At 70.2% G+C, this 55,684-nt stretch carries 51 protein-coding genes (1 of these 51 cut by a window edge); 15 read left to right on the forward strand and 36 right to left on the reverse strand.

The annotated features are described in order from the left end of the window. Window positions 1-849 (forward strand): MFS transporter (locus ACIBLC_RS28655; protein ID WP_399214153.1); only part of this gene is annotated, 849 nt, incomplete at its 5' end. A gap of 1,274 nt (window positions 850-2,123) precedes the next feature. On the opposite strand, the gene ACIBLC_RS28660 is transcribed toward ACIBLC_RS28655, so the two are convergent. Further along, window positions 2,124-2,624, reverse strand: a complete 501-nt coding sequence (locus tag ACIBLC_RS28660) for a MarR family winged helix-turn-helix transcriptional regulator (RefSeq protein WP_399214154.1) — start codon at window positions 2,622-2,624, stop codon at window positions 2,124-2,126. A gap of 157 nt (window positions 2,625-2,781) precedes the next feature. On the opposite strand from ACIBLC_RS28660, the gene ACIBLC_RS28665 reads away from it, so the two are divergent. The 3 genes from ACIBLC_RS28665 (at window position 2,782) to ACIBLC_RS28675 (ending at window position 5,811) form a co-directional block, all read left to right on the forward strand. After that, window positions 2,782-2,910 carry a hypothetical protein gene (locus ACIBLC_RS28665; RefSeq protein WP_399214155.1) on the forward strand — a complete coding sequence of 43 codons (129 nt, stop codon included), beginning with the start codon at window positions 2,782-2,784 and terminating at the stop codon, window positions 2,908-2,910. A 454-nt stretch (window positions 2,911-3,364) separates the two neighbouring features. Next, window positions 3,365-4,402, forward strand: a complete 1,038-nt coding sequence (locus ACIBLC_RS28670; protein WP_399214156.1) for a zinc-binding dehydrogenase — start codon at window positions 3,365-3,367, stop codon at window positions 4,400-4,402. Window positions 4,403-4,644: 242 nt separating this feature from the next. Further along, complete coding sequence (locus ACIBLC_RS28675) at window positions 4,645-5,811, forward strand: sensor histidine kinase (protein ID WP_399214157.1); 1,167 nt, start codon at window positions 4,645-4,647, stop codon at window positions 5,809-5,811. A 160-nt stretch (window positions 5,812-5,971) separates the two neighbouring features. On the opposite strand, the gene ACIBLC_RS28680 is transcribed toward ACIBLC_RS28675, so the two are convergent. The 6 genes from ACIBLC_RS28680 to ACIBLC_RS28705 form a co-directional block, all read right to left on the reverse strand. Then, window positions 5,972-6,916 carry an SDR family NAD(P)-dependent oxidoreductase gene (locus ACIBLC_RS28680; protein ID WP_399214158.1) on the reverse strand — a complete coding sequence of 315 codons (945 nt, stop codon included), beginning with the start codon at window positions 6,914-6,916 and terminating at the stop codon, window positions 5,972-5,974. A gap of 144 nt (window positions 6,917-7,060) precedes the next feature. Then, window positions 7,061-8,305, reverse strand: coding sequence for a cytochrome P450 (locus ACIBLC_RS28685; RefSeq protein WP_399214159.1), 1,245 nt, complete (start codon window positions 8,303-8,305; stop codon window positions 7,061-7,063). Between the two features lie 48 nt (window positions 8,306-8,353). After that, window positions 8,354-8,548, reverse strand: a complete 195-nt coding sequence (locus ACIBLC_RS28690; protein WP_387188149.1) for a ferredoxin — start codon at window positions 8,546-8,548, stop codon at window positions 8,354-8,356. A 17-nt stretch (window positions 8,549-8,565) separates the two neighbouring features. Beyond that, complete coding sequence (locus ACIBLC_RS28695; RefSeq protein WP_399214160.1) at window positions 8,566-9,783, reverse strand: NAD(P)/FAD-dependent oxidoreductase; 1,218 nt, start codon at window positions 9,781-9,783, stop codon at window positions 8,566-8,568. A gap of 105 nt (window positions 9,784-9,888) precedes the next feature. Further along, window positions 9,889-10,629, reverse strand: coding sequence for an SDR family NAD(P)-dependent oxidoreductase (locus ACIBLC_RS28700; protein ID WP_399214162.1), 741 nt, complete (start codon window positions 10,627-10,629; stop codon window positions 9,889-9,891). 38 nt (window positions 10,630-10,667) lie between these two features. Then, entirely contained in the window at window positions 10,668-11,069 is a 402-nt protein-coding gene (locus ACIBLC_RS28705; protein ID WP_399214163.1) for a carboxymuconolactone decarboxylase family protein, read from the reverse strand. A gap of 227 nt (window positions 11,070-11,296) precedes the next feature. On the opposite strand from ACIBLC_RS28705, the gene ACIBLC_RS28710 reads away from it, so the two are divergent. Next, window positions 11,297-12,970 carry a flavin-containing monooxygenase gene (locus ACIBLC_RS28710; protein ID WP_399214164.1) on the forward strand — a complete coding sequence of 558 codons (1,674 nt, stop codon included), beginning with the start codon at window positions 11,297-11,299 and terminating at the stop codon, window positions 12,968-12,970. Window positions 12,971-13,045: 75 nt separating this feature from the next. Here the strand turns inward: ACIBLC_RS28710 and ACIBLC_RS28715 are convergent, their stop codons facing one another. Together ACIBLC_RS28715 and ACIBLC_RS28720 are read right to left on the reverse strand one after the other, a co-directional pair. Continuing rightward, entirely contained in the window at window positions 13,046-13,444 is a 399-nt protein-coding gene (locus ACIBLC_RS28715; RefSeq protein ID WP_399214165.1) for a nuclear transport factor 2 family protein, read from the reverse strand. A gap of 26 nt (window positions 13,445-13,470) precedes the next feature. Continuing rightward, window positions 13,471-13,866, reverse strand: coding sequence for a YybH family protein (locus tag ACIBLC_RS28720; protein WP_399214166.1), 396 nt, complete (start codon window positions 13,864-13,866; stop codon window positions 13,471-13,473). A gap of 197 nt (window positions 13,867-14,063) precedes the next feature. Between ACIBLC_RS28720 and ACIBLC_RS28725 the strand changes: the two genes are divergently transcribed. Then, on the forward strand, window positions 14,064-15,110 hold the full coding sequence (locus ACIBLC_RS28725; protein WP_399214167.1) for a cyclase family protein: 1,047 nt from the start codon (window positions 14,064-14,066) through the stop codon (window positions 15,108-15,110). Window positions 15,111-15,305: 195 nt separating this feature from the next. Here the strand turns inward: ACIBLC_RS28725 and ACIBLC_RS28730 are convergent, their stop codons facing one another. Continuing rightward, a complete protein-coding gene (locus ACIBLC_RS28730) occupies window positions 15,306-17,315 on the reverse strand; it encodes a pyruvate dehydrogenase complex E1 component subunit beta (protein WP_399214168.1) in 2,010 nt (669 codons plus the stop codon). Between the two features lie 197 nt (window positions 17,316-17,512). On the opposite strand from ACIBLC_RS28730, the gene ACIBLC_RS28735 reads away from it, so the two are divergent. After that, the gene (locus ACIBLC_RS28735) at window positions 17,513-18,220 is read left to right on the forward strand and encodes a TetR/AcrR family transcriptional regulator (protein ID WP_399214169.1); all 708 of its coding nucleotides are present in this window, start codon (window positions 17,513-17,515) and stop codon (window positions 18,218-18,220) included. A gap of 58 nt (window positions 18,221-18,278) precedes the next feature. On the opposite strand, the gene ACIBLC_RS28740 is transcribed toward ACIBLC_RS28735, so the two are convergent. The 3 genes from ACIBLC_RS28740 to ACIBLC_RS28750 all read right to left on the reverse strand — a co-directional run bounded on the left by ACIBLC_RS28740 (window position 18,279) and on the right by ACIBLC_RS28750 (window position 21,384). Further along, window positions 18,279-19,433, reverse strand: a complete 1,155-nt coding sequence (locus tag ACIBLC_RS28740) for an acyl-CoA dehydrogenase family protein (protein WP_399214170.1) — start codon at window positions 19,431-19,433, stop codon at window positions 18,279-18,281. 1 nt (window position 19,434) lies between these two features. After that, complete coding sequence (locus tag ACIBLC_RS28745) at window positions 19,435-20,493, reverse strand: zinc-binding dehydrogenase (protein ID WP_399214171.1); 1,059 nt, start codon at window positions 20,491-20,493, stop codon at window positions 19,435-19,437. Between the two features lie 102 nt (window positions 20,494-20,595). Continuing rightward, window positions 20,596-21,384, reverse strand: a complete 789-nt coding sequence (locus tag ACIBLC_RS28750) for an enoyl-CoA hydratase/isomerase family protein (RefSeq protein WP_399214172.1) — start codon at window positions 21,382-21,384, stop codon at window positions 20,596-20,598. A 186-nt stretch (window positions 21,385-21,570) separates the two neighbouring features. Between ACIBLC_RS28750 and ACIBLC_RS28755 the strand changes: the two genes are divergently transcribed. Then, window positions 21,571-23,106, forward strand: a complete 1,536-nt coding sequence (locus tag ACIBLC_RS28755; protein ID WP_399214173.1) for a long-chain fatty acid--CoA ligase — start codon at window positions 21,571-21,573, stop codon at window positions 23,104-23,106. Next, complete coding sequence (locus tag ACIBLC_RS28760) at window positions 23,103-23,873, forward strand: SDR family NAD(P)-dependent oxidoreductase (protein WP_399214174.1); 771 nt, start codon at window positions 23,103-23,105, stop codon at window positions 23,871-23,873. The genes ACIBLC_RS28755 and ACIBLC_RS28760 overlap by 4 nt, the downstream gene beginning before the upstream one ends. A 149-nt stretch (window positions 23,874-24,022) precedes the next feature. On the opposite strand, the gene ACIBLC_RS28765 is transcribed toward ACIBLC_RS28760, so the two are convergent. Beyond that, window positions 24,023-24,829 carry an IclR family transcriptional regulator gene (locus tag ACIBLC_RS28765; protein ID WP_399214328.1) on the reverse strand — a complete coding sequence of 269 codons (807 nt, stop codon included), beginning with the start codon at window positions 24,827-24,829 and terminating at the stop codon, window positions 24,023-24,025. Window positions 24,830-25,005: 176 nt separating this feature from the next. Beyond that, entirely contained in the window at window positions 25,006-26,607 is a 1,602-nt protein-coding gene (locus ACIBLC_RS28770; protein WP_399214175.1) for an FAD-binding protein, read from the reverse strand. 217 nt (window positions 26,608-26,824) lie between these two features. On the opposite strand from ACIBLC_RS28770, the gene ACIBLC_RS28775 reads away from it, so the two are divergent. The 3 genes from ACIBLC_RS28775 to dmpG are packed head-to-tail and all read left to right on the forward strand — an operon-like array spanning window position 26,825 to window position 29,651. Next, on the forward strand, window positions 26,825-27,664 hold the full coding sequence (locus ACIBLC_RS28775) for a 2-keto-4-pentenoate hydratase (protein ID WP_399214176.1): 840 nt from the start codon (window positions 26,825-26,827) through the stop codon (window positions 27,662-27,664). Further along, the gene (locus ACIBLC_RS28780; protein ID WP_399214177.1) at window positions 27,661-28,620 is read left to right on the forward strand and encodes an acetaldehyde dehydrogenase (acetylating); all 960 of its coding nucleotides are present in this window, start codon (window positions 27,661-27,663) and stop codon (window positions 28,618-28,620) included. Before ACIBLC_RS28775 ends, ACIBLC_RS28780 begins: the two co-directional genes overlap by 4 nt. After that, complete coding sequence (gene dmpG / locus ACIBLC_RS28785) at window positions 28,617-29,651, forward strand: 4-hydroxy-2-oxovalerate aldolase (protein WP_399214178.1); 1,035 nt, start codon at window positions 28,617-28,619, stop codon at window positions 29,649-29,651. Before ACIBLC_RS28780 ends, dmpG begins: the two co-directional genes overlap by 4 nt. Window positions 29,652-29,729: 78 nt before the next feature. Here dmpG and ACIBLC_RS28790 read toward each other — a convergent pair whose 3' ends face one another. Together ACIBLC_RS28790 and ACIBLC_RS28795 are read right to left on the reverse strand one after the other, a co-directional pair. After that, window positions 29,730-30,356, reverse strand: coding sequence for a TetR family transcriptional regulator (locus ACIBLC_RS28790; RefSeq protein ID WP_399214179.1), 627 nt, complete (start codon window positions 30,354-30,356; stop codon window positions 29,730-29,732). A 36-nt stretch (window positions 30,357-30,392) separates the two neighbouring features. Further along, on the reverse strand, window positions 30,393-31,253 hold the full coding sequence (locus tag ACIBLC_RS28795; protein ID WP_399214180.1) for an alpha/beta fold hydrolase: 861 nt from the start codon (window positions 31,251-31,253) through the stop codon (window positions 30,393-30,395). 186 nt (window positions 31,254-31,439) lie between these two features. Between ACIBLC_RS28795 and ACIBLC_RS28800 the strand changes: the two genes are divergently transcribed. Further along, a complete protein-coding gene (locus tag ACIBLC_RS28800; RefSeq protein WP_399214181.1) occupies window positions 31,440-32,315 on the forward strand; it encodes a VOC family protein in 876 nt (291 codons plus the stop codon). 57 nt (window positions 32,316-32,372) lie between these two features. On the opposite strand, the gene ACIBLC_RS28805 is transcribed toward ACIBLC_RS28800, so the two are convergent. The 4 genes from ACIBLC_RS28805 to ACIBLC_RS28820 are packed head-to-tail and all read right to left on the reverse strand — an operon-like array spanning window position 32,373 to window position 35,596. Further along, window positions 32,373-32,561, reverse strand: a complete 189-nt coding sequence (locus ACIBLC_RS28805) for a ferredoxin (protein WP_399214182.1) — start codon at window positions 32,559-32,561, stop codon at window positions 32,373-32,375. Continuing rightward, window positions 32,545-33,435: an NAD(P)-dependent oxidoreductase gene (locus ACIBLC_RS28810; RefSeq protein ID WP_399214329.1), complete on the reverse strand. Its 891-nt coding sequence runs from the start codon at window positions 33,433-33,435 to the stop codon at window positions 32,545-32,547. The genes ACIBLC_RS28805 and ACIBLC_RS28810 overlap by 17 nt, the downstream gene beginning before the upstream one ends. Then, window positions 33,417-34,454, reverse strand: coding sequence for a mycofactocin-coupled SDR family oxidoreductase (locus ACIBLC_RS28815; RefSeq protein WP_399214183.1), 1,038 nt, complete (start codon window positions 34,452-34,454; stop codon window positions 33,417-33,419). The genes ACIBLC_RS28810 and ACIBLC_RS28815 overlap by 19 nt, the downstream gene beginning before the upstream one ends. Continuing rightward, window positions 34,451-35,596: an amidohydrolase family protein gene (locus tag ACIBLC_RS28820; protein WP_399214184.1), complete on the reverse strand. Its 1,146-nt coding sequence runs from the start codon at window positions 35,594-35,596 to the stop codon at window positions 34,451-34,453. Before ACIBLC_RS28820 ends, ACIBLC_RS28815 begins: the two co-directional genes overlap by 4 nt. Window positions 35,597-35,770: 174 nt before the next feature. Between ACIBLC_RS28820 and ACIBLC_RS28825 the strand changes: the two genes are divergently transcribed. After that, window positions 35,771-36,634, forward strand: coding sequence for a mycofactocin-coupled SDR family oxidoreductase (locus ACIBLC_RS28825; RefSeq protein WP_399214185.1), 864 nt, complete (start codon window positions 35,771-35,773; stop codon window positions 36,632-36,634). Window positions 36,635-36,648: 14 nt separating this feature from the next. On the opposite strand, the gene ACIBLC_RS28830 is transcribed toward ACIBLC_RS28825, so the two are convergent. The 5 genes from ACIBLC_RS28830 to ACIBLC_RS28850 form a co-directional block, all read right to left on the reverse strand. Then, entirely contained in the window at window positions 36,649-37,629 is a 981-nt protein-coding gene (locus tag ACIBLC_RS28830; protein WP_399214186.1) for an NADPH:quinone oxidoreductase family protein, read from the reverse strand. Further along, window positions 37,626-38,873 carry an acyl-CoA dehydrogenase family protein gene (locus ACIBLC_RS28835; protein WP_399214187.1) on the reverse strand — a complete coding sequence of 416 codons (1,248 nt, stop codon included), beginning with the start codon at window positions 38,871-38,873 and terminating at the stop codon, window positions 37,626-37,628. The genes ACIBLC_RS28830 and ACIBLC_RS28835 overlap by 4 nt, the downstream gene beginning before the upstream one ends. Beyond that, window positions 38,870-39,637, reverse strand: a complete 768-nt coding sequence (locus ACIBLC_RS28840) for an SDR family NAD(P)-dependent oxidoreductase (protein ID WP_399214189.1) — start codon at window positions 39,635-39,637, stop codon at window positions 38,870-38,872. Before ACIBLC_RS28840 ends, ACIBLC_RS28835 begins: the two co-directional genes overlap by 4 nt. 9 nt (window positions 39,638-39,646) lie before the next feature. Continuing rightward, the gene (locus ACIBLC_RS28845) at window positions 39,647-40,795 is read right to left on the reverse strand and encodes an acyl-CoA dehydrogenase family protein (protein ID WP_399214190.1); all 1,149 of its coding nucleotides are present in this window, start codon (window positions 40,793-40,795) and stop codon (window positions 39,647-39,649) included. A gap of 114 nt (window positions 40,796-40,909) precedes the next feature. Beyond that, entirely contained in the window at window positions 40,910-42,397 is a 1,488-nt protein-coding gene (locus tag ACIBLC_RS28850) for a FadR/GntR family transcriptional regulator (protein ID WP_399214191.1), read from the reverse strand. Between the two features lie 194 nt (window positions 42,398-42,591). Between ACIBLC_RS28850 and ACIBLC_RS28855 the strand changes: the two genes are divergently transcribed. Beyond that, on the forward strand, window positions 42,592-43,794 hold the full coding sequence (locus tag ACIBLC_RS28855; protein WP_399214192.1) for an acyl-CoA dehydrogenase family protein: 1,203 nt from the start codon (window positions 42,592-42,594) through the stop codon (window positions 43,792-43,794). 119 nt (window positions 43,795-43,913) lie between these two features. Here ACIBLC_RS28855 and ACIBLC_RS28860 read toward each other — a convergent pair whose 3' ends face one another. The 10 genes from ACIBLC_RS28860 to ACIBLC_RS28905 all read right to left on the reverse strand — a co-directional run. After that, window positions 43,914-45,566 carry a thiolase C-terminal domain-containing protein gene (locus tag ACIBLC_RS28860; protein WP_399214194.1) on the reverse strand — a complete coding sequence of 551 codons (1,653 nt, stop codon included), beginning with the start codon at window positions 45,564-45,566 and terminating at the stop codon, window positions 43,914-43,916. After that, window positions 45,563-46,708, reverse strand: coding sequence for a thiolase family protein (locus tag ACIBLC_RS28865; protein ID WP_399214195.1), 1,146 nt, complete (start codon window positions 46,706-46,708; stop codon window positions 45,563-45,565). The genes ACIBLC_RS28860 and ACIBLC_RS28865 overlap by 4 nt, the downstream gene beginning before the upstream one ends. Beyond that, complete coding sequence (locus ACIBLC_RS28870; protein WP_399214196.1) at window positions 46,705-47,907, reverse strand: CaiB/BaiF CoA transferase family protein; 1,203 nt, start codon at window positions 47,905-47,907, stop codon at window positions 46,705-46,707. The genes ACIBLC_RS28865 and ACIBLC_RS28870 overlap by 4 nt, the downstream gene beginning before the upstream one ends. Window positions 47,908-47,909: 2 nt before the next feature. Further along, on the reverse strand, window positions 47,910-48,674 hold the full coding sequence (locus tag ACIBLC_RS28875) for a crotonase/enoyl-CoA hydratase family protein (protein ID WP_399214197.1): 765 nt from the start codon (window positions 48,672-48,674) through the stop codon (window positions 47,910-47,912). A 9-nt stretch (window positions 48,675-48,683) separates the two neighbouring features. After that, window positions 48,684-49,952, reverse strand: a complete 1,269-nt coding sequence (locus ACIBLC_RS28880; RefSeq protein ID WP_399214199.1) for a MaoC family dehydratase N-terminal domain-containing protein — start codon at window positions 49,950-49,952, stop codon at window positions 48,684-48,686. 20 nt (window positions 49,953-49,972) lie between these two features. Then, entirely contained in the window at window positions 49,973-51,469 is a 1,497-nt protein-coding gene (locus ACIBLC_RS28885; RefSeq protein WP_399214200.1) for a class I adenylate-forming enzyme family protein, read from the reverse strand. A 144-nt stretch (window positions 51,470-51,613) separates the two neighbouring features. Beyond that, a complete protein-coding gene (locus ACIBLC_RS28890) occupies window positions 51,614-52,729 on the reverse strand; it encodes an acyl-CoA dehydrogenase family protein (RefSeq protein ID WP_399214201.1) in 1,116 nt (371 codons plus the stop codon). A gap of 22 nt (window positions 52,730-52,751) precedes the next feature. After that, a complete protein-coding gene (locus ACIBLC_RS28895) occupies window positions 52,752-53,234 on the reverse strand; it encodes a VOC family protein (protein ID WP_399214202.1) in 483 nt (160 codons plus the stop codon). After that, complete coding sequence (locus ACIBLC_RS28900) at window positions 53,231-54,430, reverse strand: cytochrome P450 (protein WP_399214203.1); 1,200 nt, start codon at window positions 54,428-54,430, stop codon at window positions 53,231-53,233. Before ACIBLC_RS28900 ends, ACIBLC_RS28895 begins: the two co-directional genes overlap by 4 nt. An 87-nt stretch (window positions 54,431-54,517) precedes the next feature. Beyond that, window positions 54,518-55,684, reverse strand: the 3' portion of a protein-coding gene (locus ACIBLC_RS28905) for a CaiB/BaiF CoA transferase family protein (protein WP_399214204.1). The gene runs 66 nt beyond the window's last position; the window shows 1,167 of its 1,233 coding nt (coding positions 67-1,233); the start codon falls outside the window, past its right edge; its stop codon occupies window positions 54,518-54,520.

Raw genomic sequence — 55,684 nt, forward strand, 5'->3', positions numbered from 1 at the left:
CTGGTCTCCCTGCTGCTGGGCATCTCCAAGGGCTCCGACTGGGGCTGGACCAGCGGCACCGTCCTCGGTCTGTTCTCCACCGCGGTCGTCGTACTCCTGGCATGGGGGGCGTTCGAGCTGCGCACGGCCCAGCCGCTGGTGGACCTCCGCACCCTCGCCCGCCGTCAGGTGCTCTTCACCAACCTCGCCTCCGTGGCGTTCGGCTTCTCGATGTTCGCGATGTCCCTGGTCCTCCCCCAGCTGCTCCAGCTGCCCGAACAGACGGGCTACGGCCTCGGCAAGTCCATGCTGACCGTCGGGCTGGTACTGGCTCCGCAGGGCCTGGTGATGATGGCGATGGCTCCGCTGTCCGCCGCGATCTCCAAGGCCAAGGGCCCGAAGATCACCCTGATGATGGGCGCGGTCATCGTCGCCGCCGGCTACGGCCTGAACATCCTCCTGATGTCCGAGGTCTGGCACCTCGTCCTGGTCTCCTGCATCATCGGCGCCGGTGTCGGTTTCGCCTACGGCGCGATGCCCGCTCTCATCATGGGCGCGGTACCCGCCACCGAGACGGCCGCCGCCAACAGCCTCAACACCCTGATGCGGTCCATCGGCACCTCCTTCGCCAGCGCCCTCGCCGGCGTCATCCTGGCGCAGATGACCACCGACTTCGGCAGCAGCGCCCTGCCCTCCGAGAACGGCTTCAAGACCGTCATGGCCGTCGGCGCCGGTGCCGCCCTCCTCGCCCTCCTCCTCGCCTCCTTCCTCCCGCGGCAGCGCGCAGCCGCAGCGCATGCGACCGCGTCCCCCATCGCGGGACCAGGCGAGCAGGCCGGAACCCCCGAGGTGTCCGACGCGAAGGCGTAGCATCCCGTGCGCCGGACGTCTGCCCCTCTCCGACCGCCTGGCGGTCGCCACCCCGCTCCCGCGGGAGGCGACCGCCATCGCCTGTGTACCCGTCCGATCCACGCTTTCACCAAGCAGCCACTGGTGAGCGTCTTCGATCCGGACAGCCTCGATACGCGAGTAAGCGGGCGGTTCCGCCCAGCTCATGGCGCGTACGCCGCCGGTGCGGTGCGCAGCCGCGGGGACGACGGCCTGGCCGTCATTCGCGGCATATCGTTCGCCGAACCACTGGTGAGGACGCGCGGTTCCAGGCACCGCACCCGCCACGCACCTGGGACGGAACACGGGACGCGTTCGCCCGGCCCCGGGCAACGAGACCGAGCGCATCGCCGCCGACGGCGACGTGGTCGTCGTTACGCTCAACTACTGAGTCATCGTCGACGGGGCGCCCGCCAACCGTGGCCTGGTCGACCCGGTCGCGGCCCTGGAATGGGTGCGGGAGGTACCGTCACGGCGTTCGGCTACGCCTCTGGCCAGGCAACCGTCTTCGGTGAGTCCACCGGAGCAGGATCGGCCGCCTCCCTGCCGGCCATGTCGAACGCGGCAGGACTGTTCCGCCGGGCCATCGCGCAGAGCGTGCCCGGGCAAGTTCTTCTCGGACGAACTGGCCCGGGGACATCGCGGCCGCCATCGCCGCGGAGACGGGACTACGACCGACGGTCACCAACCTGTCCACGGTTGACCCTCGGCAACTCCCGTCTGCCGGGGCGGCGTTGGGCACCAAGGTTCACGAGTGCAGGAAAGGTGTGGAGGCAGGTCGTCCCTACCGGGACCCTCTCCTCCCCCGCCATGCTTCCGACGGCTCCCTGGCAGGCGCCAAAGGCTGGCGCTGACGGCCCCGGCGGGCAGCGCGGAAAGATCACCGATGAGGTGGCGTGAGGTCGTTCGCGGGGCCTAGCGGACAACTCCGCAGATCAGGACGCCTGCACCAGGTGGCATGAGTGGCGTCGCGCCGTTCCGTGGGACGGGCCGGGCGGCAGGGTAGGACGTTGTCCCCCACTGAAGCCAGGGCTACGCCCCCGACATCGCCGGGGCGTACGGTGGCGCGCCTCGATGTGTGGCCCACTTCGACTCGACCACCCGCCAACTCCGGTTCGGTGACACCGGGATCAACCGGGGCACCCGGATGTACCGACTGTCACCACAGCGGTGCCGACGGAGCCACCCCGGTTGCCGACGGACCCACCCCAGTTGCCGACCGGACCCTCCCCGGTTGAGCCATGAAGTCAGCTCCGTCAGGTAAGGGGCCCGGCTTCCACCGGCGCCTCGGCGTGCGTGACGAAGTCGTCTACGAGCCGATGGAAGAGCGTGGCGAACTGCCTCAGGTCCTCGGGTGACCAGTCGGCCAGAGCCACCTCCATACCCCGGCGGCTCACCTCTCGTATGCGCTCGACCGCTACCAGTCCGGCGTCCGTGAGCTGAATGAGATGAGCACGGCTGTCGTCCGGATCCTGGACGCGGACCACGTAACCGTCCTTCTCCAACTGCCGTAGTTGCCGACTGACATGGGAGGCTTCCACGGACAGACGGACCGCGAGCACTCCAGGCCGTACCGGCTCACTCTCGGCGATACTCCGCAGGATCGAGGCCGCAGCCCGGTCCAGGTTCAGTCCGGCCACGGCCATCAGACGCTCGTGCTGCCGGGCCCGGCCGGCCAGGTATGCCACGCGGGTGAGGGCTTGCTCAATTGCGGCCACGTCCGTGGAGACGGGCTCTGCGGGTGATGGTGGGGACATGAGTCCACCGTAACAGCTACTTGCCTTAGTCAAGCAAAATATGGACACAGTTGCTTGACTTAAGTAACGCCCCTATGATTGCCTAAGTTAAGCAATATGACGGCACCCGTTGCGGACGGACACGCCGGACTCCCCTACCGTCGCAGGAGCATCTCTCATGTCGCACCCCACCTTCGTGGCCGTCAGGACCCTCGACGTGCCCAGCGTGGACTCCTGCTCCTTCATCACCGTTGTCACGGCGGCCCGCGCTCCGCTTGGCGCCGACCGACACCGCCGCGCCACCTGACGCGACGCGGCCCACGGCACCCTGACCGTGGCCACACAGACCGGGGCCTCCTCGAGCGGAGACGGCCCCGCCGCGTCGGCCCCGTGGGGACGGGGGCGGCGCAGCCTCGGGCCCGGCGGCCGGAGCACTCTCCCCGTCCGCCGCCGGGCCCGAGGACACCGATGGTGCCGAGTCCCCCATCGACGGACGGCCCCACACCCCTGAATCCCAGCGTCGGCCGACAGCTCCAGGCCACCGCTCCCGTCCACGTACGCCGCGACTGAGCGTCCACGCCGAACTGCCGGCCCTGCCCCTTCCGTCGGCGCGGACGACCCGAACGGAATCGTCCGGCCCGTCGGCAAGTGCTGGGCCGCCGCCCGAGGAAGCTCTCACGGGCGGGAACCCAATCCGCGGAACCCCCGGAGCTCACACGAGCGCTGCCACACTCCAACAGTTCCAGAAAGAGAGTCTCCCGATGGCCACGATGAAGTCAGTGCGAACCGGTGCGGTCGGCAAGATCGACGTCGTCGACGTCGAACGCCCCGCACCCGGCCCCAAAGACGCCCTCATGCGGGTCCGAGCCTGCGGTATCTGCGGCACCGACACCCACTTCCTCCACCTGGGCGGCATCCCCTTCGGTCCCGGGGGCTCGATGATCTCCTTGCCGCTGGGCCACGAACCGGCGGGCGAGATCGTCGAGGTCGGAGCCGAGGTCACCGGGCTGAAGGCGGGCGACCGGGTGGTGGTCAATCCGCAGGGCGCTCCGTCCGGGATCATCGGCTGCGGCGGCAGGCTCGGCGGCATGGGCGAGTACCTCCTCATCGAGGACGCCGTTCTGGGCAGGAGCGTCACCGTCTTCCCCGACACCGTGCCGTTCGCCGTCGCCGCGCTCAACGAGCCCATGGCCGTCGCCCGCCACTGCGTCAACCGCTCCGAAGCGGGGCCCGCGGACAGGGTCGTCGTCTTCGGCGCCGGACCCATCGGACTCGGCGCCGCCATCTGGCTCAAGCTGCGCGGTGTCGAGCACGTCGTGGTCGCCGACATCATCCCCGAGCGCCTGGAGACCGCGCTCGCCATCGGCGCGGACGCCGTCATCAACTCCGCCAAGGAGAATGTGACGGAGCGCCTGACCGAACTGCACGGCCAGGCCGCCAACGCACTCGGCCAGCCCCGCCCCGCGACCGACATCTACATCGACGCCGCGGGCGTCCCGGCGATCATCAACACCACGGTCGCGTCCGCCAAGTGGGGCGCCAAGCTCGTCATGGTCGCCGTCCAGAAGCAGTCCGCCGCCATCGACCTCGGCGGCATGCTCCGCAGCGAACTGACCCTCATCGCCTCTCAGGGCTACCCCACCGAGATCTTCGAGGTCACCCCCGAAATCGTCGAACACCAGGAACGATTCGCGAAACTGATCAGCCACCATGTCCCGTTCTCCGATGTGGAGCAGGCCTTCCTCCTCGCCCGCACGCCGGGAGCCGCCGAGAAGGTCGTCGTCACCTTCGACGAGTAGTCGCGAACGGCAGCAGGTGCCCGGCGTTCCTGTCACGGACAGGAGCCGGCGACAGGAGCCGCACCGGCCGCTTCCTCGCGGGAAGAAGCGGCCCCTGCTCACCGCGGTGCACGGCACTCGACCGGCCGTTCCATCCGCCCCGGCAGCGCCCACTCCGCACGAACACCCTTCGATGATCCGTTGATTCGTCGCGCCACCGCGGTTGCAGCATCGGACAGGAACCCCACTCCATGATCAATAGCTTGCGACGTCAGCGAAGCCACCCTCGTATCATCGACGCGGCCCTCACCGCGGTCCTCTTCGCCTGTTCCTTCCCCGGAAGCATGATCACGTTCCCGGGTGATCACCTGGACGTGCCGTGGTGGCCCGGTGTACTGCTGGCGGGCGCCTCCTGCGTCGCTCTGCTGTGGCGCCGCGACTTCCCCCGCACGACCCTGGTGCTGACGGCGGTCTGCGCTACGGCCATGGCCGGGCTCGGCTATATCCTCACCGTCGTGCTGCTGGGGCCCCTCATGGTCGCGCTCAACTCACTGGCCGCGCGCACCGATCGGCGAACCGCGAACACCTTCACCTTCACTGGCATCGCGATGCTGGTGGGCACGGCGCTGACCGTCGGCCCCGGGAACGAACCGCTGGTCCTCAAGTTGATCGGTCCGGCAGCCTGGCTGCTGCTACCCACCGCTCTCGGTACCGCGACCCGGCTTCGCACCGAGCAGGCGGAACGAGCCCGGGAGGAGGAGGCACGACACCGCGTCACCGAGGAGCGCATGCGCATCGCCCGCGACCTGCACGATGTCGTCGCCCACCACCTGGTCCTGGCCAACATCCAGGCCGGTGCCGTCGCCCGCTTCATCCGTGAACGACCTGACGAGGCCGAGAAGATCGCCACCGCCCTCGCCGAGACGGCACACTCGGCCGTGCGCGAACTCAAGTCCACCGTCGGCCTGTTGCGCCTCGCGGACGATGCGGACGAGTCTCAGGAGTCCACGCCGGGGATCGCCGGGCTCCCTGAGCTGACCGCCTCGTTCCGGAACGCCGGACTCACGGTCAGCGTCACCACCCAGGGAGTGCGGCAGCCCCTCTCCCCCGGCGCGGACGTCGCGGCGTACCGCATCGTGCAGGAGGCCCTCACCAACGTGGCCAAACACGCCGTGACCCGCTCGGCCGAGGTACAACTCTCCTATACCGGGGACCGGTTGGACATCACGATCACCAACGGAGGAAGCCCGGCAGCGTCCCCCTCCCCGGCCCCGGACAGCGGCTACGGACTCATCGGCATGCGCGAGCGCGCCCGCTCCGCCGGTGGTCGCCTTCGTGCGGGCCATCGCGCCCAAGGCGGCTTCGAAGTCGTCACAGAACTGCCTCTGCACCCCCGCCCCGGCCCCCACGAAGAAGTCGCACCGGCCTGAACGTCCAGGCTTCGGTCCGCCTGGGCCGGCCGAGCGCGAACCCGCGCATGAGACGAACGGCCGCTGGGAGTCCTCGCCAAGGCACGCGCCGGTACGCCGAAACCCCCCGCCGACCCTCGTGGAGGGTGTCCGGCAGGCGGTCTCGGCGTACCGGCGCCGCTTACGAGGTCGCGGAGCCCGGGCTGTCTCCGAACTGATGCTTGAGGAACGAGCCGGACCAGGCCATGAGGTCGGTGGGCACGTGGTAGCCCTTCTCGTCGTTGACCGTGTCCCAGTTCTCGGCGATGTCCTCGATGGAGGCCGGGCCGTCCTCGTGCACATAGCCCTCGGTCGAGGCGATGAAGAGCCGTCCGAAGCGACCGGCTCCGGCCGTGTAGATCTCCCCGTTGACCGGGCAGCTCTCGTGAGCGAGGAAGGCGACCATCGGCGCCACCGCGTCCGAAGGCATGAACGGCTGGCCGGGGACGGGCTGCGCGTCGTCGGCCAGGGGTTCGCCGCCCGCCATCCGGGTCTGCGCCGCCGGGGCGATCAGGTTGACCTTGATGCCATGCGGCTCCCCCGCCATCCTGGCGCTGCGGGCCATCCCGATCACGCCGCCCTTCGCCGCCGCGTACGACAGGTTGTTGTCGAAGCCGAACAGGCCGCTCGACGTCGTCAGCACCACCCGGCCGTAACCCTGCTCGACGAAGTGCGGCCAGGCGGCCCGCATCGTGTTGAACGAACCGATGAGGTGAACGTCGAGGTGGGCTTCGAGATTCTCCAGATCAACCTCCGGCAGGCCGGCCCACCTGATGATCCCGGCGTTGTTGACCAGGATGTCGATCCGGCCGAAGTGGTCGAGCGCGGTGTCGATGATCGCCTGACCGCCCGCGCGCGTGGATACGTCGTTGGTGTCGGCCACGGCCTCACCGCCGGCCGCGACGATCTCCGCGACGACCGACTGCGCGGGCCCGGTGTCGGCCCCCTCGCCCTCGATCGACCCACCAAGGTCGTTGACGACGACCTTTGCCCCGCGCTCGGCCAGAAGGCGGGCGTAGGCCCGGCCGATACCGCGGCCCGCCCCGGTGACAACCGCGACGCGTCCTTCGAAGCTCAACTCACTCATGCGTGACTCCTGTCGTACTGCGTTGTCGCTGCAGACCTCGGCCTGCGCACCGCCGACCCACCGGCCGGTCCGGCCACTGGTCCGACGGTCTCCCCGGGGCCGGACGCCGATCGGACCGTTCGGCAGCTGGGCAGGGGTGCTCGGCTACCAGGTGACGGGCAGCTCGTGGATGCCGAAGGCGAGCGAGTCGGCCCCGCGGAACGCGAGCTCGTCGACGCCCACCGCGAGGCGCAGGGTCGGAATACGCCGGTAGAGCGTGCCGTAGACGACCTGGAGCTCGATGCGGGCGAGCTGCTGGCCGAGGCACTGGTGGATTCCCCAGCCGAAGGCGTGGTGGTGGCGCGCCTCGCGGGTGAGGTCGAGATTCTCCGGGTCGGGGAAGGCCTGCGGGTCCCAGTTCCCCGCGGGCAGAGGAACGACGATGCCCTCACCGGCCTTGATGTCCACGCCCTCGAACTCGAAGTCCTCCCGGGCGATCCGGCGCTGCCCGAACTGCGCGACCGTCAGGTAGCGCAGGAGCTCCTCGACCGCGTTCGTGACGACCTTCGGGTCGTCGGTATCGCGCAACAACGCCAGCTGCTCGGGGTTCTGCAGCAGCAGAGCGGTCCCCAGTGTGATCATGGTGGCGCTGGTCTCGTGGCCGGCGATCAGCAGGATCATGGCCAGCATGGTGGCCTCGGGAAGGGTGAGTTCCTCCGCCTTGACCCGCGCCGCGAAGTCCGAGATCACGTCCTCGGTCGGCTCCTCCATCCTGACCTTGATCAGCCCGGCCAGGTAGCCGCCCAGTGCCTCGCTCGCCCGGCGGTCGTCCTCGGGAGTCTTGTCCCTGTCACTCCTGGTGGCGAAGGAGGCGTGCTCCTGGAAGAAGTCGTGGTCCTCGTACGGCACGCCGAGCAGTGCGCAGATCATCAGCGAGGGCAGCGGCAGCGACAGGGCGGTCACCAGGTTCGCCGGCTTCGGGCCCGCCAGCATCTTGTCGATGAGGTCGTCGGTGAACCTCTGGATGTCCGGGCGCAACGCCTCCATCCGGGGGCGCGTGAAGGGGCGCGTCATCATCCGGCGGATCCGGGTGTGGTCGGCGCCGTCGGCGTTGAAGATCGTGAGCGGGTGGTGAGGAGAGCCCTCCGCCATGGCCCGGGTCGGGTGCGGGAAGCCGGGCTGCTTGTCGTCCGAGCTCACCCGCGGGTCGGCAAGGATCGCTCGCTGGGCGGCATGGCCCGTGACGAGCCACGGGATACTGCCGTTCCAGATCCGGCCCGGGGAGACGGGAGCCTTGTCATTGAGGGCGCGCAGCCCGGGCGGCGGGGCGAAGGGGCATTTCGCGTCCCTTTCGTCCTGGTAGTCGTAAACCTGCTCATCGGGGGCGGGTCGGGTCTCTGCCTCGGCCATGGTTTTTCCTCCAGATGCGTGGGGGGAAACGGGAGAAGTCCGGGGGGGCTATTCCTCGATACGGATGGCCAGTGCGGGGCAGACCGCGGCCGCGTCGCGGACGTCGTCGGCCAGCTCCGGCGGCGGGTTCTCGTTGAGCAGGACGACGATGCCGTCCTCGTCGCGCTGGTCGAACACGTCCATGGCGGCGGACACGCACTGTCCTGCGGCGACGCACTTCTCCTCGTCGACGACAACCTTCATGGGTCTCTCCTGACCGTTCAGTGGGTGGGGGTCGGCGCGTTCAGCGCGTCGACGATCTCTTGGCGGCGCAGGCGCGTCTGCTTCGGCATGTTCCAGCCGAGCACCCCGGTGACCTGTCCGTTGCTCCGGTACCGGGCCACGAATCGGCGGCTCGTCAGGTCGCCCTCGACGATGTCCACTTCGGCGTCGGCGCTCAGAAAGCCGTGGACCTGGAGCTTCGCGTCGTACTGGTCGGTCCAGAAGTACGGCACCGGCCGGTACGGCAGGTCCTCGCCAAGGATGTTGGCGGCGACGGCCATGGCCTGTTCCGTCGCGTTCGTACGGTTCTCCAGGCGCACCAGTCGGCCGAGGTGCTCGTGATGCCAGCGGGCCACGTCACCTACGGCGTAGATCCCCTCCAGCGCCATGCACCGCGAGTCGCACACGACGCCGTTGTCCAGATCGAGTCCGCTACCCGCCAGCCAGTCCGTCGCCGGGGAGGCGCCGATGGCGACGACCACCACGTCGGCCGGCAGCACCTCGCCCGTGCCGAGTTCGACGCCGGTCACCCGGCCCTCCTCACCGGTCAGCCCCGCGACGCCGGCGCCCAGGCGGAGCCGCACCCCCCGTTCGGTGTGCAGCTCCGCCAGCATGCCCGACACCAGAGGGCCCACCTGCAGGGCCATCGGGGCGGAAAGGGGTCCCGCGAGGGTGACGTCTAGGCCGAGGGTGCGCGCGGTGGCGGCGATCTCGGAGCCGAGAACTCCCTCGCCGACGACGACCAGCCGCGAGGCGGCCAACAGGTCCTTCCGCATGGCCAGTGCGTCGTCGAGGGTGCGCAGCACGTGCACTCCGGACAGGTTCTCCTGCCCGGGAAGTGTCCGCACGCGCACCCCCGTGGCGATCACGACCGCGTCCGCCCGCAGTTCCCGCCCTGATGCGGTCCGTACGGTCCGCGTTCGCGCGTCCATCGCGACAGCCGGGTCGCCGAGGTGGAAATCGGCGTCCAGTGCTGACAGCGCCTCCCCGGTCCTCAGCTCGGCCCGGACCGGCTCCCATGCGCCGGAGAGGACCTGCTTGGACAGCGGTGGCCGGTCGTACGGTGGGTGGGTCTCAGCGCCGAGGACAGTGACCGCGCCTGTGTATCCCTTGCGCCGCAGCGCCTCCACCGTGGTCAGTCCTGACGCGGACGCGCCCACCACCAGTACCTGTGTCGGGGCCGCCGTGCGAACCCTGTCGTCGTTGTCGATCCTCATGCGCGGCTCCATTGCGGCGGGCGGGAGGAAATCCCTGCGTGAAAGATAGACCTAACGGTCGGTACAATCAACCGGTCGGCATCTGCGGCGCGACCCCGTCAGGGCTCACACCAGATAGCGCCCGCCGTTCGTGCTCAGCGTCTGCCCGGTGACGTAGCCCGCCTCCTCGGAAGCGAGATATGCCACCGCGTGCGCGACGTCCTCGGGAGTGCCGGCCCGCTTCATCGGCATCGTGGCCGCGGCGGCTTCGACGTCTATGGGCCCCTCGCGCACCAGCGGCGTGTCGATGAAACCGGGCGGGACGTGGTTGACCGTGATCCCCTTCTGAACGTACTCGACGGCCAGCGCCCGGGTCAGGCCGATGACACCGCCCTTGGAGGCCACGTAGTGGGCCATGGCGGGCGCGCCGGTCTGCGCGGACGAGGAGGAGATGTTGATGATCCGGCCCCATCCGGCCGCGAGCATGTCGGGCACCAGTTCCTTCGTGACCAGGAACGGCCCCTTGAGATTGATGCCGATCATGCGGTCCCACGCGTCTTCGGTGATGTCCGTGAACGGCTGGTAGGCCGTCGTCCCCGCGTTGTTGACGAGGATGGTGACGGGGCCGAGCTCCTCGCGGGTCCGGGCGGCGGCCGAGGCCACCGCGGCGGCGTCGGAGGCGTCCCCGCCCACGGCGATCGCCTTTCCGCCCGCCGCGTGGATCGCGGCGGCGGTCTTCTCGGCACCTTCGACGTTCAGGTCCCAGACGGCCACCGCGGCACCCTTGGCCGCCAGTACGGTCGCGATTCCCTGGCCGATACCGCGGGCGCCGCCCGTGACGACCGCGACCTTTCCTTGCAGTGACATGAAAGCTCCTCGTGTACGTGGTGTCGGCTGCGGCTCCGCTACCGGGCCAGCGCCTCACGGGCGGCACTGCGGGCCGCCGTCGCGCGGGGGAAGCCGGCGTATCCGGCGGAGTGGTAGATGACCTCGGCGATCTCGTCCTCGGTCAGCCCGTTGGTCAGCGCGATCCGGACGTGGGTCCTGAGCTCGGTCTCCGCGCCGAGCGCGATCAGGACGCCCAGGGTGACCAGGCTGCGGTCGCGGCTGCCGAGGCCTTCTCGAGCCCACAGGGCGCCCCACACGCTGGTCAGTCCGATCTCGACCAGATCCTCACCCAGGAGGCCGTCCCGGAGATCGATGTCTCCTTCGGGGAACACGCCGGGCAGCGCTTCACGCATGGCCTTGAGGCCGGCGGCCCGCAGGTCCGACCCCGCCGGGGGCTCCTCGATGTCCTTGGCAGTCATACGCGGCTCCTGCTCGCACGAGAAGGCGTCCATCGCCTTGAGCGAAAGTTAGATCAAACGGTCGGTACAATCAATGGGAGCGGCAGGACGGCCTGCTCAAAAGCTTCCCCGCCAGGCCCATTGATCGGGCCCATACCCTCATCTACTCTCGATCTGAATATTCGATCGACCGGTCGAACTATGATTCATCCCGGGAGCAGCACAGCCCCTGTCACATTGGAGGGCAGATGAGCGAATCGACGAAGGTGTCGAGCGCGACGGACCACCACGCGGCGCGTACGCCGGACACCGAACCGGGAGGCCGGGTCGACGTCCTGGTCATCGGAGCCGGCGTCACCGGCATCTACCAGCTGCACCGGGCCCGTGAATCCGGCTTCTCGGTGAAGCTGATCGAGGCAGGCAGCAGCGTGGGCGGCACCTGGTACTGGAACCGCTACCCCGAGGCGCGCTTCGACTCCGAGAGCTACACCTACGGCTACCTCTTCTCCAAGGAGCTGTGGGAGGACTGGGAGTGGTCCGAACGGTTCGCGGGCCAGCCGGAGATCGAGCGCTACTTCAACCACGTCGTCGACCGCTTCGACCTGCGCCGCCACATGGTCTTCGGCTCCAGGGTGACCTCGGCGGTCTTCGACGAGCCGTCCGGCACCTGGACCGTGACGACGGACGACGGCACGGAGCACCGGGCGCGGTTCGTGATCGCCGCGACCGGCATTCTCTCCGTGCCGTTCATCCCGGACATCCCCGGACGCGCCGACTTCCGCGGCGACCAGCACCACACCGGCCGGTGGCCGAAGACGCCCATCGACTTCACCGGCAAGCGGGTGGCCCAGATCGGTACCGGCTCCAGCGGGGTGCAGATCGTCCCGGCCATCGCCGACCAGGTGGCCGGCCTGACGGTCTACCAGAAGGTGGCCGACTGGGCGACTCCACTGAACAACGGCCCGATCACGGACGAGGAACAAGCGGACCTGAAGGCGAACTTCGAGTCGATCCGCGAGACGCTGAACACCTCGCCGAGCGGGTTCCTGCACGAGATCACCATGCGTTCGGGGCTCGACGACTCCCCCGAGCAGCGGCAGGAGTTCTTCGAGGAGCGCTGGAACGGTCCGGGGTTCACCAAGCTGTCCGAGCACTACTACGACATGACGACCAACCCGACGGTGAACAAGGAGTGGTGCGAGTTCATCGCCGGGAAGATCCGCGACATCGTCGAGGATCCCGCCACGGCCGAGAAGCTGATCCCCAAGGACCACGGCTACGGCGGTCGGCGTCCGCCATTCGTGACCGGCTACTTCGAGGCGTTCAACAAGCCGGGCGTCACACTCGTCGACGTGAACGAGACGCCGATCACCCGCCTCACCGAGACCGGGATCGAGACGAGCGAGGGCGCGCGGGAGTTCGACATCATCATCTGGGCGACCGGCTACGACTTCGGCACCGGCGCCCTCAACCGGCTCGGCGTGCGCGGCCGTCAGGGCCTGGCTCTGAAGGACTACTGGGCGGAGGGCCCTTCCACCTACCTGGGGGTCGCGGTGGCCGGCTTCCCGAACTTCTTCTTCCCCGGCGGGCCGCACGGCGCGCTGGGCAACAACCCGCGCTACTCCGGCGACCAGGTGGACTTCGTCACCGACGTACTCGTCCGCACCCGCGACTCGGGCCATGACGTCGTCGAGGTGACCGACGCCGCGGAGCAGGTGTGGACGGACCTGGTCAATGACAGCGCGTCCCAGTCCTCCTTCCTGACCAGCAGTTACTTCTACGGGGCCAACATCCCCGGCAAGCCGGTCCGGCAGCTGCTCAACCCGACCGGGCGGTGGAAGCTCCAGGAGCTGATCAGGGAGGTCGGGACGAACGACTACAACACGTTCCGCTTCTCCGACGCCAAGGAGAAGGACGCCTGAACACCGCCGCGGGGCCTCGCCGGGACAATGGTCCGTCCCGGCGAGGCCCCGCGTTTTCCCGCGCCCGGTACCGCCCTACGACAGGAAGGTCGTCACCCTCCGCCGGAACCGCCACGCGCCGTCGCGCCGGCTCAGGGTGTCGTCGTAGCGCCCGACGAGCTGCACCGCCCAGCCGGACTCGCCGCGCTGGAGGAACGCCAGATTGCTCACCGCGGTCGCCTCGTCCTCGGTCCACGAGGTGACGACGGTGTTGGCCGTCAGGTGGAGTTGGGGCTGGGTCGGCGCGAAAGCGGCGTACCCCTTGCGTATGGCCTCCTGCCCTTCGTAGGTGCCGATGCCGGCGATCTCGGCGACGCCGTCGGGCCAGAACAGTTCGGCCAGGTCGTCGACCCGTCCCGCGTCCAGCGCCTGTGCGTAGGCGGCGATGGCGGCTTGCACGTTCGCCGCCACCGACGCCTCGATCGATGTGCTCATCTCGCTCCAGATGGTGAGTGGGTCGGCTACTGGAAGGTGGTGCTCCTGCGGTGCAACCGCCACACGCCCTCGTGACGGCGCAGCGTGTCGTCGTAGTGCCCGACCAGCTGCACCGCCCAGCCGGACTCACCCCGCTGAAGGAAGGCCACGTCGCTTGTCGCGGTCACCTCGTCCTCCGTCGTGGAGGTGACGACGGTGTTGGTCACCAGGTGCAGCTGCGGCTGCGTCGGCGCCCACGACTTGAAGGCGTCCCGGAGCGCGTCGTGACCCTCGATGGGGTCCATTCCCGGAAGTTCGAGGACCGCGTCGGGGGCGTACAGCGCGACGACCTCGTCGGTACGGCCGGCGTCCTGGGCCTGGGTGTGCGCGCCTATGACGCCACGCACACCCGCCGCGACCCACGCCAGTGTGGATTCGCTCAATTTTCCTCCAAGGTTGAATGGTGACCCACCCCGGACACGAGGCCTCGTTGCAGGTTTCGACCAGTCAGTCTATTGCTCTTGCGATGAGGAAGGGAGAGGGTACTCACCACATCCTGAAGATTTGTTGACCGACCGGTACAATCTCAATAGCATACTGACGGCTGTCAACGGTGACCGTCGCACGAGGAGGCAACATCGTGACCAAGCGTTGGAAGCAGCGTCCGCCCGGTTCGACATGGGGCGACTTCGGTGAGGACGACGAGCTGGGGCGCGTCAACCTGCTGACCCCGGAGAAGGTCCTCCAGGGGGTGCGCGAGGTCGAACACGGGATCACCTTCGGCCTGAGCCTGCCTCTCGACTATCCGGGAGGAACCTCCCTGAACCAGCGGCGCTACCCGCCGATCCTCCGGCCCACCGAGGATCTGCAGCACAAGCAGGACGTCTTCTACAACATCAGGGCGAGCGAGCACTTCTCGCCCGACCTCATCGACGTGTGGTCGGACGACGTGGTCACCCTCTGGCTGCAGTACTCGACACAGTGGGACTCCCTCGCCCACCAGGGCGCCGAGTTCGACGCCGACGGCGACGGAGTGGCCGAGCCGGTCTACTACAACGGCTACCGGCCGGACACCGACATCGTCGGCCCGCAGGACGACGCCAAGGGAGACGGCAGCGGGAGCGTCGGCTTCGCGCGCCACCTCGGCCTCGAGCACATGGCTCAGCACGGGGTCCAGGGTCGCGGCGTCCTGATCGACATCGCCCACCATCTGGGCACCGGCTACCAGGCGGTCAACTTCCAGCAGCTTCAGAAGATCATGGCGGCCGACAACGTCGTGGTCGAACCCGGTGACATCCTCCTGCTGCACACGGGCTTCGCCACCCAGGTCCTCGCCTGGGAGAAGAACCCGGACCCCGTGGCCATCCACCAGACGGCGTCGTACCTCGACGCGGACGACCCGGCACTGCTGAACTGGATCGCCGAGTCGCAGATCTCGGCGATCGCGTCGGACAACTACGCGATCGAGGGCGTGGGGGTCACGCAGGCCCAGGGGCCGCACACCCTGCTGCCTCTGCACCATCTGTGCCTGTTCAAGCTGGGCGTCCCGATGGGCGAGCTCTGGTACCTCCACGACCTCGCCGCCTGGCTGCGTGAGCACAACCGCAGCCGTTTCCTGCTGACGGCTCCCCCGCTGAACCTGCCGGGGACACAGGGCAGCCCGCTGACGCCGGTCGCGACGGTCTGACGGCACTGCCGAGACAGGGCTCTTCCCGAGCGGCCGAGGCCATCGGGAAGAGCCTTTCCGGTGTGCGGGTCCGCCTCGGCTCACTCGATCACTCCCCTGCCGCTCCGGTCGCGCGCCTGCCGGACGGCGGCCGGCCGCCGTCCGTGCCCAGCCGCCGGCACTCGACAGCGCCGGCGGTTTTCACGTGTGCGCGGTTCAGACGGCGGCGATCCGCCTCACAGTGTCGGCGATGGTGTCCCGCGAGGGCAGCCACAACCGCTCGAGCGACGGCGTGTACGGAGCCGGCATCGACGGCGGCGCCACCCGGGTGACGGGCGCGTCGAGGTGCCAGAACCCCTCGTCGACCGCCAGGGCGGACAGTTCGGCCCCGACCCCGAAGTCCCGTACCGCCTCGTGCGCGATGACCAGCCGGTTGGTCTTGGCGAGGGAGGCGAGGACGGTTTCGCGGTCCAGCGGGGCGATCGTGCGCAGGTCGACGACCTCGACACTCACGCCCTCGGACGCGAGCAGCTCGGCGGCGGCCAGGCAGTCATGAACCATCCGGGACCAGGAGACGAGGGTGATGTCGGTGCCCTCGCGGACGACCTTCGCCTTGCCCAGCGGCACCAGGTGGTCCTCGGCCGGGCGCGGTCCCTTGAGTCCGTACTGGAGCCGGTTCTCCACGAAGACCACCGGGTTGGGGTCCTGGATCGCGGCGCGCAGCAATCCGTAGGTGTCGGCGGGATTGGAGGGCATCACCACGGTCAGGCCGGGGATGTGGGCGAGGATCGCCTCCAGACTCTGCGAGTGCTGACTGCCGGAGGAGCGTCCGGCACCGAACTGGGTGCGCACGACGAGGGGCAGCGAGGCCCGGCCGCCGGTCATGAAGCGGAGTTTGGCGGCCTGGTTGAGGAGCATGTCGAGGCAGACGCCGATGAAGTCCATGTACATGATCTCGACGACCGGCTTCATGCCGGCCATGGCCGCGCCGACCGCCGTGCCCACGATCGCGCTCTCGCTGATCGGGGTGTCGCGGACCCGGCCGGGGAAGGCCTGGGCGAGGCCGCGGGTGAGGCCGAAGACGTTGCCGCCCGCGCCGACGTCGATACCGGCGACGAAGACGGACGGGTCCGCCGTCAACTCGTGCTCCAGAGCCAGGCGTACGGCGTCCATGGACCGGAAGATCTCCGCGTCGGCCGGGGGTACCGGAGGTTCGGGCGTCTCCGAGCGGGGAGCCGAGACGAAGTCGTACAGGGTCTCGGGGGCGGGCTCCGGCCGGCTCCTCGCCCACTCGACCGCCGCCTCGATCTCCTTGTCGATCTCCTCGTCCACGGCGTCGGCGAGTACGGCCGGCACGCCGGCACCGGTCAGGTGGCGGCGGGCGACGAGCAGGGGGTCGCGTTCCTTGGCGGCCGCGACCTCCTCGGGGCTGCGGTAGCGCTCGGGGTCGCCCTCGTAGTGCCCGTGCCAGCGGTAGGTCTCGGCCTCCACCAGCACGGGGCCACCACCCTTGCGCAGCCGGTCCACCACGTCGGTCATCATCCCGGACACCGCGAGGACGTCGTTGCCGTCGACGTGCGCGTAGCCGATGCCGTATCCGGCGGCCCGGGCGGACAGCGGGGCGCGGTGCTGGTCCGCGGCGGGCGAGAACTCGGAGTAGTGGTTGTTCTCGCAGAAGAAGACAACGGGCAGGTCCCATACGGCGGCCAGGTTGACGGCCTCGTGGAACATGCCCTGGGCGACCGCGCCGTCGCCGAAGAAGGCCACCACCACGTCACCGGCGGCGCGCAGTTTGGCGGCGGTGGCGACGCCGGCGGCGATGGGCAGACCCGCGCCGACGATGCCGTTGGCGCCGTAGATTCCGAGGCCGGGGTCGGCGATGTGCATGGAGCCGCCGCGGCCGTGGCAGGTGCCGGACTCCTTGCCCATGAGTTCAGCCATCATCGACGCGGAGTCGAGGCCCTTGGCCAGGACGTGTCCGTGGCCGCGGTGGGTGGAGGTGATGCCGTCGCGCTCGCCGAGGGGCCAGCACGCGCCGACAGCCGTGGCCTCCTGGCCGATCGACAGATGCAGGAAGCCGGGGATCTCCGTCGCCTTGTACAGCTCGGACGCCCGCTGCTCGAACCGTCGGATGCGGCGCATTCGCCGGTACATTTCCAGGAGTTGTTCCGCGTGCGCCGATCGGGTCGTGACGCCTGCGTCGGTGAACTGCGGTGCCTGAGTCATGCGCGTCCTCGCAATACTGGCGCAGAGGGCGCCACCCGGCGCCGTCTGACTCCGTCTTTTAATGTACCGTTTGGTCTAGCAAACTAAGACTGACGACGTCCCGGGGCCCGCTGTCCCCCCGGGCGGCCCTGAGGCCGCTCGGAGCGAGCCCGGGGTTGGGTCGGATCGACACGTCGTCCCATCAGGGGAGAGATGCGATGCCACGACCGCCTGGTCATGGACCGGACTTCGAGGTCCGCCGCCAGAAGATCATCGACACGGCCGCCGAACTGTTCGCCCTTCAGGGCTACGCGGCGACCTCCGTCAATGACCTGGGCCGCGCCGTGGGGCTCGCGAAGGGAGCGCTGTACTACTACATCGGCTCCAAGGAAAACCTGCTGATCGAGATCCAGTCCCGGGTGATGGCGCCGCTGCTGGCCCGGGCCCGGCAGATCGCCGCGGTCGACACCGACCCGCTGCTGCGGCTGCGGCTGCTCTCCGAGTCGCTGCTGACGATCATCTTCCACCGGCTCGACCACATCTGGGTCTACGAGCACGACTACCGCAGCCTCAGTGGCAAGGAGCTGGAGATCCTGCTGGGCCAGCGGGCGGACTTCGAGCACCTCATCACCGGACTGCTGACAGAAGCCGCCGACCAGGGCAGCTTCCGCCTGGCCGAACCGCGGCTGGCCACCCTGCAGTTCCTCAACCTGCACAACCACACCTACCAGTGGGTGAAGCCGGGCGGGCGCTGGGACCCGGCGTACCTGTCGCGCGAGTACTGCGCGACCCTGTTCCGCGGATTCGGCGCCTCCGACAGCGACCTGAGGGACGTCGAGGACCGGGCCGCGACGTTCGGTCGCGACCGGCCGGAGCTTCCGCTCGACCCCGAGGCGGCGTGGGAACCGGCCCCAGTGGCCGGCTGATCCGGTCCCGCGGTGTGCTCCGGCGCGCCGCGGGAACCGGCCGTTCCTCATGGCCGGCTCACGCCCGCTTCACCAGTGCCCTGGCGATGACGTTGCGCTGGATCTCGTTGGTGCCCTCGCCGATCTCCAGGATCTTCGCGTCGGCGTAGAAGCGGGAGATCTCCGACTCGCGCACGTAGCCGTAGCCACCGTGGATCTGCACCGCCTGGGAGGCCGCGCGATTGGCGACCTCCGAGGCGTACACCTTGGCCATGGCGGCTTCCATGCCGTACGGGCGGCCCTGATCGGCGAGCCAGGCGGCGCGGTAGACCATCCAGCGGGCGGCCTCCACCTCGGTACCGATGTCGGCGATCTTGTGGGCGACTGCCTGGAAGTCCGACAGCGGGCGTCCGAACTGGTGCCGTTCCGTGGCGTGTTTGACCGCCAGCGCCAGTGCCGCCTTGGCGAGCGAGAGACTGAGGGCGGCGACGCTGATCCGGCCCTTGTCGAGTACCGACAGGAACTGGCGCAGGCCGTTGCCCTCCTCGCCGATCAGGTGGTCCTCGGGGATCCAGCAGTCGTCGAAGACCAGTTCCCGGGTGTCCATCGCGTGCCAGCCGAGCTTCTTCAGCTTGGGTCCGCAGGTGTAGCCAGGGGTGCCGGTCGGGACGTAGAAGGTGGCGTACCGCTTGCTGCCGTCCTCACCCCGGCCGGTCACGGCGAGCAGGGTGACGCCCTGGCTGATGTCGGTCCCCGCGTTGGTGATGAACATCTTGGTGCCGTTGATGAGCCAGCCGCCGTCGGCCCGGTGCGCGGTGGTGGCGATGCCGGCGGCGTCGGAGCCGGCGTCCGGCTCGGTGAGGCCGAAGGCACCTATCGCCTCGCCCCTGGCCAGTGGCGCCAGCCAGCGCTGCTTCTGCGCCTCCGTGGCATAGGCGAGCAGCGGCAGGGTGGCGATGGTGGAGTGGGCGTTCCAGGAGGAGGCCACCGACTGGTCGGCGGCGCCGAGTTCCTCCATGACCGCGACGTAGGAGACGGTGTCGGAGCCCGCTCCCCCGTACTCCTCGGGCACGAGCATGCCCATCAGGCCGAGCTCGCCGAGCTTGGTGAAGATGTGCGTGGGGAAGTGCTCGTTCTCCGACCACCCGGCCGCGTGCGGGCTGATCTCCTTGGCGGCGAACTCGCGGACCATGTCCTGCAGGTCCCGGGTCTCCTCCGGCAGATCGAAATCCATGTCACAGTCCCTTCGGAGTCAGCAGAACCTTGAGGTGGCGGGCCCGGTCGGTTGCCAGGTCCGCGAAGACCGCGGCTCCTTCCGAGAGCGGGAGACGTCCGGTGATCAGTGGCGAGGCGTCCAGCCGCCCGGTGCTCATGAGGTCGATCACCCGGGGGATGTCGTGGTGGTAGCCGAGCGTGCCGAGGACAGTCCGTTCGTAGAAGACGAGCTGGCCCATGTCGAACTCGACCTTGCCGTGACCGACGCCCGCGAGGACGACCCGTCCGCCGCGGCGGACGGTGGCGACGGCCTCGGCGGCCAGCGCGGGCACACCGGTCGCGTCGACCACGACGTCCGGTCCGATCCGGCCGGTCCGTACGAACACCTCGCGGCGCACGTCGGTCTCGCGCGGGTCGAAGGCCTCGGTGACGCCGAGTTCGAGGAGCCTCTCCCGGCGTTCCTTGAGCGGCTCGCTGACATAGAGCCCCGCCGCTCCCGCCAGACGGGCGGCGAGGACCACGGCGAAGCCGATGGGGCCGCCGCCGACGACCAGGACGTTGTCCCCGGGCCGCACTCCCCCGCGGGTGATCGCGTGCAGGCCGACGGCGAGAGGCTCGGCAACGGCCGCCATCTCGTCGCTGACGTTGTCCGGCAGCCGGGTCAGTCCGGCGAGAGGGACGGTGACCCGGTCGGCGAAGGCGCCGGGCGAGGCGAGGCCCACCGAGCCGCTCCTGGGGCAGATGTGGTACTCACCGCGCACGCACCAGAAGCAGACACCGCAGCTCCACACGGGGTCGGCGGTCACCCGGTCACCGACCGCGACGCCGGGCACCTCCGCACCCAACGCGCTCACGGTTCCGCTGAGTTCATGGCCGAGGGCGAGCGGCGGGGCGGCGCCGGTGAGCGGGTGTGCACCGGTGCGGATCATGTGCGGGCCTTCGAGGAACTCGTGCAGGTCGGTCCCGCACACCCCGCACCAGGACACGTCGACGACCGCCTCGCAGGGTCCTGGCTCGGGAGGATCGGGGACCTCCTCGAGGCGTAGGTCCCGAGCGCCGTGCCAACGCAGTGCCTTCATGCTCTCCACCCCTTTTCCGTTCGCCTTCCCTGCTCGGCGTGTTCGGCCGCCGCGACGCCGTGTCTGGTCGCACAGTCCCCCGCGGACCCCGACGAGCCATTCCTAGTTGTCCGGTGTCGGGTCGTCGAAGCGGGCCCGGCCGGGGCCGTGCTCCAGGAAGGAGTCGATTCCCGTAGTGGCGTGCGCCGTGCCGAAGACGCCCGTGAACAGGGACCGCTCCAGAGCGAGTCCGGCGGACATGCCGATGTCGGCTCCGTGGTCCACCGCCTCCTTGATCGCCTCCAGCGCGGCGGGCGGTCCCTCGGCGAGCCGGCGTGCGTAGCCGAGCGCGGTGTCGAGGACCGACTCCGGGCGGACGACCTCGTCGACGAGCCCCAGCCGCAGCGCCTCCTCGGCGCTCACCCGGCGGCCGGTCATCAGCAGGTTCTTCGCTCGCGACGGCCCGATCAGCCGTGCGAGCCGCTGGGTGCCGCCCGAGCCCGGCATGATGCCGAGCTGCACCTCCGGCTGGCCGAACACCGCGTCGTCCGCCGCGACCCGGTAGTCGGCGGCGAGGGCCAGTTCCATGCCCCCGCCGAGCGCGTATCCGGTGATCGCCGCGACGACGGGCATGGGGAACCGGGCGATCTCGTCGAAGGTCCGCTGCAACGCGCGGTTCCAGCCGCGCACCTCCTCGGGCCCCATCGCGGCCAGCGCCTTGATGTCCGCGCCGGCGGCGAAGAGCCGCTCCCCTCCGTAGAGCACCACGGCCCGTACACCACGGGTGTCCGCCAGCTCCCGCGCGCACGCGGCGAGTTCGGCGCGCTGCGTGTCGTCGAAGGCGTTCATCGGCGGGTTGTCGAGGCGGACCGTGGCGACGGGTCCGTCGGTGTCGAGGCGGATGCGTGGCACGGAGGCCCTCCTCGTCTGCGGGAAGTGTGCGGAGGAGTGACATCGCCGTTTCACGGACGGGTTGTCGCTCGGCACTCGTCGTCGTAAGGTGCGGACAGGTTTTATAGACCAAGAGGTACACTAAATCTTGGGAGCGAGCAACCGACCGGTCGGGACACTCCTGACCGCCGAGCCGAGAGAGTTGCCGTGCACAATTTCGCGAGCATCCTCGATTACCACCTGGCGCAGCGACCCGATTCCGTGGTCGTCATCCAGGAAAAGCAGCGCCTGACCGTACGGGAGCTGCACGAACGAGTGAACCGGCTGGCCGCCGGCCTGGCCGGGCTGGGCATCGGGCGAGGTGACGTCGTTGCACTGCTGCTCTACAACCAGCCGGAATTCCTGGAGCTGATGTACGCGGCGAGCCGCCTCGGCGCGGTTTTCCTGCCGCTGAACTACCGCCTCTCCGAGGCGGAGTGGCAGTACATCCTGGGCCACGCCCAGGCGAAGGCGATCATCACCGACCCGGAGTTCGTCCCCGCGCTGGAGCGGAGCGCCGGCTGTCTGACCGACCTGGAGCACCGGATCCTGGTCGGTGACGCCCCCACAGGCCGGTGGACCGGTTACGAGGATCTGCTAGCCCGGCACACCGGCGCGGCCGTTGACCCCGTGGACGTCGGACCGGACGACCTCCAGCGGCTGATGTACACCTCCGGCACCACCTCACGCCCCAAAGGCGTGCGCATCACCCACGGGAACGTGCAGGCCAAGAATCTGGCCCACATCGTCCACTTCGGTCTGACGGCAGCGGACACCACGCTGGTCTGCGGCCCGCTCTACCACGTCGGCGGGCTCGACATGCCCGCCCTCGGGGTCCTCTACGCCGGCGGAAGCGTGGTCCTGCAACGCAAGTTCGACGCAGTCGGCGCCCTGCACGCGATCCAGGACCACGGCGTCACCAACGTGTGGCTGGCGCCTGCGATGGTCAACGCGGTGCTGGAGGTACCGGACCGCGAGGCGTACGACACCACGTCGGTGCGCTTCATCCTGGGCGGTGGGGAGAAGACCCCCGAGCCGGTGCTGCGGCGGATCACGAACGCCTTCCCCAACGCCTGGTTCGCCGACGCCTACGGGCTGACCGAGACGGTCTCGGGCGACACGTTCCTAGACCGCGAGCACGCGCTCAGCAAGCTGGGTTCCGTCGGACGGCCCGTGCCGCACACCCGGGTCAGGATCGTGGACGACACCGGCAAGGAGGTGACGGCCGGCGAACTCGGGGAGATCACCCTGCGCGGCCCGAAGGTCTTCACCGGCTACTGGCGGGACGAGAAGGCCACCGCCGCGGCTCTGAAGGACGGCTGGTTCCACACCGGGGACATCGGGCACGTCGACGAGGACGGCTTCCTCTACATCGACGACCGCAAGAAGGACATGATCGTCTCGGGCGGCGAGAACATCGCGACCCCGGAGGTCGAGCGGGTCCTGTACGAGCACCCCGCGGTGCTGGAGGCCGCGGTGGTGGGTCTGACACACCCTCGATGGGGCGAAGTGCCGCGCGCGTTCGTGGTGTTGCGGCCGGAGGCGGATACCGGGGCGGAGGAGTTGCGCGAGTTCTGCCGTGCGCACCTGGCCAGGTTCAAGGTGCCGGCCCGCTTCGACTTCGTGGACGAACTGCCCCGTACACCCTCGGGCAAGGTCCTCAAGCGGACCCTGCGCGACATTCCCGTGGAGGGCCGGCCATGAGCAGTGTGACCAGCGACCTGCGCCTCGACCGCAGGACCGCGTGGGTGACGGGCGCCGGCAAGGGGCTCGGCCGGGCGATCGCCGTCGCCCTGTCCCAGGCCGGGGCGACCGTGGCGGTGACGGCCCGCACCGAGTCGGACCTCGAACAGCTGGAGTCCGAACTCGCCGGACACGGCGGCAAGGTGCTGGTCATGCCCGGATCCGTCGCCGACTCCGCCGCCGTGCGGGACATGGCCCAACGGATCACCGAGTGGACGGGCCGCCTGGACGCGCTGATCAACTGCGCCGGGATCAGCCCGCACTTCACCCGCAGCGAGAAGGTCACCGACCAGGGCTGGCAGCAGGTGCTCGACGTCAATCTGCAAGGCACCTTCTACTGTTGCCGCGAAGCGGGCAAGGTGATGCTGGAGCAGGGCTCGGGATCTATCGTCAATGTCTCGTCCGTGCACGCCACCACCGGCTTCGAGCGGATCGCCGCCTACGCCGCCAGCAAGGGCGGCGTCGAGGCCCTCACCCGGGCGCTGGCCGTGGAGTGGGCCGACCGCGGGGTGCGCGTCAACTCCCTCGCGCCCGGCTACTTCCACACCGACCTCAGCTCCGGGCTCCTGGACAGCCGCTGGGGTGAACGGATCGTACGTGGGACTCCCCTGGGCCGGGTGGGCAGTGCCGAGGAACTCGGCGGCGCGGCGGTGTTCCTCGCCTCGGACGCCTCCCGGTTCGTCACCGGGACCACACTGACCGTGGACGGAGGCTGGACCGCCAGGTGAGGGAACGCGTCCCGGCCTTCCCTTCGCGGAGGCTGTGACCGGGGCGCCGGGCGGCGTGGAGGGCGACCTCCCGCCGCCCTTGTCGTCGGCCAGGGACGCCGGCGCTCGACTTCACCTGGGCCCCAGGCCAACGGGGGCAGCGCACGCTGTCACGCCTGCTGTGCTCCACCCGCCGGGACCGTTCCGCCGTGACGCGGCACATGCCGGACCTCGTCAGGTGCCTCGCGGAGGTACGGCTGTGTGCTGTCGAAGAGTTCCTCGGTCACGGCCCGCACGGCGTTGACGACCAGCGGCGCGATTCGTTCCACCGGGGAACTCCCGTCGCCCACGGCCGAGATCGCCGCGACCGGCCCGTCCGGACCGCGGATCGCGAGGCCGACGCACGCGATGTCCGGAAAGCACTCCCCGCGGTCGATGGCGAGCCCGTCGCGCCGGCGTACGGAGCCGAGTTCGCGGTGCAGGGCGTCGAGGTGACCGATGCTGTGCGGGGTACGCCGCCCGATCACCTGGGCGTACCGTGCGTCGATCTCCTCGGGGCTCAGCCAGGCGAGCATCGCCTTGCCGAGCCCCGTGCAGTGGGCGACCGCCCGGCCGCCGACCCGCGACGGTATGTCCACCGCCGCCCGGCCGCCCGCCTTGTCGAGGTAGTAGATCTCGGGCCCGTCGAGCACCGCGAGATGCACGACCATCTTGGTGCGAACGGCCAGTTCGAGGAGGTGGGGTGCCGCGGCGGCGCGCAGTGTGCTGTGCCCGATCTCCCGTCCGCCGAGGCCGAGCGCGCGTGGCCCGAGCAGGTACCCGGACGCGCTGTGCCGGAGCCAGTCCAGCCGGACCAACTGGTCGAGTATCCGATGGGTGGTCGAACGGGGCAGCCCGGTCCGGCGGGAGACCGTCTCGAGTGTCAGGCGGGTCTGTGGACGCTCGAAGAGGTCCATGATCAGCGTCACGCGCTCCATCATCGACGGGGGCAGCACGTGAGCATCGGTCTCGGATCGCGAGTCAAGGCGAAGGGCAGACGTCATCGTCGGTGCCTCTCTGCTAAAACTGAAATACATTTCAGTTTGACGCCGGCGCCAAAGTACCAACGCCACTGCTCGCGGACCAAGAGGTGTGCACGATCGGATTCGTACGGTCAGTCGGTCGCGTTCACGATGTCGAGCACCGCGAGGTATCCGAACGCGAGGCTCGACCCGATCGGGGTTCCCGCGCCGGGGTACACACGCCCCGACATCGGGGCGGCGGTGTTGCCGGTCGCGTACAGACCCTCGATCGGCCGCCCGTCCGGCCGCAGCACCCTCGCGTGCTCGTCGATCCTCAGTCCTCCCTTGGTGCCGATGTCCGACGGAACGATGGTCGCGGCGTAGAACGGCGGGGTGTCGATGGGCAGCAGCAACGGGTTCGGGTAGCCGGGCACGGACCGCGCCGCGAAGTTCTGCCGCGGGTCGGCCGGGAAGGGGACGATGTGGTGGAACATCCGGTCCCACGGGGATTCTCCGCGATGGAACCTCTCGTCGGTCCCGGTGGGCGCGTATCCGTTGAACTCCTTGACGGTCCGGTCCAGGGCATCGAACGGTACGTCGATCAGCCGTGCCAACTCCTCGAGCGTGTCGGCCTTCTTCAGCGCGCCCGACTTCAGCCACTCCTCGGGCAACGGCTGGTCGGGCGGGCCGCCGATGCTGTCCCGGTCGAGCTGGCGCTGGTCGAACACCCAGTGGCAGGGAATGTGGCGGACCCCCGTGGTCGCGTGCAGCCGGACGATCTCGTGCCCGGCCTGGTCGTAGGGGCGGGTCTCGTTGACGAAGCGTTCGCCCGCGCCGTTGACCCAGATCCCGCCGCGCGTACCTGTGTGGAAGACCGGCAGGCCGTCCGGCTGGACGAGCCCCGGGACGAACCAGGCCTCGTCCAGCAGATCCGTGTCCGCGCCGACCGCGATCCCCGCCCGTAGTGCGTCGCCGGTGTTCGCGGGTGCGCCGTTGGACCACTCCCCGGTGAGGGGGACCTGCTGGTACCGCTCGCGAAGTTCGCGGTCACGCTCGAATCCGCCGGCCGCGAGGAGCACTCCACGGCCGGCGCGGAACCGGACGCGTTCACCCCCGCTGACGGCCTCCACACCCACGACCCTGCCGTCCTCGACGACCAGGTTCTCCAGCGCGGTGTTGAGCCGGAGGGTGCCGTTGCCGGTCTCCAGGAACGCCGCAAGCGCCCGGCCGATCAGCGCCCGGCCCCCGCTGACCACAGGGCCCTCGTCGAAGCCCCACCGCTCGGTGGGGAGGGAGCGGCGGACGAGGTCGAAGAGTTCCCCCAGCTCTGCGACGGGAAGCGCCGGCGGGAAGACGGTCCGGCCGGCCGGTGTCCCGCCGGGACGCCACGAGTAGTAGTCCGGGACGGGTCCGTGCACGAAGGATTGGAACCAGGGGTTCTGTTCGAGTTCGTCGATCAGCTCGGCACCGGCCCGCAGGTACGCGTCCTGGAGCCGCTCCCGGGAACCGTCGGCGACGACGTCCCGCAGATAGGTCCTCGCGTTCTCGGCGTCGTCCTCGACGCCCGCCCTGCGCAGCGGTGCGGAGCCCGGAAACCACAGGCCCGCTCCCGAGTAGGCGACGGTGCCTCCCACCACGTCGGTCTTCTCGACGACGAGCGTGCGCAGACCGCGCGATGCCGCCACGTAGGCACCGACCAGGCCTCCGCCCGACCCGATGACGATGACGTCGTAGGTGTCCTCGCTGTTGGTCATCATTGACCTCCTCGTGTGTTCCGGCGTCCGGGGCTTCACCGGCGCGACGGCGCCGACGACGGTAACGACCGGTACTCCGGCGCCCGCCGCGCCATCTCGCTCAGCGAGACCCGGCGCCGCGGTGCCCTCGCTCGCGAGTCCCGGTGAGCGGAACGCCGTATGGCTGTGATCCCGCACGGGCGCCCACGCTTGGGGCGACCACGAGGTGAGGATCCGGATGACAGACGTGGGGAAACAGATGGCCGTCGCGAACCGCGAGGCAGTCGTGGCCGACGCGGCGGAACAACTCGCCCGGGCGGCGCGTGACCGGCGGCCCTGCGCACCTGTCCGCGCCCTGCTCGGCCCGACCGACATAGGCCTTGCCTACGCCGTCCAGCAACGGCTGACCGACGGCCGACTCGCGCGCGGAGCACGGGTCGTGGGTCGCAAGATCGGTCTGACATCGGCGTCCGTCCAACGCCAGGTCGGGGTCGACCAACCCGATTTCGGCGTGCTCTTCGACGACATGGACGTCACCGGACTGCCGGCCGTGCCCAGCGAGCGGCTCCTTCAGCCCCGGGCCGAGGCGGAGATCGCGTTCGTCCTCGCCTCGGATCTGGACGCCGACGATCTCGACATCGAGCGGATCAGGACGGCGGTCGGCTACGCGGTGGCCGCGCTGGAGATCGTGGACAGCAGGGTGGCCGACTGGGACATCGCGATCACGGACACCGTCGCCGACAACGCCTCCAGCGGCATGTTCGTACTCGGCCGGGAACGGGTCACGTTGGGGGAGTTCACTCCCCGGGACGTGACGATGCGTCTGTACGCCGACGGCGTGCTGGCGTCCGAGGGCGACGGCGCGGCCTGCCTGGGCGACCCGCTCGCGGCGCTGCTGTGGCTGGCGCGGACCGCGCGCGAGTTCGGCGACCCGTTGCGCGCCGGCCAGGTCGTGCTCTCCGGCGCCCTGGGTCCGCTGGTCCCGACGCCGCCCGGAGTCACCGTACGGGCGGACATCTCGAGCCTCGGTTCGGTCACCGCGACGTTCTCACCCCAGACACCTGAGGACCAAGGATGACGAAGACCAAAGTGGCCGTGATCGGTTCCGGCAACATCGGGACCGACCTGATGATCAAGATACTGCGGCTCTCCGACACGCTGGAGATGGCCGCGATGGTGGGCATCGATCCGGACTCGGACGGGCTGGCGCGCGCCGCACGGTTGAAGGTGCCCACCACCCACGAGGGTGTGGACGGTCTGATCCGGATGGAGGGCTTCAGCGACATCGACATCGTCTTCGACGCCACCTCCGCGAAGGCGCACGTCGAGAACGCCAAGCGGCTCGCACCGTACGGCAAGCGTCTGGTGGACCTCACCCCGGCGGCCATCGGTCCGTACGTCGTGCCGCCGGTGAATCTCGACGAACATCTGGACAACGCTGTCGACAACCTGAACCTGGTCACCTGCGGCGGCCAGGCGACCATCCCGATCGTCCACGCGGTCAGCCGGATCACGCCGGTGCCCTACGCCGAGATCGTCGCCTCCATCGCCTCGAAGTCGGCGGGACCCGGAACACGAGCGAACATCGACGAGTTCACCGAGACCACCGCCGCGGCGATCGAACAGGTCGGCGGCGCGCGGCGCGGCAAAGCGATCATCGTCCTCAACCCGGCCGAGCCGCCGCTCATCATGCGGGACACCGTGCTCTGCCTGATCGGCGACGCGGACCAGGACGCCGTCCGTGCGTCCGTCGAGGAGATGGTCGCCGCCGTCGCCGAGTACGTACCCGGCTACCGGCTCAAACAACAGGTCCAGTTCACGCCGATCGCCCCCGACGAGCCGGTCCACACACTGCTGACGAAGGACGCTTCCCCGGTGACCACGAAGGTCTCCGTGTTCCTGGAGGTGGAGGGCGCCGCGCACTACCTGCCCGCCTACGCCGGAAACCTGGACATCATGACCTCGGCCGCCCTTCGGGTCGCCGAGCGCGTGGCCCAGCGCGTCTCCACCGATGCCGAGGTGACCTCCCGATGACCGAGCTGTACGTGCAGGACGTGACGCTGCGGGACGGCATGCACGCCATCCGGCACCGGATCACACCCGAGGACGTGGCCCGGATCGCGGCGGCGCTGGATCAGGCCGGCGTGGACGCCATCGAGGTCGCCCACGGCGACGGCCTGACCGGCGGCAGCCTCAACTACGGTCCTGGCAGCCACACCGACTGGGAGTGGATCGAAGCTGCCGCCGGGGCCGTCGACCGGGCGGTCCTGACGTCCCTGCTCCTGCCCGGGATCGGCACCATCGCCGAGCTCAAGCACGCCTACGCGCTCGGGGTGCGGTCGGTGCGCATCGCCACCCACTGCACCGAGGCGGACGTCTCGGCCCAGCACATCGCCACCGCCCGCGAACTCGGCATGGACGTCTCCGGCTTCCTGATGATGAGTCACATGGCACCCGCCGGTGAACTTGCCGCGCAGGCGCGGCTGATGGAGTCCTACGGCGCGCACTGCGTGTACGTCACCGACTCGGGCGGCCGGCTCACCATGGACGGGGTCCGTGACCGCGTCCGCGCCTACCGGGACGTCCTCGACCCGGCGACACAGATCGGTATACACGCGCACGAGAACCTCTCCCTCTCGGTGGCGAACTCCGTGGTCGCCGTGGAGGAAGGCGTCACGCGTGTGGACGCCTCGCTGGCCGGACAGGGTGCGGGGGCGGGCAACTGCCCGATCGAGCCGTTCATCGCTGTGGCGACCCTGAACGGCTGGGAGCACGGCTGCGACCTGTTCACGCTGCAGGACGCCGCCGACGACCTGGTCCGCCCACTCCAGGACCGGCCGGTACGGGTCGACCGGGAGACCCTCACCCTGGGCTACGCGGGCGCCTATTCCAGCTTCCTGCGCCACGCCGAGGCGGCGGCCCACCGGTACGGCCTCGACGCGCGCGGCATCCTGCTGGAGGTCGGCAGGCGCGGACTGGTCGGCGGACAGGAGGACATGATCGTGGACATCGCCCTCGACCTCACCGGGGATCGGGATCCGGCGGTCGCGGCGCCTGCTTCGTGACCCGGCCGGACCGCACATGACCACTCGCGGGGCCTCCCGGTACTTCGGGAGGCCCCGCGAGTGTCCTCGACGGGCGGGTCACGCGCTCCGGTCGCTGTACGGCGCGAGGATCAGCCGCGTGGCCAGGCGCAGGTCCGCCTCCAGCTGCTGGGCGGAGATCTCCTCGGTCTGTGCCGCCACGAACAGGCCCCACCAGCTGTAGATGAGCAGCCGCACCGTGCTGCGGTCCTCGTCCCGGGTCTCGCGGACGCCGAGCAGCCGCAGGACCGTCTGCCCGAGGCAGCTCCCCGCGATGTCGTAGCGGGACGGAACCGCGCTCGCGTACTCGGTGAAGGAGGACAGCGCCACGGCCGAGGCGAGCAACGGGCTGTCCAGCAGCTTCGCGGTGAGCGCGATGAGGGTCTCCGCGACTTCGGTCACGCCGTCGGCCGCCGGCCCGTGGGCGGCGCCTTCGCGGTGGCCCTCCAGGAACATCTCGATGTGCCACTCGAGGACCGCGGTGAACAGATGGGTCTTGGACGGGAAGTAGCGGTACAGCGTGGCGATCGCGACGCCCGCCTCTTTGGCCACGTCCAGCATCTGCACGCCGGCGAGCCCGTCACGCGCGCCGAGTTCGCTGGCGGCACGGAGGATGGCCACCCTGCGGGCGAGCTGTTTTCGCGACACCGGAGCGGCGGGCTGCCGCGGCTCAGCGGTCCTCGGCACACCGTCCCCCATGTCGTCGGATACTCCCGCAGCCGCTCAGGAGGCCTCCGGGCGGGTCAGGAACGCCAGCACCGCGCTCTCCCAGGCCGCCTTCTGCTCGATCATCGCCCAGTGCCCGCAGTCCGGCAGCACGTGCAGCTCGGCCTTCGGAATCGTGCGCATCGGCAGTAGTGCGTTCTCCAGAGGTGTGACCCGGTCGTCCCGTCCCCACGTTAGCAGCGTGGGTGCGGTGATCTTGTGGAGAGCGGCCCAGATCGGCTGGTCGGAGTGCGCCTGCGCGGCCAGGGCAGCCGCCATCGCGGCGCGGCCGTAGATCCTGCGGGACGCGTCGAGGGTGGACGCCTCGGTGGCACTCTGCCAACGCTCCTCGATCAGCTCCTCGGTGAGGAGCTCCGGGGCGTGGACCATCGACCTCAGCCACTGGACGAGCGCCTGGCGGGTCGGGTTCTCGGCGAACTCCACGAGGAGGTTCAGACCCTCGCTGGGCGCCGGCGAGAGGATGTTGCGGCCCACGCCGCCGATGGTCACGATCCGGCGGAAGAGGTCCTTGCGTGCGACGGCGAGGCCCGCCGCGACGAAACCGCCCATGGAGTTGCCCACGACGTCGACGCGGTCGAGCCCGAGGCCGTCGAGGAAGCGCAGCACCGCCTTGGGGGCGGCCGTCATCGGGTTCTCGGCGGTCGGGTCGCTCACTCCGAAGCCGGGGAACTCGAGGGCGAGGCAGCGGAAGTGCCGGGCGAGCACGGGGAGGTTGCCGCGGTAGTTGCGCCAGCCGGTCACGCCCGGTCCCGAGCCGTGCAGCAGCAGCAACGGCGGTCCGTCGCCCGCCTCGTGGTAGCGCAGTGTGCCCTCGTCGGTGCCGAGTTCACGCAGGGTGTCCTGGTGGGTGAGTGTCATGGCGGTGCCCTCCGGTCGACAGGTGACAGCCAGGGTTCCGTGCTCCGACCCGTCGGCGTTCCGTCGGCTCCCGATCAGTGGGACGGGACCGGGCGTCGGCCGAGGCCGGCTGCCTACCGTCGCCACAGGCGCGGGACTCGGGGGCCCGCGCCGACCTTCACTTGACCACCGTGATTGGAGAGTCGGATGGGCGTTCGCTCGCTCGGATATCTGCGGCTGGAATCCACTGACATCGACAAATGGAAGCTCTTCGGCGGTGACTTCCTCGGACTGATGCCTGTCGAGGGCGGGTCAGCCGAGTCGCTGTACTTCCGGCTCGACGGCTACCCGCCCCGCATCGCGGTCTCCCCGGGCGCCCAGGACCGGATGACGGCGCTGGGCTTCGAAGTCCTCGACGAGCGGGAGCTCGCGGGCCTGGTCGCGGATGTCGAGAAGGCCGGGATCAAGGTGTCCGCCGGGACCGAGGCGGAGGCCCAGGAGCGCCGGGTCACCGGCTTCGTCCGCTTCAGCGACCCGGGCGGCAACCCGGTCGAGCTGTTCTACGGCCCCATCCTCGACCATGTGCCCGTGAGCACGCCATTGGTGTCGAAGTTCGTCACGGGCGACATGGGCATGGGCCACGCCATCGTCTCCGCCGAGGACGCCCGGGCAACGTTCGACTTCTATGTGAACGTCCTCGGCTTCATCGAGCGCAACACGATGCGGTCACCGGACGGCAGTACGACCTGGTTCATGGGCTGCAACCCCCGCCACCACACCCTCGGCATCACGCCGATGCCCGGTCCGGGGCGTCTGCTGCACTTCATGGTCGAGGGAGAGACGCTGGACGACGTCGGGCGCGCCCTCGACCGGGCGGCGAAGTACGAGGTCCCGATGATGCACTCGCTCGGCAAGCACACCAACGACCACATGGTGTCCTTCTACGTGTGGTCGCCGGAGAACTACGCCGTCGAGTTCGGCTGGAACGGCCTGCAGGTCCCCGAGCCCGTGCCGGTCTACGAGATCACCGACGGCGCCTTCTGGGGCCACAACTTCACACCGCCGCCCCAGCCGGCGGGCTGAACCGTCGGCCACCGGTCCGCCCCGGCCGGTGGCCGTCGCCGTCGGTCCGCGAGTCGGTCAGTGCTGCGTGATGGCTCGCTCCGGGCAGGCTCGTTCACCGTCGCGGGCAGCCTGCTCCAGTTCTTCGGGGACCTCGCCCTCGACGGGCATGGCGTAACCGTCGTCGTCGAGCCGGTACAGCCCCGGGGCAGCCGCCGCGCAGCGCGCGTGCCCGGAGCACGCCGTCGTGTCAATGGTGATCTTCATCGAACAGCTCCGTTCTCGATGTTCTCCGGGTCGTCTCGTCACCGAGACGCATCGGCCCGCCGTGGACCGCCGCCAGCAGCGTCGACAGGTCGACGCCGGCTTCGGCCGCGACGTCGCCGCAGGCTTTCAGGTCCTTGCGCAGGTACGGCGTGACAGTGGCGGTGAACGGCTCTGCCCCGCCGCGCGCGGCGATGTAACGGCCCGCGGTCGAGCCGCCGCTGCTGACCACGAGGGCTTCCAGCAGGGCACTTTCCTCGATGCCGAGTGCCCTCCCCGCCTCCAGACCGCCCAGCGTCAGTTGTGAGATAGCGGCGAACAGCAGGTTGTTGAGCAGTTTCACGCGCAGTGCGGACCCTCGACCGCCCGTGCTGATCACGGGATCGGCGTAGGCGCCGACCACTTGGCGAGCCGTGGCGACATGCCCGGGCTCACCGCCCAGGTAGACCACCAGACGGCCGGCGCGCACCGCGTCGGCCGTTCCGCTGAACGCCGCGTCCACGATCGCGGCGTTGCCACCGGGTGCGGACGCGGCCAGGCGGTCGAGCGTCCCCGGCCGGCCAGTGGTGTGCGACACGAGCACCGTGTGCGGCGCCATGGCCCGGACGACCCCGGGCAGCACGTCGAGGATCTGCGCGTCGCTGAACAGACAGCTGACGACGACATCGCAGGCGCCGACGTCGGCCGCCTTCTCCACGGGTTGCGCGCCCGCGGCCGAGAGCCGGTCGGCGACCTCCGGACGGCGTGCGTAGAGCCGGACCCGGTGACCGGCCGCGAGCAGCCGCTCCACCATCGGCTCACCGATCTGACCGACGCCGAGGAATCCGATCGTCGGTGTGCCCATCTTCCCTCCCATGCCTACGGCTTGTTCGTCGATCCCGCGTCCACGGTGAACTGCAGACCCGTGACGTACCGCCCCTCGTCCGAGGCCAGGAACAGGACGGCGTTTGAGACGTCGCGCGGTTCGACGTACGGGGCAAGCGGGTTCATCGCCGCGAGGGCGAACAGCGGTTCCCGCGCGGCGAGTTCCTCGACCGGCACACCGACGCTGATGCCGGTGTCGCTGACTCCGGTGGGGTGGACGGTGTTCACCCGGATACGGTGTGGGGCGAGTTCGTTGGAGAGGGCCTTCATCAGCCCGACCACACCGTGCTTGCTCGCCACATAGTGGGCGTACGGCACATGCCCGCGGATGCCGGCGGCGGAACTGATCATGATGATCGAACCGCCCGCCCCGGCCTCGATCAGCCAGGGGATCGCGGCACGGGCGGTGTTCCAGGCGCCCTTGAGGTTGACGTCCACGACGACGTCCCAGGCCTCCTCGCTCAACTCCCAGGCGGACCCGGAGCTCATGACACCGGCGTTGGCCACCACGATGTCGAGCCGTCCGAACTCCGCCCGCGCGGCGTCGACGGCTGCCCGCACCTCGGTGACCGATCGGACGTCGGCCTGGACGGCGACGCACCGCCGCCCGGTGGCCCTGACCAACTCGACGGTCTCGTCCAGCTCTTCCTTGGACGCCAGCGGATAGGGCAGCGCGTCGCTGATGTCGTGGCAGACATCGGTGACGACGACGTCCGCGCCCTCCTCCGCCAGCCGCACGGCGTGGGAGCGGCCCTGGCCCCGGGCCGCTCCGGTGATGAGCGCGACCTTGCCCTGCACACGTCCCATGACCACCTCGGTCGTCGCGTTGTCGGTCAGGTCCCCGGCCGCCTCGCGCAGGGCGCGCAGCCGTGCCTCGAGGAGTCCGCGCTCGGCCTCGTCGGAGTCGCCGAGTTCGGCCAGGCGTGTCCCGGTCTCGGTGATCTCCTCCTGGAGCCTGCCGTAGGCCTCTTGACGGGTCAGCAGGTCCAGGTCGGTCCAGTCGGACCGCTCGGCCTCCGGTCGCCTGCTCATGCCGGGAGGTTGTAGAGACGGCGGGTGTTGAGCTCCACGATCTTGTGGACCTCGTCGTCCGGTACGTCGGCGAGGACCTCCGCCGCGTACGCGCGGCTCTTGGGCCAGTAGGAGTCGGAGTGCGGGTAGTCGCACTCCCAGGTGATCTTGTCGACGCCCACGTGGTGTCGTACCTCCACGCCGAACCGGTCGTCGATGAAGCAGCCGTGGAAGTGTTTGTGGAACAGCTCCGAGGGCCGCACGCTCTGGTTGACGTTCTGGTAGAAGCGATGCCGCTCCCAGGTGCCGTCGATCCGTTCCAGCAGGTACGGGATCCAGCCGATGCCGCCCTCGGACAGCCCGATCTTCAGCTTGGGGTGCTTGTGCAGCACCGAGGAGAAGAGCAGGTCAGCGGTGGCGAACATGGCGTTGCAGCCGAACAGGGCGATCGTCACGGCGAACGGGGCGTCCTCCGCCGTCTTCGGTGGCTTGCCCGAGGTGCCGAAGTGCAGGCACAGGGGCAGGTCGGTCTCCTCGGCCGCCGAGAAGACCGGGTCCCAGTGGTCGGTGTGGAAGGAGGGCAGGCCGCGCGGGGCCGGATTCTCCGGGAAGGAGATCGCCTTGGCGCCCTTGGCGGCGGTACGGTGGATCTCGGCGACACACGCCTCGACGTCCCACAGCGGAAGGATCACCAGCGGGATGAGCCGGCCCGGCGCGGTGGCACACCACTCGTCCAGCACGAAGTCGTTCCACGCCTGGACGCACAGCAGCGCGAGTTCCCGGTCACTGCCCTCCATGAAGACGTGGCCCGAGAACCCCGGGAAGGACGGGAAGGACAACGCTCCCCAGACCCCGTCCAGGTCCATGTCACGTATCCGGGCCTTGGGGTCGTAGCAGCCCGGGATCATCTCGTCGTAGCGCGTCGGTTCGAGGCCGAACTCCTCGGGCTTCTTGCCCGCGACGGCGTTGAGTCCGATGTAGCGGTAGATCCGATCCTCGTACGTCCATACCTCTGCGGGCGCCTCACCCTCTCCCCGTGGTTGCTCCACGATGCGTGGTCCCGCCTCCCGGAACTTCGCCGGCAGGCGGTCCGACCACAGTCGTGGGGGCTCGATCAGATGGTCGTCTGTCGACAGCAACTTCATCCATGGCTGCAACGGCATCCTTGCGCTCCCTCGGTCTCGGAGACTCTCCAACATCAGTGGATTGTGTGCACTGATCGTGTCCCACTCACCGGAAGCAGCTCATCGATTTCCGCGGTTTCTGCCGGATCATGGGCAGTCAGCCGAGCGTCAATCAACATTAGGGCCACTCTTTATCCAGCGGACGGAGGCCCCATGGGCCGAGTGCAGGACAAGGTCGTCTTCATCACCGGGGCCGCACGCGGCCAGGGCCGGGCCCAGGCGGTGCGGCTCGCCGCGGAGGGCGCCGACATCATCGCCGTCGACCTCTGCGAGGACATCGCCACCAACGGATACCCGCTGGCCACCGCGGACGACCTCGACGAGACCGTGCGCCAGGTCGAGAAGCTCGGGCGCCGGATCGTCGCCCGCAAGGCCGACGTACGCGACGCGGCGGCGCTCAAGGCGGCGGTGACCGAGGGGGTTTCGGAGCTCGGACGGCTCGACGCCGTGGTCGCCCAGGCCGGTATCTGCCCGATCGGGCCGGGTAAAAGCGCCCAGGCCTTCCTGGACGCCGTCACCGTCGACTTCAACGGCGTCGTGCACGCCGTCGACGCCGCGTTCCCCCATCTGCCCGACGGTGCCTCGATCGTCGCGACCGGGTCCATCGCCGGACTCATCCCGGCGACGACGGACAACCCCGCCAACGGGCCCGGGGGGCTGGGCTACTCGTTCGCCAAGCGCCAAGTGGCCGCGTTCGTCCACGACCTGGCGACCGTCCTCACCTCCCGGCGGATCCGGGTGAACGCGCTGCACCCCACGAACGTCAACACCGACATGCTCAACAGCGACGTCATGTACCGGACGTTCCGGCCGGACCTAGACCACCCGACCCGTGAGGACGCCATGCCGTCCTTCCCCGCGACGACCGGTTTCGGCATCCCCTACGTCGAGCCCGAGGACATCGCCGACACCGTGCTCTTCCTCGTCTCCGACGAGTCCAGGTACGTCACCGGCATGCAGATGCGCGTGGACGCCGGCGGTTACGTCAAGCGACGCCCCCAACTGCCCACGTTCTGAAAGGCAGTGGCCGCCTAACCGGCCGTCAGGTCGAGCACGACCTTCCCGGTGGTGCGGCGCTCGGCCACGTCCGTCAGCGCGGCGGCCACATCGGCGAGCGGGTGGACCCGGGAGACCAGCGGACGCATCCCCTCGCGCACCAGCCGGGCGAGGACGCGGTCGGCCGCGGCCACCGCGTCCGGGGCGTACCGGCGTACGGTCCGGATCTCGAAGCCCCGTACGACCAGGTCCTTGAGGAGGACGAGATTCAGCGGGATCCGCGGGATCTCCCCGTCGGCGTAGCCGACCGTGACGAACCGGCCGCCCCGCCGCAGTCCGCGCAGGGCGGCCTCCGCGTACCTGCCGCCCACCGGGTCGATCGCGAGGTGGGCGCCCTCGCCCGAGGTCAGTTCGCGGAGCCGGAGCTTGAGGTCCTCACGGGCGTAGTCGACGCCGGCGGAGGCTCCGAGCTTGCGCGCGACCGTGAGCCGCTCCTCGCTCGACGCGGCGGCGACCACATGCATGCCGAGCCGCGTCGCGACGTCGACCGCCGCCGAACCGACCCCGCCCGCCGCGCCGAGCACCACCGCCCACTCCCCCGCCGCGCCCTGTCCGACGGTGACGAGGGAGTGGTAGGCGGTCGCGTAGGTCACGTGGAACGCGGCGGCGTGGACCATGTCGAGACCGTCGGGCACCTGGCGCAGGCTCGTGGCAGGTACGACCACCTGCTCGGCGAAGGCACCGGTGAGTACCGCCCCGGCCACGGGTGAGCCGACCGGAGGGCCGGTCACACCGGGCCCCAGAGCGGCGACGAATCCGGCGAACTCGCTGCCGGGTGTGAACGGCAGCGGCGCAGGCACCTGGTAGCGGTTCGCCACGATCAGCACGTCGGGGAAGTTGACGGCGGCGGCCTGGACGCGGACCAGTACCTCCCCGGGGCCGGGCCGGAGGTCGTCGAGTTCGGCGACCTTGAGACTCCCGGGCGGCCCGTACCCCGTGCAGCGTGCGGCTCTCATCGTGTCCTCTCCGCGTTCGGCGTCGTCGGATCCCGCGGCAGGCCCAGCACCTGCTCGGCGATGGTGTTGCGCTGGATCTCGGCCGTGCCCGCCCCGATGGTCGAGGCCCGGGTGCGCAGGAATCCCCAGACCCAGCGGCCTCGTTGGACGGCGTGCGGGTCGGCGCGGCCGAGGATTCCGTACGGACCCAGCAGGTCGAGGGCGAACTCGTGCAGGTCCTGCTCGAACGTCACGATGAACAGCCTCGACGTCGACGACGCGGGGCCGGGTTCGCCCTTGGCCATGATGTCGGCGATCGTGCGCATCCCGGTGAGGCGCATGATCGACACCCGTATCTCGAAGTCCGCGAGCCGGTCGCGCACCAGGGGATCGGCCGTCGCCCCGCGTTCGCGCGCCAGCTCGATCAACTCGTCCAGCACGCGCCGGTACAGCGCGGCCTGGTTCATCGCCCCGGCCGCACGCTCGTGGCCGAGGCTGGTGCGCACCAGGGACCAGCCGCCGTTCTCCTCGCCGATCCTGTTGGCGACCGGGACCCGTACGTCGTCGAAGAAGATCTCGCAGAAGTGGGCGTCCCCGGTGAGGTCGCGCAGCGGCCGTACGGTGACCCCCGCGGCGCGCGCGTCGATGAGGAGGTAGCTGATCCCCTCCTGGTGCGATCCCGGCGGGCCGGTGCGGACCAGGGTGAAGAGGATGTCGGCGATGTCCGCCGCGCTCGTCCACACCTTCTGCCCGTTGACCACGTACTCCGCAGCGGGGTCGTCAGGGCCCCCGCCCTCCCGCCGCGCGGACGTGCGCAGCGCGGCGAGGTCCGAGCCCGCCTCCGGCTCGGAATACCCCTGCGCCCACACCTGGTCGCCCCGCAGCATCGGAGGCAGGAAGCGTTCCTTCTGCTCCGCCGTGCCGTACGTGACCAGGGTGGGCGCGGCGATGCCGAGTCCGGTGCCGAGCGGCCCGGGCACCCTGGCTCTCGCGTACTCCTCCTGGTAGATCACCTGGCGGGCGAAGCTCAGGTCCATGCCGCCGTACTCGCGCGGCCGGCTCGGCCCGGCGTACCCGGCGTCGAACAGCGTGGCCAGCCATGACTTCTGCCAGGCCAGCCGTTCGGTGGGGTCTTTCGGGCGGCGTCCGGGGTGGTGTTCCGTCAGGAAAGCCCGCAGACGGGTACGGAACTCCTCGTCGGTCTCCACCGGGCCGTCCGCGGGCTCCTGGACGCCCGACGTCCTCTCGGCTCGTCCCGCGCTCAACGCGGAGCCATACGGATGGCGCCGTCGAGCCGGACGGTCTGGCCGTTGAGGTAGGGGTTCTCCAGCATCTCGACGGCCAGGCGGGCGAAGTCGTCGGGGTCGCCCAGCCGCTTGGGGTGGGGCACGGAGGCCGCCAGGCCCTCGCGGATGTCCTCGCGGAGGCGGCCGAGCATGGGGGTGTCCATGATGCCGGGGGCGATGGTGTTCACCCGAATCTGCCGGCCGGCCAGGTCGCGGGCGGCGACGAGGGTCATGCCGTGCACGCCGGCCTTGGCCGCGGTGTAGGAGGTCTGGCCTATCTGCCCGTCGAACGCGGCGACCGAGGCGGTCAGCACGACGGCGCCGCGGTCGCCGTCGACGACGTCGTTCCCGGCGAGGCGTACGGCGGCCAGCCGCAGCACGTTGTAGGTGCCGATCAGGTTGACCCGTACGACCTCGGCGAACGTGGCGAGGTCCCCCGGGTTGCCGTCGCGGTCGACGATCCGGGTGCGGTCGCCGCCACGGCCCGCGCAGTGGACGACGCAGCGCAGCGGCCCGCGCTCCTGCGCCGCGTCGAGGGCTTCGGTGACCGCGGTCTCGTCGGTGACGTCCGCACGGACGAACCGTGCCGCCTCGCCGAGGTCGGCGACGGCCTTGACGCCCTGTTCCTCGGAGATGTCGACGATGACGACGCGGCCGCCGCGGTCGACGATCCGGCGTGCGGTGGCCAGGCCGAGCCCGGAGGCACCGCCGGTGACCAGCGCCGAAGAGCCGTCGATGTCCATGAACACTCCCTACAGTCCGAGGGACTTGCTGATGATGGTCTTCATGACCTCGCTGGTGCCGCCGTAGATGCGGGTGACGCGGGCGTCGGCGTACAGCCGGGCGATCGGGGATTCGACGACGTAGCCGTAGCCGCCGTGCAGTTGGAGGCAGCGGTCGACCGTCCGGCCCTGTGTCTCGGTACAGAACAGCTTGGTCTTCGCCGCGTCCACGGGGCTGAGCTCACCCGCGACGTGCGCGGTGACCGCCGCGTCGAGCAGGCATTGCGCCGCTTCCAACTCGGCTGCCATGGCCGCGAGTTCGAACTTGGTGTTCTGGAAATGGGACAGCGGTCGGCCGAACACCGTCCGGTCGCGGACGTAGCAAACGGTCAGGTCGATCGCGGCTCGTGTCTGGGCGACCGCGCCGACCGCGATCGCCAGCCGTTCCTGGGCGAGGTTGCGGCCCAGGTGGGAGAAGGCCGCCCCCACCTCGCCGAGAAGGTTGGCGGCCGGGACCCGGACGTCGTCGAAGGACAACTCCACGGTGTCCTGAGCGGTCAGTCCGATCTTCTCCAGTCTGCGTCCGACGGTGAATCCGGGCATGCCTTTCTCCACCACGAGCAGGGACAGGCCGGCCCGGCGGTCGTCCGGGTCGGTGGCGGTCCGGGCCACGACGATCACCAGGTCGGCGTGGTGACCGCCGGTGATGAAGGTCTTGGCCCCGTTGAGCACGTAGTCCTCACCGTCGCGCACCGCGCGCGTCGCGATGCCCGCCAGGTCGGAACCCGTGCCCGGCTCGCTCATGGCGATCGCCGTGTACAGCTCGCCCGAGGCCAGGCCCGGAAACCAGCGGGCCCGCTGCTCCGCGTTCGCCAGCGAGGTGAAGTACGGGACGACGACGTCGAGATGGGTGCGCAGGCCGCCCAGGGTCACGATCGCGCGGGCGCACTCCTCCTGGATCACGACGTTGAAGCGGTAGTCGTCCTGGCCGCCCCCGCCGTACGACTCGGGTACGGCCGTGCCGATGATGCCGAGTGCACCCAGCGCGGTGAACAGTTCCCGGGGGACGAGGCCGGCGCGCCGCCAGTCCTCGTATGCCGGGGTGACCTCGCGGGCGATGAAGTCGCGGACCAGCAGGCGGAAGTCCTCGTGGTCCTGCGCGAACAGGGACCGGCGCATCGGATCTCCTTCGACTCGACCTAATTCAGTATACGCAATTCCCCTCCCACGAACAGAAAAACGCTCCCTGCGGCCGAGATCCGCAGGGAGCGACATCAGATCAGTGTTATCAACTCAGTGCCACCAAGGGATGAGGGCGTCCAGGTGCCGCCGCGTCCGGTGGCGGGCGAGCCCGGCGTCCCCCGCCAGGATCGCGTCGAGGATGCGCTGGTGTACGTGCTGAACCTCCTCGGCAGCGGTGTCGCCCGGCAGCGGCTGGTCGTGACCGGCCGCGTGCCGGCGGAACAGTTCGGTGATGATGGCGAGGAACAGCGACAGCACCGGGTTCTGGGCCAGGTCGGCGAGTTCGGAGTGGAACAGGTCTGCCTTGCGCGGGTCTTCGGCCGGGCCGTCCGTGGCCCAGCTCACGGCTTTGGTCAGGCGGTCGGCCACCTCCGCGTCACCGTCGGCGTGCCGGGCGGTGACCCGCGCGACGGTGCCGAGTTCGACGGCGTTGCGGACGATCCGCAGATCGTCGGCCGTGACGCCCTGGTACTCCAGGAAGAGCGCCATCGTGTCGATGCTGGCCTGCGATTCCGGTTCGGCGACGATCAGCCCGCCGCCGGGGCCGCGGCGCATCCGGGCCACCGAGTGGTACTCCAGCAGCCGGACGGCTTCGCGCAGTACGGCACGGCTGATTCCGTAGCGGGCGAGCAGATCGGTCTCCGAGCCGAGCACTTGGCCGACCTGCCAGCCGCGCGCGGCGATGTCGTCGTGGATGCGGGCGGCGACCACTTCGGCGAGTTTGGCCCGCGAACCCTCCACCAGTTCGGGTTCGACGACGTTCCCGGAGATCCGCGGTCCGCGCCGCACCCGGTGCTTCTCGATCCAGGCGGCCACCGACTCCAGATGGGCGCCGAGCGCGGTCTGGGCACGGGCGCCGTCACCGGCGATCACCGCGTCGACGACCGCGCGGTGCGCCTCGTGCGAGATCTCCCGCGCCGACTGCGTCTCCGCCTTGGAGATCCGGCGGGAGGTGTGCGCGTATCGCGCGGTGAGACGGGTGAGCACGTCGACGAACAGATGCAGCACCGCGTTGCCCGACAACCGGCCGAGCACGGGATGCAGGGGGTCCTGGGAGTGGACGCCCGGCTCGTCCCAGTGGGCGCGTTCGTCGTCGAGAACGGCGCGGAGGGTGTCGATCCCGTCCTCGGTGATCCGGTCCGCGGCCAGTCCGGCGGCGATCGGCTCCAGCAGGAGACGGGCGTGCAGCAGGTCGGTGACGCTGGTGCCGACGTACTCCAGGTAGATCACCATGGCCCGGGTCGCCGGGCCCGCGTCGGGCGCGGACACGAACAAACCGCCGTTCGGCCCGCGTCGCATCCTGGCGACCTGATGGTGCTCAACCAGCCGCACCGCCTCGCGCAGCACCGCGCGGCTCACCCCGAAACGCTCACGCAGGTCCACCTCGGAGCCCAGCGACTCGCCGACCGGCCACCCCCGGCGGATCACGTCCACCTCGATGCGATGAGCGATCTGCACGGCCAGGGTGCCGGTTCCGCCCGCTGCGGAACCCGGCTCCGGCTCGGTTCCGGCAGGCTCGACGTCGGCGACGGTCGCCATGGGTGAACTCCTCGGACGGGGATCGCGGAGCCCCAGTCTAGTTATCCGGAGGACCTCCTGCGTGCTGCCGAGAGTGCACTCTTTCCATCTCACCCGAGGAAAATGCCATGGCCGCGCTCTGGCCCACGCACGGATCTCCCTTTTAAGGTGACCTCATAGCGGCGCCTGACCCCTGATGACGAGGAGCGGAAGCGATGCGACTGGAGATCACTCCGGAGCTCGACGCCTTCCGGAGAAAAGTGCGGGCCTTCGTCGCGGAGCACGCTCCCGGCGTCAAACGGTACGCGGGCGTGCGCGCGCCCGAGTCCGGCATGATGCCGGCGATCCGGGAGTGGACCGCGAAGCTGTACGAGGCGGGGTTTCTCGGCATCGACTGGCCGGCACAGTACGGAGGCCGGCCCGACGCGCATCCTCTCGAGCCTTCCGTCGTCGCCGAGGAGATCAGCCGGGCCCGCACCTGGCCCCCCGTCGGCGCGGCGTCGCTGGCCTCGGCCGCCCTGATCGAGTTCGGCACCGACGAGCAGCGAGCCCGGTTCCTCCCCCGCGTCCGAGCCTGCGAGGACGTGTGGTGCCAGTTGTTCAGCGAGCCGGAGGCGGGCAGCGACCTGGCAGCACTGCGGACCCGCGCGCGCCGGGTGGGTGAGGGCCAGGACGCGGTGTTCGTCGTCGACGGTCAGAAGGTGTGGACGACCAACGGGCAGCACGCCGACATGGGTTACCTGCTCGCCCGCACCGATCCGGACGCGCCCAGGCACAAGGGCATCACGGCGTTCGCGCTCGACATGCGCAGTCCCGGCGTCGATGTCCGGCCGCTGCGCGAGATCACCGGGACCACCGATTTCAACGAGGTCTTCCTCGACGGCGTCCGGATCCCGGCCGCGAACGTGATCGGCGACGTGAACGACGGCTGGCGGGTGGCGATGAGCAGCCTCGGTCACGAACGTTCCGGCGTGGCCGCCCGCGGGATCGAGCTGTTCGCGGTGCTCGACGACCTGCTGCGGCTCGCCGAGGAGACGGAAGTGGACGGGCGTCCCGCGCTCGACGACTCCGCCACCCGCCGGGCGATCGGTGAACTGGCCACGCGGGTCCACACGAACGCCGCGATGACCGGCCTCGCCCAGTCGCGGATGCTGGCCGGCACGGAGCGTCCCGCCGACGCGCTCCTCGGCAAGATCTTCTTCAGCGAACTCAACCACGACCTGGTCGAGTTCGGCCTGCGTCTGCAGGGTACCGACGGTTTGCTCACCGAGGGCGATCCGGGTGCGGTGGCGGGCGGCTGGTGGCAGGACGCGCACCTGTACTCGCGGGCCTTCAGCATCGCGGGCGGAGCGAACGAGATCCTGCGCACGCAGATAGCCGAACGTGGGCTGGGGCTGCCCCGGGAACCTCGGCGGTGACCGCGTACGGCCGTTGTGCCCTCCGGAGTCCCCCCGCGACGACTTGCCGTTGAGGCGTACGGCTACCGCACGCTCCTCCGGAGCCTCGCCGACGACGGCTGACCACTCACGGCTGTCGACTACCGCGCCGCCCGCAGGAGCATCGCCCCCGACGGCACTCCGCCGCCCGCCGTGACGACGGCCGACCGCGCGTCCTCGACCTGTCGGCCGTGAGCCTCGCCGCGCAGTTGCAGCATGGCCTCGCGGACGAACCCGTAGCCGTGGAGCCGGCCCGCGGACAACTGCCCGCCGTGCGGGTTGAGGGGGAGGTCACCGTCCAGGGCGATGGTCTTGCCGCCCGCGATGAAGTCGGTGGCCTCGCCCGGTCCGCAGAAGCCGAGGCCCTCCATCCAGGACAGGGCGTTGAAGGTGAACCCGTCGTAGAGCAGGGCGACGTCGACATCGGCGGGGGTGAGGTCGGTGCGCGTCCAGAGGTGAGCGGAGGGACCCTGGGACTGGGGCACATGGGTCAGGGTGTCCTGGTCCCAGCTGAGCCGTTCGAGAATCGCCGTGCCGACGGCTTCCACCAGGACTGGCGGCCGGGGCCGGTCTTTCGCGGTCTCGACCGCCGAGACGACGACGGCCACCGCGCCGTCGCAGGGCACGTCACAGTCGTAGAGGCCGAACGGCGTGGTGACCGTCCGGGCGTCGTAGTAGTCGTCGAGCGTCAGCGGGTCGCGGTACAGCGCCTCTGGGTTGCGTGCGGCGCCGGCCCGCTCGGTGACGGCGATGGCGGCCAGGGCCTCGCGCCCCACGCCGTAACGGTGCATGTAGTGCGAGGCGTTGCAGCCGATCCACTGCGCGGCCGACACGGCGCCGAAGGGGGTGCGCCACTCGTACATGCCGGAGGCGCGGCCCGCCGCGGCCGGATACCGCCCGGAGCGCACCAGGGCGGCGTGGGAGGACTCCCAGACCGTGCGGAAGCACAGCACGTGCCGGCACAGCCCGGCGGCGACTGCGAGCATGGCGGCGGTGATCGAGCCGATCTGCCCAGGGGTTTCGCGGGCGCCGTTGACCCAGGTGGGCCGCAGTTGCAGCGCCTCGGTCAGGGCGGTGATCCCGCCCTCGCTCATGCCGTCCGGGGTAGGTCCGGGGTAGGTGGAAAGTCCGTCGATCTCGTCGAGGTCCAGGCCCGCGTCCGCCACCGCGGCCAGGCACGCGTCGACGGTGAGCGAGAGGGGGTCGGTCATGAGCCTCCGGCCCACACGCGACTGTCCGACACCGGTCAGCGCGACCCTGTCCTCGTACTTCCGCGAGGAGGCCATCGGCCGCAGGGCGGCGCGCACCTTTCGAGGTTCGGGCAGCGAACCGGGGCCCGCTGTTCCTTCGTCCGGTTCGAACAGCGGGAGGTACACGGCGTCGTCCTCGGTCCGCTCGAAGCGCACCCGGACCGGCATGCCGACGCTCACCCGGTCCGGTGCGCAGCCGACGATGTTGGTCGTCAGGCGTGCCCGGTCGTCCTCGGCGAGCGCGACCACCGCCACGACGTACGGGGGCGGGAAGGACGGCAGCCAGGTCTGGTGGGTGACCGTGAAGCCGACCACCACCGCCCGTCCTGAAACGGGTTCGGGCGCGACCGCCCGACTGCGGCAGGACGGGCACAACGGCATCGGTGGGTGGAAGTAGCGCCCGCAGTCGTCGCAGTGGGAGATCCGCAGGACGCCGTCGGCGCCGGAGCGCCAGAACTCGGAGCTGGCGAGCGACGGTTGGGGCAGCGGGCGGTCCGGGGTCACCGCAGCAGCTCGATGATCGTGGCGTTCGCCGTGCCGCCGCCCTCGCACATGGTCTGCAGGCCGTAGCGGAGCTCGCGGCGCCGCATCCGGGCCAGCATCCGCGTCATCAGGATCGCTCCGGAGCCGCCGAGCGGGTGACCGACGGCGATGGCGCCACCGAGCGGGTTCAGCCGCTCCGGGTCGGCGCCGGTCTCGGCCAGCCACGCCAACGGGACCGGTGCGAACGCCTCGTTGACCTCGAACACGCCGATGTCGTCGATGGACAGTCCGGCACGGCGCAGGACCTTCTCGGTCGCCGGGATCGGGCCGGTGAGCATCGCGATCGGGTCGGCGCCGCTAACCGCTCCGGTGTGGTAGCGCGCGAGGGGGGCGAGGCCCAGTTCGCGGGCGCGTTCCGTGGTGGTGATGAGCAGGGCCGCGGCGCCGTCCGAGATCTGGGAGGAGTTCCCGGCGTGGATCACGCCGTCCTCCTTGAAGGACGGTCTGAGGCCGGCCAGTGTCTCGACCGACGTGCCCCGCCGCAGCCCTTCGTCGACGGCGAACTTCGTGCCGTCGGCCTCGATCGGCACGACGTGGTCCTCGAACGCGCCGTCGTCGATCGCGGCGGCGGCTTTGGCATGCGAGGCGGACGCGAACTCGTCGAGCTGCTTCCGGCTCAACCCCCAGCGCTCTGCGATGAGTTCGGCGCCGATGCCCTGACTGAACTCGAAGCCTTCGTAGCGTTCGAGGACCGCGGGCCCGTACGGCTGGCCCGTGGTCCGGTGCGAGCCGAGCGGAACCCTGCTCATCGTCTCGACGCCGCCGGCGACCACGAGGTCGTACTGACCCGCCATGACGGCGTGGGCCGCGGAGTCGACCGCCTGCTGGCTGGAACCGCACGCCCGGTTGACCGTCACACCGGGCACGTGCTCGGGCCACCCGGCGGCCAGTACGGCGAAGCGGCCGATGTTGCTCGACTGGTCGCCGATCTGGGTCACACACCCCCACATCACGTCGTCCACGGTCGCGGGGTCCACTCCGGTGCGGTCCACCAGGGCGGTGAGCACCCGGGCCGAAAGATCCGCCGCGTGCACAGTGGACAGCGAGCCGTTGCGTTTGCCGATCGGGGTGCGTACGGCGTCGACGATGACGGCGTCCCTCATGACCGGATCCTCTCGTTCGGTTTGCCACCCTGTACGGCGGCACCACTGTCGAGCAGTTCGCCGATGCCGCCCACTCCCCAGTCGCGGAACACGTCACTCGTGTCGGCGCCCACGGCCGGTGCCGTGGTCCCGGGACTCGACGGCGTCAGGGAGAACCGGGGGGCCGCGGCGGGCTGTACGACACCGTCACGGTCGACCAGGCTGCCCCGGGCGGCCACATGCGGGTGGGCCGCCGCCTCGGTGAGGCTGAGGACCGGCGCGACGCAGGCGTCGGTCCCCTCGAACAGCGCGGTCCACTCGTCCCGTGTGCGCTGCGCGAACCGCCTTTCCAGGCGGCGGCGCAGCTCCGGCCAGGTGGAACGGTCGTGCTGGCGGTCCGGATCGACGTCGAGGCCGAGCAGGCCGACGAGGCTCCGGTAGAACTTCGCTTCCAGCGCGCCGACCGCCATGTGGCGGCCGTCGCGGGTCTCGTACACGGCGTAGAACGGCCATCCGCCGTCGAACCGGTTGACACCTCGCTCGTCGCTCCACTCGCCGCGCCCGAGTTTGGCGAAGGTGCTGGCGAGCAGGTGGGCGGTACCGTCGACGATGGCCGCGTCCACGACCTGTCCGCGGCCGGTCCGCCCGGCCGCGTGCAGTGCGGCGAGTACGCCGATGACGAGGTAACAGCCGCCGCCCCCGAAGTCGCCGACGAGGTTGAGCGGGATCTGCGGCGGTCCGCCCGCGTCCCCCATCGCGCCGAGCGCCCCGGTGAGGGCGATGTAGGTGAGGTCGTGCCCGGCCGCGGCGGCCAGTGGACCGTTCTGGCCCCATCCGGTCATCCGGCCGTACACCAAGCGGGAGTTGCGGGCCAGACAGACGTGCGGGCCGATGCCGAGCCGCTCGGTGACCCCGGGGCGGAATCCCTCGATCAGGACGTCGGCGTGCTCGACGAGGTCGAGGAGGGCAGCGGGCGCGGACGGGTGTTTGAGGTCCAGCACCACCGACCGCTTGCCGCGGTTGAGTACGTCGGCGGGTCCGCCCGCGTCCGGTTCGTCCGCCCGCTCGGGCCGGTCCACGCGGACGACCTCCGCACCGAGGTCGGCGAGGAACATGCCGGCGAACGGACCGGGGCCGATGCCTCCGAGTTCGACCACCCGGCAGCCGGCCAGTGGACCTGCCGTCCTCGGCGGCCCCGCCACGGTCAACGTCTCCGCCATGGTCAACGCCCCCTCCACACCGGCGCCCGCTTCTCGGCGAACGCCGCGGCGCCCTCCCGCGCGTCCTGCGAGGAGAAGACCGGTGCGGCGATCTCGGCCTGCTCCGCCCAGCCCTCCTCCAGCGTCCAGTCGGCGGTGGAGCGCGCGATCCGCTTGGTGGCCGCGACGGCGAGCGGGCCGTTCGCCGCGATCGTCCCGGCGAGTTCCAGAGCTCCGTCGAGAGCGCCGCCCTCGTCGGTGAGCCGGTTGACCAGGCCGACCTGGGCCGCGCGTACGGCGTCGACGGGCTCACCGGTCAGGAGCAGTTCCAGCGCGATCGCGTACGGGATCCTCTGCGGCAGTAACAGCGCCGCCCCCGCCCTGGCGACCAGGGACCGCTTCACCTCCGGCACACCGAGCCGCGCCGTACGGGCCGCGACGACGAGGTCACAGGCCAGCAGCAGTTCGAACCCACCGGCCAGAGCCCAGCCCTCGACCGCGGCGATCAGCGGCTTGCGCGGCGGCGTGATGCTGATGCCGCACAGTCCGCGGCCCTCGATCGCGGGTGTCTCCCCCCGCAGCCAGGCCTTCAGGTCCATGCCGGCGGAGAACGTCCCGCCCGCGCCCGTGAGCACCCCGACCCGTAGTTCGTCCGACTCGTCGAGCTCGTCCACCGCGGCTGCCACGCCGGTGGCGACCCCGGCGTCGAGCGCGTTCCTGACCGACGGGCGGTTGATCGTGATGACCTGGACCGCGCCGCGGCGCTCCACGAGCACTTCGTCCGACACGTTTCCTCCTCAGCTGTTGTCCTCGATGGCCGGCACCGCGAAGCGGGCCAGTTCGTGCGCGACCAGGCCTTCCAGATCCTCGGCGGGCGGCGCGGGCAGTTCGACTGCGCGGTCCCGGGTCGGCAGGAGCACGACGGCCGTGCCGGGAGTGGTGACCTCTCCCCGCTGGTTCTCGCAGCGCACCTCGATGTGCACCTCGTGCCGCCCGCCCGTCCGCCGCTTGTCGACGACCGTGCCGCGCACCCAGGTGGTGTCGCCGAGGTAGTTGAACCTGCGGTGCTCGCAGCGCAGTCGCCAGAGCCAGCCGTCGTCACCGATCCAGTCGGTGAGCAGATGACACAGCCAGGTCTCGCGCATTCCCCCGTAGTCGTAGGGGTTCGGCAGGCCGAGTTCACGGGCCCGCTCGGGCTCCCAGTGCAGGCGCTGGACCGTGTCGGGGATGTTGAGCGGGTTGGGTGGGTAGAGCCCCGGTGCCTTGCGCCGGATCCGCGCGGAGATGCCGAACACGCCGGGCGGGGTCAGCTGCATGCCCCAGCCAAGGTGCCAGACGACCACGTCGGTGGTGGTCAGAGGACCCTTCACCCGGGGCTGCAACTCCTCTCCGATCTCGACGTCCTCCCAGTAGCGCGGCTCCGCACCGCGCCTGGTCTCGGCCGCGTAGGCCGCGTCGATCTCGGCGAGTTGCCCGGCCGTGTAGGGGTTCTGTACGAGCCGTTCCCTGGCCCGCTGCTTCGAGGCGTGCCGCTCGGCGTTGATCCAGGTGCCGCGCCGTACGGCGTGCGGCTCGCCACGCTCGTTGGCGTAGAGATAGTCACGGACGACATGTGCGGAGCGCCCGCCGAAACTGCTGCGCCTCGGCTCGACGGCCACCTGGGTCTCCAGCACCCGGCATCGGTCGCCGAGTCGCAGCGGTCGCCACCACTCGAACTCCATCACCGCCTGGTAGGAGCCGAGACCGGCGAAGGGGTCGCCCTTCAGCAGCGCCTTCGTCTCCCGACCGGGCTTCGGGGCCGCGTCCTCGCCCATGGTGTAGAGGAAGGTGGGTGGCGCGACAAGGCATCCCCAGCGGGTCTTCGCCCCGTGCTCCGGGTCGCAGTAGAGCGGGTTGTCGTCGCCGTAACCGAACGCGAAGTGGCGTACGCCGTCCCAGGTCACCTCGTAGTTGTGGGGCGGGTTGCGCTGCGGGACCGGGATGCCGAGGCGGCGCCGGGAGCGCTCGATCGCCTCGTCGGTCAACACGCCGAAGCGCTCCGCGCGTTCCGTCCCGGTGCTGGTCATCGAAGGTCCTCCTCGGACACTCAGGCCGTCGTGGGGTGCGCGAGCCGGGCGCGCACGATGTCCAGCAGCTCCACCCGGCTCACCTTGCTCGACGGCGTTCGGGGCAGCGCGTCGAGTACGACGATGTGTGCCGGCACCTCGTACGGCAGGAGTTGGCCGCGGCACAGCTCGACGAGCTCGGCGACGGTCGGGGGTGTCCGGTCCGGCACGGCTTCGACGGCCGCCACCGGGACCTCACCGAGTCGCTGGTCCGGCAGTCCGACGACGGCCGCCTCACGAACGGCGGAGTGGGTCTCCAGCACGCGTTTGACCGTCTCCGGCTGCACCTTGAAACCGCCGCGGATGACGGCGTCGTCGGCGCGCCCCTCGATCCACACGAACCGGTCGGCGTCGATCCGGGCCAGGTCGCTGGTCCGCACCCAGGCACGGCCGCCCTCCGTACTCTGGTCGGTACGGACCTCCAGCCGCCCGGTCCGCCCGGCCGGCAGTTCGACGCCGTCGTCGCCCGTCACCCGGAGTTCGACCCCGGGGAAGGCGCGGCCGGCGCTGCCCGCCTTCCGCTGCCACCATCTCCCGTGCAGCGGGAGCGTCCAGCCGGCGACCGCGCCGGCGAACTCGGTGGCTCCATAGGTCATCAGGACCGGAATGCCGTATCTCCGGAAGAACGCGTCGGCCAGTTCCGCGGGGCAGGGCGCCGTGCCGGAGGTGACCACCTGAAGGCTCGCCAGCCGCTCGTCGGGTACGCCTGCGTCGAGTACGGCCCGGATGGCCGCGGGTACCAGGTTCGCCGCGCGCAGCCGGTGCCGTTCCACCGCGTCGACCCACGGTTCGACGGCGAACCTCGGCAGGAGGAGCATGCGGCGCCCGGTGGCGAGACAGGCCAGGGCCCGCCACAGTCCCCCGATGTGCACGAGTGGGGCGGCCACGAGTGACGCCGAACCCGACAGCAGCCGGCCTGACTTCGGTGTCTGTCCGCCGGAGAGGAGTGCCTGGTCCAGTTGTCCGTCGCGCAGGTGCACCCGCTTGGGGGCGCCGGTGGTACCCGAGGTGAGCATCTCCACGGCGACGCCGGGATTGGCGGTCGTCACTGCGGTCGCCGCGCCACCGGTGAGGCGTACGGCGCCGTCGGGTGCCAGTTCCAGGACCGCTCCGTGCGCGGTCACGGCGGCCAACACCCCATCGCGTGCCAGTGGTTCGGCCCCTGAGACGACGACCGGTGGTGCGCAGCGGGTGACGTCGGCCGCGAGCCGCGCCGCGGGCTGCAACGGGCTGAGCATTACCAGGCAACGCCCGGACGCGATGACGGCGGCGACCACGGCGACGTGCTCGGGCCGGTTCTCGAGTACGACACCGACGCGGCTCCCGGCACCCAGTCCAGCGGTGTCGAGCGCGTCGACGACACTTCGCGCGGTCTCCTGAACCTGCCCCCATGTCCACCAGGTTCCGTCGTGCTCGATCGCCTCGGCGTCGAGGGGGGCTTCGGCCAGCAGTCGGGACAGGCGGTCGCGAATTCCCACGTGATCAGCCTTTCGGGAGGCCGATGTGACTCACTCGCCACTCACCACTCACCAATAGAGTACACTTAATTGTACTTCTGATGCGCACATCTCTGAGAAAACCGGAAACAGGAACATTATCAGGGCACTGAATAGGCGAGGTCATCAGATTCCGATCAGGTCGGCCAGCCTGGCCCGGTGCATCGCGGGGCCCCCGAACAGGTGCTCACTCGACTTCGCCCGCTTCAGGTACAGGTGCGCGTCGTGCTCCCACGTGTAGCCGATGCCCCCGTAGATCTGGATGCTCTCCTTCGCCGCATGGCTGAAGGCGTCGGAGCAGTAAGCGGCGGCGAGCGCGGCCGGCGCGGACAGCCCGGCCGGATCCCGCGCGGCCACCGAGGCGGCGTGGTAGGCCGCCGAGCGCGCTCCTTCGACCTCCAGCAGCATGTCGGCGCACTTGTGCTTGATCGCCTGGAACGATCCGATCGGCCTGCCGAACTGCACCCGGACCTTCGCGTACTCGACCGCCGCGTCCAGACAGGCCTGTGCCCCGCCCACCTGCTCGGCGGCCAGCGCCACGACGGCGAGGTCGGTCACGGCGCGCAGATAGGCGGAGGCGTCACCGTCCGGGCCGACCCGCAGCGCCGGAGCGCCGGCGAGATCGATCCGTGCCAGTCGTCGTGTCGCGTCGAGCGCGTCGAGCCGTGCGCGGCTCACGCCGGCGGCGCTGCCGCTGACAGCGAACAACCCCGGGCCCGTGTCCGTACGCGCCACGACGAGGATCAGGCCGGCTGTGTGGCCGTCGACCACGAACATCTTGGTGCCGGACACCGTCCAGCCGTCGTCGCCACGGCTTGCCGCGGCCGTGACATCCTCCGGCCGCCATGACCCGCTCTCCTCGGCCAGCGCCAGAGTGGCCGTCAGTGAACCGTCGGCTATCGCGGGCAGCCAGCGCGCCTTCGCCGCGTCGTCGCCGGAGACGGCGAGGGCCTGGCCGGCGAGAGCCACCGTCGCGAAGTACGGCGACGGCAACAGCACACGGCCCAACTCCTCAAGCACAATGGCGAGTTCGACCGGTCCGCCACCGGAGCCGCCGTACTTCTCCTGGAACGCCAGGCCCTGGAGACCGAGTTGACCGGCCATCTGCCGCCATGCCGCCGGATCATGCCCCTCCTCCGACTCCGTCCAGCGGCGCACCACCGCGCTCGGCGACCTGTCGGCCAGGAAACGGCGCAACGTCGCCCGGAGTTCGTCCTGTTCCTCGGTGAGCGTGAGTGCCACCAGGTTCCTCCACGATCGGGTCTCAGTGCGTTTTCGACCGCAGGTAGGCGGAGAAGTCCGGCATCCGGGCCCGGTCCACGATCTCGATCCGCACGCCCGAGGGGTCCAGCAGGTAGGCGAAGACGGACGGGGCACCGTCGACCACCGCACAGGCCTCCAGGGCGAACCCCGCCTCCTGAAGCCTTTCGGCCGTCGCAGGGACGTCGTCGCAGAAGTAGCCGAGGTGATGCGTCGCAGCTCTCGGTGCCGCCGTCCATGGAGTCCCGGGGATCTCCTGCACGAGTTCGACGTACGGGGCGTCGAGGGAGTACGCGAAGCGCAGGTTCAGCTCCCGTTCGCCTTCGGCCAGACGGATCGGCAGCTCGGCGGACATCGTCGCCGTCCATCGGTATCCCGCGATCTCGGTCAGCGCCGACTTCGACGCCTCCAGATCCGGCACGACGAGCCCGGTGTGGTAGAGGTCCGTCGCACTGAGCGGGCGCGTTGTGGCGCGCGGGCCGCTCACCATTCGAGCCGCAGGGACTTGATGCCGTACATGTTGCCGTGCTGCTGAAGATCCTGGCCGGGCGCGAGCCGGTAGTCGGGGATCCGCTTGTGCCACTCCTCGACGGCCACGTTCAGTTCGAGACGGGCGAGGTGCGATCCCAGGCACCGGTGGGGGCCGGAGCCGAACGCGATGTGGTTGACGGTCTCCCGGTGCGGGTCCACCTCGAGCGGGTTCTCGAACCGTTCGGGGTCTCGGTTGGTGACCGCGAGCGGAAGCATCACCATCTCGCCCGCCTTGACAGGGCAGCCGCCGATCTCGACGTCCTTGGCCGCCTTGCGGGCCGGTACGACGAACGAGTAGACCCGCAGGGTCTCCTCCACGCTCGTCGCGATGAGCGACGGGTCGGCGACGATCGCCTCGCGCAGGTCCGGGTGGGTGGCGAAGTGGTACAGCGCCCAGCCGATCGAGATGGGGACCGTGTCGAAGCCGGCCTGGAACATCAGCACGCAGAAGGCGTGCATGTCCCGGTCGTTGATCAGCTCGCCGTCGATCCTCCACGTCATCGCGCGGGACAGCAGATCGTCCCTCGGCGCCTCCCGGCGCAGGGCGATCTGTTCCTCGAAGTAGTCCGAGACAGCGTTCATGGCGGCCATCTGCCGGGCGCCGTCGGCGTCCTCGCCGTGGGAGAGGTGCAGCAGGTCGTGCACCCACTTGAGGAAGGTGGCCAGATCGTTCTCGGGCAGACCCATCAGGCGCATGAAGATCAGGGTCGGGAACCGGCGGGCGAACTCGTCGAGGACGTCGACGCCCCCGCTGTCCCTCACCCGGTCGATCATGTCCGCGGCGACCCGTCGGACCTCCTTCTCCCGTGCGGCCACGGCGTTCGGTGAGAAGTCCTTGCCCAGCAGGCGCCGCCACTTGCTGTGCAGCGGCGGGTCCAGCATTTCGGGGATCCACAGGAACCGGGGGTTGGGTTCGAGGGCGGTCACCGATGTGTTGGAGAAGGTGCGCCAGTCCTGCAGTGCCTCCTGGACTGCCGGGCCGTCGGTGACCACCCAGAAGCCGCGGGCGACGGTGCTCCGGAAGCCGGAGTGGGCGCGGGCCATCTCGTCCCACCGGTGCTGGTGGCTGAGGACCGGGCCGCCGAGACGATTGTCGAAGTGGTAGGCGGGGACGCCTTCGTGGATGCCTTCGGGTTCGAGGGTCGTGCTCATCACGGGTCCTCTCTTCGGTGTGCCGGGGCGAGGCGGGGGTGCGGGCGTGACACGGCCACGTCACCGGCGGAGGCCGCGGTCATGACGTCAGCTGACCGCGCCGTCGATCTTGAGCGCGAGGAGTTCCTCCTCGGTCATGCCGAGCGACAGCAGGACCTCGTCGGTGTGCTCCGCGAACTGCGGTGCGCGGGTCAGCGCGACCGGGGTCTCGTCGAACTGGACCGGGTTGGCGACCAGTTCGCGGTCGACGCCGTCGGCGTCCACAACTCGCGCGATGAGGCCGTTGGCGCGCAGCGAGGGATCCTGACCCACCTCCCACGCGTTCTGCACTGCCGCCCACTGGCCCTCCCCCCGGGAGAGGACCTCCACCCACTCCGCGAAGGGACGGTCCGCGATGACGCCGGCGACGATCTCGGCGGCCTCCCCCGCGTTGGCCATCAGCTTCTCGGTGCTGTCGAACCGCTCGTCACCAGCCAGTTCCGCGCGGCCGGCCAGCTTGCAGAACTCCGCCCAGTACCGGCCGGGTTGCAGCATCGACAGCTCGATCCACCGTCCGTCGGAGGTGAGGTACGCGCCGATCAGGGGGTTGGTTGCCGAGCCGTGCCGAGGCTGGTTCCGCGGCGGGAGCGGGCCGCCGGCCATCATGGCGAGGTTGACCGAGAACTGTGTGGCCCAGGCGCCGACACCGAGCAATGAGACGTCGACGACGGAGGGCTGACCCGTCGTCGCGCGCGAGTAGAGAGCGGCGGCGATACCTCCGGCGATCGTCAGACCGCCCATCGAGTCGCCGTAGGCGCCGGCCGGCATCCGGGTCATACGGTCCGTGCCGGGCGGGGTGACCCCGGCGGCACTCCCGCCGCGCGCCCAGAAGGCAGTGCTGTCGTATCCGCCCTTGGTCGCCTCGGCTCCGCGGACGCCGAAGCCACTGCCCCGTACGTAGATGATGTCCGGGTTGACCGCGCGGACGTCCTCGAGGTCGATCCGCAGCTTCGCCCGCGCCCCGGGCAGGAAATTGGTGAGGAACACGTCGCTCGTGCGGATCAGCTCCTCGAGCACCCGGCGTGCCGACGGCTTCTCCAGGGCGAGACCGACACTGCGCTTTCCCCGGTTGGGCCCCTCCATGATCGGGAAGAACGACGAGCCCTCACTGGTGGCCTCGTAGCCGAGCACCCGGACCAACCCGCGCTGCGCGTCGCCCCGTTCGGCGTGCTCGATCTTGATCACTTCGGCTCCCCAGTCGGCGAGCACGGCGCC

The sequence above is a fragment of the Streptomyces sp. NPDC050535 genome (assembly GCF_044457665.1).
Lineage (GTDB): Bacteria > Actinomycetota > Actinomycetes > Streptomycetales > Streptomycetaceae > Streptomyces.

What these genes read in the sequence shown, in the direction of transcription:
- ACIBLC_RS28660 (WP_399214154.1), bottom strand. Translation starts at nt 2,624, where the DNA reads ATGTCCCCACCATCACCCGCAGAGCCCGTCTCCACGGACGTGGCCGCA.
- ACIBLC_RS28665 (WP_399214155.1), top strand. Translation starts at nt 2,782, where the DNA reads ATGTCGCACCCCACCTTCGTGGCCGTCAGGACCCTCGACGTGCCCAGC.
- ACIBLC_RS28670 (WP_399214156.1), top strand. Translation starts at nt 3,365, where the DNA reads ATGGCCACGATGAAGTCAGTGCGAACCGGTGCGGTCGGCAAGATCGAC.
- ACIBLC_RS28680 (WP_399214158.1), bottom strand. Translation starts at nt 6,916, where the DNA reads ATGAGTGAGTTGAGCTTCGAAGGACGCGTCGCGGTTGTCACCGGGGCG.
- ACIBLC_RS28685 (WP_399214159.1), bottom strand. Translation starts at nt 8,305, where the DNA reads ATGGCCGAGGCAGAGACCCGACCCGCCCCCGATGAGCAGGTTTACGAC.
- ACIBLC_RS28690 (WP_387188149.1), bottom strand. Translation starts at nt 8,548, where the DNA reads ATGAAGGTTGTCGTCGACGAGGAGAAGTGCGTCGCCGCAGGACAGTGC.
- ACIBLC_RS28695 (WP_399214160.1), bottom strand. Translation starts at nt 9,783, where the DNA reads ATGAGGATCGACAACGACGACAGGGTTCGCACGGCGGCCCCGACACAG.
- ACIBLC_RS28700 (WP_399214162.1), bottom strand. Translation starts at nt 10,629, where the DNA reads ATGTCACTGCAAGGAAAGGTCGCGGTCGTCACGGGCGGCGCCCGCGGT.
- ACIBLC_RS28705 (WP_399214163.1), bottom strand. Translation starts at nt 11,069, where the DNA reads ATGACTGCCAAGGACATCGAGGAGCCCCCGGCGGGGTCGGACCTGCGG.
- ACIBLC_RS28710 (WP_399214164.1), top strand. Translation starts at nt 11,297, where the DNA reads ATGAGCGAATCGACGAAGGTGTCGAGCGCGACGGACCACCACGCGGCG.
- ACIBLC_RS28715 (WP_399214165.1), bottom strand. Translation starts at nt 13,444, where the DNA reads ATGAGCACATCGATCGAGGCGTCGGTGGCGGCGAACGTGCAAGCCGCC.
- ACIBLC_RS28730 (WP_399214168.1), bottom strand. Translation starts at nt 17,315, where the DNA reads ATGACTCAGGCACCGCAGTTCACCGACGCAGGCGTCACGACCCGATCG.
- ACIBLC_RS28735 (WP_399214169.1), top strand. Translation starts at nt 17,513, where the DNA reads ATGCCACGACCGCCTGGTCATGGACCGGACTTCGAGGTCCGCCGCCAG.
- ACIBLC_RS28740 (WP_399214170.1), bottom strand. Translation starts at nt 19,433, where the DNA reads ATGGATTTCGATCTGCCGGAGGAGACCCGGGACCTGCAGGACATGGTC.
- ACIBLC_RS28745 (WP_399214171.1), bottom strand. Translation starts at nt 20,493, where the DNA reads ATGAAGGCACTGCGTTGGCACGGCGCTCGGGACCTACGCCTCGAGGAG.
- ACIBLC_RS28760 (WP_399214174.1), top strand. Translation starts at nt 23,103, where the DNA reads ATGAGCAGTGTGACCAGCGACCTGCGCCTCGACCGCAGGACCGCGTGG.
- ACIBLC_RS28765 (WP_399214328.1), bottom strand. Translation starts at nt 24,829, where the DNA reads ATGGAGCGCGTGACGCTGATCATGGACCTCTTCGAGCGTCCACAGACC.
- ACIBLC_RS28770 (WP_399214175.1), bottom strand. Translation starts at nt 26,607, where the DNA reads ATGACCAACAGCGAGGACACCTACGACGTCATCGTCATCGGGTCGGGC.
- ACIBLC_RS28775 (WP_399214176.1), top strand. Translation starts at nt 26,825, where the DNA reads ATGACAGACGTGGGGAAACAGATGGCCGTCGCGAACCGCGAGGCAGTC.
- ACIBLC_RS28780 (WP_399214177.1), top strand. Translation starts at nt 27,661, where the DNA reads ATGACGAAGACCAAAGTGGCCGTGATCGGTTCCGGCAACATCGGGACC.
- dmpG (WP_399214178.1), top strand. Translation starts at nt 28,617, where the DNA reads ATGACCGAGCTGTACGTGCAGGACGTGACGCTGCGGGACGGCATGCAC.
- ACIBLC_RS28795 (WP_399214180.1), bottom strand. Translation starts at nt 31,253, where the DNA reads ATGACACTCACCCACCAGGACACCCTGCGTGAACTCGGCACCGACGAG.
- ACIBLC_RS28800 (WP_399214181.1), top strand. Translation starts at nt 31,440, where the DNA reads ATGGGCGTTCGCTCGCTCGGATATCTGCGGCTGGAATCCACTGACATC.
- ACIBLC_RS28805 (WP_399214182.1), bottom strand. Translation starts at nt 32,561, where the DNA reads ATGAAGATCACCATTGACACGACGGCGTGCTCCGGGCACGCGCGCTGC.
- ACIBLC_RS28815 (WP_399214183.1), bottom strand. Translation starts at nt 34,454, where the DNA reads ATGAGCAGGCGACCGGAGGCCGAGCGGTCCGACTGGACCGACCTGGAC.
- ACIBLC_RS28820 (WP_399214184.1), bottom strand. Translation starts at nt 35,596, where the DNA reads ATGCCGTTGCAGCCATGGATGAAGTTGCTGTCGACAGACGACCATCTG.
- ACIBLC_RS28825 (WP_399214185.1), top strand. Translation starts at nt 35,771, where the DNA reads ATGGGCCGAGTGCAGGACAAGGTCGTCTTCATCACCGGGGCCGCACGC.
- ACIBLC_RS28830 (WP_399214186.1), bottom strand. Translation starts at nt 37,629, where the DNA reads ATGAGAGCCGCACGCTGCACGGGGTACGGGCCGCCCGGGAGTCTCAAG.
- ACIBLC_RS28840 (WP_399214189.1), bottom strand. Translation starts at nt 39,637, where the DNA reads ATGGACATCGACGGCTCTTCGGCGCTGGTCACCGGCGGTGCCTCCGGG.
- ACIBLC_RS28845 (WP_399214190.1), bottom strand. Translation starts at nt 40,795, where the DNA reads ATGCGCCGGTCCCTGTTCGCGCAGGACCACGAGGACTTCCGCCTGCTG.
- ACIBLC_RS28850 (WP_399214191.1), bottom strand. Translation starts at nt 42,397, where the DNA reads ATGGCGACCGTCGCCGACGTCGAGCCTGCCGGAACCGAGCCGGAGCCG.
- ACIBLC_RS28855 (WP_399214192.1), top strand. Translation starts at nt 42,592, where the DNA reads ATGCGACTGGAGATCACTCCGGAGCTCGACGCCTTCCGGAGAAAAGTG.
- ACIBLC_RS28865 (WP_399214195.1), bottom strand. Translation starts at nt 46,708, where the DNA reads ATGAGGGACGCCGTCATCGTCGACGCCGTACGCACCCCGATCGGCAAA.
- ACIBLC_RS28870 (WP_399214196.1), bottom strand. Translation starts at nt 47,907, where the DNA reads ATGGCGGAGACGTTGACCGTGGCGGGGCCGCCGAGGACGGCAGGTCCA.
- ACIBLC_RS28880 (WP_399214199.1), bottom strand. Translation starts at nt 49,952, where the DNA reads ATGACCAGCACCGGGACGGAACGCGCGGAGCGCTTCGGCGTGTTGACC.
- ACIBLC_RS28900 (WP_399214203.1), bottom strand. Translation starts at nt 54,430, where the DNA reads ATGAGCACGACCCTCGAACCCGAAGGCATCCACGAAGGCGTCCCCGCC.